Annotated in this window: 43 protein-coding genes and 2 pseudogenes (1 of these 45 running past the window's edge); 27 read left to right on the top strand and 18 right to left on the bottom strand. The window is 72.0% G+C overall.

All coding sequences use genetic code 11. The features are described 5' to 3' along the window. On the top strand, window positions 1–934 hold the 3' portion of the coding sequence (locus tag A3IC_RS63735; protein WP_020557525.1) for a peptidoglycan endopeptidase. It extends 38 nt beyond the left edge of the window; only the last 934 of its 972 coding nucleotides appear in the window; its start codon lies beyond the left edge, outside the window; the stop codon is at window positions 932–934. A 213-nt stretch (window positions 935–1,147) separates the two neighbouring features. Then, window positions 1,148–1,855 carry an MBL fold metallo-hydrolase gene (locus tag A3IC_RS0149755; RefSeq protein ID WP_020557524.1) on the top strand — a complete coding sequence of 236 codons (708 nt, stop codon included), beginning with the start codon at window positions 1,148–1,150 and terminating at the stop codon, window positions 1,853–1,855. A 41-nt stretch (window positions 1,856–1,896) separates the two neighbouring features. Here A3IC_RS0149755 and A3IC_RS61170 read toward each other — a convergent pair whose 3' ends face one another. Together A3IC_RS61170 and A3IC_RS61165 are read right to left on the bottom strand one after the other, a co-directional pair. Further along, window positions 1,897–2,937 carry an ROK family protein gene (locus A3IC_RS61170; protein WP_020557523.1) on the bottom strand — a complete coding sequence of 347 codons (1,041 nt, stop codon included), beginning with the start codon at window positions 2,935–2,937 and terminating at the stop codon, window positions 1,897–1,899. Next, a complete protein-coding gene (locus A3IC_RS61165) occupies window positions 2,934–4,418 on the bottom strand; it encodes an APC family permease (protein ID WP_040878832.1) in 1,485 nt (494 codons plus the stop codon). Before A3IC_RS61165 ends, A3IC_RS61170 begins: the two co-directional genes overlap by 4 nt. Before the next feature lie 225 nt (window positions 4,419–4,643). Here A3IC_RS61165 and A3IC_RS0149740 point away from each other — a divergent pair, with 225 nt between their 5' ends. Next, on the top strand, window positions 4,644–5,876 hold the full coding sequence (locus tag A3IC_RS0149740; protein WP_020557521.1) for an ROK family transcriptional regulator: 1,233 nt from the start codon (window positions 4,644–4,646) through the stop codon (window positions 5,874–5,876). Window positions 5,877–6,052: 176 nt separating this feature from the next. Here A3IC_RS0149740 and A3IC_RS72205 read toward each other — a convergent pair. Continuing rightward, a pseudogene (locus A3IC_RS72205) lies at window positions 6,053–6,238 on the bottom strand (transposase); the annotation flags it as partial. Window positions 6,239–6,574: 336 nt separating this feature from the next. On the opposite strand from A3IC_RS72205, the gene A3IC_RS0149730 reads away from it, so the two are divergent. The 8 genes from A3IC_RS0149730 to A3IC_RS0149695 are packed head-to-tail and all read left to right on the top strand — an operon-like array spanning window position 6,575 to window position 24,101. Further along, window positions 6,575–9,904 (top strand): non-ribosomal peptide synthetase, encoded by a 3,330-nt coding sequence (locus A3IC_RS0149730; RefSeq protein WP_020557519.1) that lies wholly within the window; start codon window positions 6,575–6,577, stop codon window positions 9,902–9,904. Continuing rightward, window positions 9,901–15,486 (top strand): non-ribosomal peptide synthetase/MFS transporter, encoded by a 5,586-nt coding sequence (locus A3IC_RS0149725; protein ID WP_020557518.1) that lies wholly within the window; start codon window positions 9,901–9,903, stop codon window positions 15,484–15,486. The genes A3IC_RS0149730 and A3IC_RS0149725 overlap by 4 nt, the downstream gene beginning before the upstream one ends. After that, window positions 15,483–16,997, top strand: a complete 1,515-nt coding sequence (locus tag A3IC_RS0149720; RefSeq protein ID WP_020557517.1) for a class I adenylate-forming enzyme family protein — start codon at window positions 15,483–15,485, stop codon at window positions 16,995–16,997. Before A3IC_RS0149725 ends, A3IC_RS0149720 begins: the two co-directional genes overlap by 4 nt. Continuing rightward, window positions 16,994–20,182: a non-ribosomal peptide synthetase gene (locus A3IC_RS0149715; RefSeq protein ID WP_020557516.1), complete on the top strand. Its 3,189-nt coding sequence runs from the start codon at window positions 16,994–16,996 to the stop codon at window positions 20,180–20,182. Before A3IC_RS0149720 ends, A3IC_RS0149715 begins: the two co-directional genes overlap by 4 nt. Further along, window positions 20,179–20,397 carry an MbtH family protein gene (locus A3IC_RS0149710; protein WP_020557515.1) on the top strand — a complete coding sequence of 73 codons (219 nt, stop codon included), beginning with the start codon at window positions 20,179–20,181 and terminating at the stop codon, window positions 20,395–20,397. Before A3IC_RS0149715 ends, A3IC_RS0149710 begins: the two co-directional genes overlap by 4 nt. After that, on the top strand, window positions 20,394–20,660 hold the full coding sequence (locus A3IC_RS0149705; protein WP_020557514.1) for a hypothetical protein: 267 nt from the start codon (window positions 20,394–20,396) through the stop codon (window positions 20,658–20,660). The genes A3IC_RS0149710 and A3IC_RS0149705 overlap by 4 nt, the downstream gene beginning before the upstream one ends. Beyond that, window positions 20,653–22,116, top strand: a complete 1,464-nt coding sequence (locus tag A3IC_RS0149700) for a condensation domain-containing protein (protein ID WP_020557513.1) — start codon at window positions 20,653–20,655, stop codon at window positions 22,114–22,116. Before A3IC_RS0149705 ends, A3IC_RS0149700 begins: the two co-directional genes overlap by 8 nt. Continuing rightward, window positions 22,113–24,101 carry a N,N-dimethylformamidase beta subunit family domain-containing protein gene (locus tag A3IC_RS0149695; protein WP_020557512.1) on the top strand — a complete coding sequence of 663 codons (1,989 nt, stop codon included), beginning with the start codon at window positions 22,113–22,115 and terminating at the stop codon, window positions 24,099–24,101. Before A3IC_RS0149700 ends, A3IC_RS0149695 begins: the two co-directional genes overlap by 4 nt. Window positions 24,102–24,231: 130 nt before the next feature. Here the strand turns inward: A3IC_RS0149695 and A3IC_RS61155 are convergent, their stop codons facing one another. Then, the gene (locus tag A3IC_RS61155; protein WP_020557511.1) at window positions 24,232–25,131 is read right to left on the bottom strand and encodes a LysR family transcriptional regulator; all 900 of its coding nucleotides are present in this window, start codon (window positions 25,129–25,131) and stop codon (window positions 24,232–24,234) included. 94 nt (window positions 25,132–25,225) lie between these two features. Here A3IC_RS61155 and A3IC_RS0149685 point away from each other — a divergent pair, with 94 nt between their 5' ends. Next, window positions 25,226–25,963, top strand: a complete 738-nt coding sequence (locus tag A3IC_RS0149685) for an SDR family oxidoreductase (RefSeq protein ID WP_020557510.1) — start codon at window positions 25,226–25,228, stop codon at window positions 25,961–25,963. 148 nt (window positions 25,964–26,111) lie between these two features. Here A3IC_RS0149685 and A3IC_RS0149680 read toward each other — a convergent pair whose 3' ends face one another. Next, the gene (locus A3IC_RS0149680; protein ID WP_020557509.1) at window positions 26,112–26,609 is read right to left on the bottom strand and encodes a cupin domain-containing protein; all 498 of its coding nucleotides are present in this window, start codon (window positions 26,607–26,609) and stop codon (window positions 26,112–26,114) included. A gap of 150 nt (window positions 26,610–26,759) precedes the next feature. Between A3IC_RS0149680 and A3IC_RS0149675 the strand changes: the two genes are divergently transcribed. Further along, window positions 26,760–27,365, top strand: a complete 606-nt coding sequence (locus A3IC_RS0149675; RefSeq protein ID WP_245599992.1) for a dihydrofolate reductase family protein — start codon at window positions 26,760–26,762, stop codon at window positions 27,363–27,365. Window positions 27,366–27,562: 197 nt separating this feature from the next. Here A3IC_RS0149675 and A3IC_RS0149670 read toward each other — a convergent pair whose 3' ends face one another. From A3IC_RS0149670 to A3IC_RS61150, 3 genes are all read right to left on the bottom strand, one after another. Next, entirely contained in the window at window positions 27,563–27,904 is a 342-nt protein-coding gene (locus tag A3IC_RS0149670; RefSeq protein WP_026219665.1) for a VOC family protein, read from the bottom strand. Between the two features lie 225 nt (window positions 27,905–28,129). Continuing rightward, on the bottom strand, window positions 28,130–29,491 hold the full coding sequence (glsA, locus tag A3IC_RS0149665; protein ID WP_020557506.1) for a glutaminase A: 1,362 nt from the start codon (window positions 29,489–29,491) through the stop codon (window positions 28,130–28,132). Between the two features lie 240 nt (window positions 29,492–29,731). Continuing rightward, on the bottom strand, window positions 29,732–30,667 hold the full coding sequence (locus A3IC_RS61150) for a LysR family transcriptional regulator (protein ID WP_020557505.1): 936 nt from the start codon (window positions 30,665–30,667) through the stop codon (window positions 29,732–29,734). A gap of 292 nt (window positions 30,668–30,959) precedes the next feature. Between A3IC_RS61150 and A3IC_RS0149655 the strand changes: the two genes are divergently transcribed. Beyond that, window positions 30,960–32,330 (top strand): MFS transporter, encoded by a 1,371-nt coding sequence (locus A3IC_RS0149655; protein WP_026219664.1) that lies wholly within the window; start codon window positions 30,960–30,962, stop codon window positions 32,328–32,330. A gap of 126 nt (window positions 32,331–32,456) precedes the next feature. Here A3IC_RS0149655 and helR read toward each other — a convergent pair whose 3' ends face one another. Together helR and A3IC_RS73990 are read right to left on the bottom strand one after the other, a co-directional pair. Beyond that, window positions 32,457–34,610 carry an RNA polymerase recycling motor ATPase HelR gene (gene helR, locus A3IC_RS0149650; protein WP_026219663.1) on the bottom strand — a complete coding sequence of 718 codons (2,154 nt, stop codon included), beginning with the start codon at window positions 34,608–34,610 and terminating at the stop codon, window positions 32,457–32,459. A 194-nt stretch (window positions 34,611–34,804) separates the two neighbouring features. Next, window positions 34,805–35,205 (bottom strand): annotated as a pseudogene (locus A3IC_RS73990) (nucleotide disphospho-sugar-binding domain-containing protein); the annotation flags it as partial. 699 nt (window positions 35,206–35,904) lie between these two features. Between A3IC_RS73990 and A3IC_RS0149640 the strand changes: the two are divergent. Both A3IC_RS0149640 and A3IC_RS0149635 read left to right on the top strand, forming a co-directional pair. Next, window positions 35,905–36,309, top strand: coding sequence for a DUF3224 domain-containing protein (locus A3IC_RS0149640; RefSeq protein WP_020557501.1), 405 nt, complete (start codon window positions 35,905–35,907; stop codon window positions 36,307–36,309). A 175-nt stretch (window positions 36,310–36,484) separates the two neighbouring features. After that, complete coding sequence (locus A3IC_RS0149635) at window positions 36,485–37,291, top strand: sugar phosphate isomerase/epimerase family protein (protein WP_020557500.1); 807 nt, start codon at window positions 36,485–36,487, stop codon at window positions 37,289–37,291. A gap of 76 nt (window positions 37,292–37,367) precedes the next feature. Here A3IC_RS0149635 and A3IC_RS0149630 read toward each other — a convergent pair whose 3' ends face one another. The 4 genes from A3IC_RS0149630 to A3IC_RS0149615 all read right to left on the bottom strand — a co-directional run bounded on the left by A3IC_RS0149630 (window position 37,368) and on the right by A3IC_RS0149615 (window position 40,960). Beyond that, entirely contained in the window at window positions 37,368–38,261 is an 894-nt protein-coding gene (locus A3IC_RS0149630; RefSeq protein WP_026219662.1) for a hypothetical protein, read from the bottom strand. A 145-nt stretch (window positions 38,262–38,406) separates the two neighbouring features. Next, window positions 38,407–39,051 carry a response regulator transcription factor gene (locus A3IC_RS0149625; RefSeq protein WP_026219661.1) on the bottom strand — a complete coding sequence of 215 codons (645 nt, stop codon included), beginning with the start codon at window positions 39,049–39,051 and terminating at the stop codon, window positions 38,407–38,409. A gap of 53 nt (window positions 39,052–39,104) precedes the next feature. Beyond that, the gene (locus A3IC_RS0149620) at window positions 39,105–40,439 is read right to left on the bottom strand and encodes a sensor histidine kinase (protein WP_020557497.1); all 1,335 of its coding nucleotides are present in this window, start codon (window positions 40,437–40,439) and stop codon (window positions 39,105–39,107) included. Window positions 40,440–40,624: 185 nt separating this feature from the next. Then, window positions 40,625–40,960 carry a cupin domain-containing protein gene (locus tag A3IC_RS0149615; protein ID WP_020557496.1) on the bottom strand — a complete coding sequence of 112 codons (336 nt, stop codon included), beginning with the start codon at window positions 40,958–40,960 and terminating at the stop codon, window positions 40,625–40,627. Window positions 40,961–41,030: 70 nt separating this feature from the next. On the opposite strand from A3IC_RS0149615, the gene A3IC_RS0149610 reads away from it, so the two are divergent. Beyond that, the gene (locus tag A3IC_RS0149610; protein ID WP_052174151.1) at window positions 41,031–41,996 is read left to right on the top strand and encodes a GlxA family transcriptional regulator; all 966 of its coding nucleotides are present in this window, start codon (window positions 41,031–41,033) and stop codon (window positions 41,994–41,996) included. A gap of 35 nt (window positions 41,997–42,031) precedes the next feature. Here A3IC_RS0149610 and A3IC_RS0149605 read toward each other — a convergent pair whose 3' ends face one another. Both A3IC_RS0149605 and A3IC_RS0149600 read right to left on the bottom strand, forming a co-directional pair. After that, window positions 42,032–42,895 (bottom strand): helix-turn-helix domain-containing protein, encoded by an 864-nt coding sequence (locus A3IC_RS0149605; protein ID WP_020557494.1) that lies wholly within the window; start codon window positions 42,893–42,895, stop codon window positions 42,032–42,034. Between the two features lie 148 nt (window positions 42,896–43,043). Next, window positions 43,044–43,616, bottom strand: a complete 573-nt coding sequence (locus A3IC_RS0149600; RefSeq protein WP_020557493.1) for a CGNR zinc finger domain-containing protein — start codon at window positions 43,614–43,616, stop codon at window positions 43,044–43,046. A gap of 65 nt (window positions 43,617–43,681) precedes the next feature. Between A3IC_RS0149600 and A3IC_RS0149595 the strand changes: the two genes are divergently transcribed. From A3IC_RS0149595 to A3IC_RS0149580, 4 genes are all read left to right on the top strand, one after another. Continuing rightward, on the top strand, window positions 43,682–44,926 hold the full coding sequence (locus A3IC_RS0149595) for an MFS transporter (RefSeq protein WP_245599984.1): 1,245 nt from the start codon (window positions 43,682–43,684) through the stop codon (window positions 44,924–44,926). 125 nt (window positions 44,927–45,051) lie between these two features. Then, on the top strand, window positions 45,052–45,444 hold the full coding sequence (locus A3IC_RS0149590) for a GntR family transcriptional regulator (protein WP_020557491.1): 393 nt from the start codon (window positions 45,052–45,054) through the stop codon (window positions 45,442–45,444). Further along, window positions 45,441–46,388: an ABC transporter ATP-binding protein gene (locus tag A3IC_RS0149585; RefSeq protein WP_020557490.1), complete on the top strand. Its 948-nt coding sequence runs from the start codon at window positions 45,441–45,443 to the stop codon at window positions 46,386–46,388. Before A3IC_RS0149590 ends, A3IC_RS0149585 begins: the two co-directional genes overlap by 4 nt. Then, entirely contained in the window at window positions 46,385–47,338 is a 954-nt protein-coding gene (locus A3IC_RS0149580; RefSeq protein ID WP_020557489.1) for an ABC transporter permease, read from the top strand. The genes A3IC_RS0149585 and A3IC_RS0149580 overlap by 4 nt, the downstream gene beginning before the upstream one ends. A 271-nt stretch (window positions 47,339–47,609) precedes the next feature. Here the strand turns inward: A3IC_RS0149580 and A3IC_RS0149575 are convergent, their stop codons facing one another. After that, window positions 47,610–48,680 carry a LacI family DNA-binding transcriptional regulator gene (locus A3IC_RS0149575; protein ID WP_020557488.1) on the bottom strand — a complete coding sequence of 357 codons (1,071 nt, stop codon included), beginning with the start codon at window positions 48,678–48,680 and terminating at the stop codon, window positions 47,610–47,612. A gap of 300 nt (window positions 48,681–48,980) precedes the next feature. Here A3IC_RS0149575 and A3IC_RS0149570 point away from each other — a divergent pair, with 300 nt between their 5' ends. From A3IC_RS0149570 to A3IC_RS0149545, 5 genes are all read left to right on the top strand, one after another. Further along, complete coding sequence (locus A3IC_RS0149570) at window positions 48,981–50,150, top strand: Gfo/Idh/MocA family protein (RefSeq protein WP_020557487.1); 1,170 nt, start codon at window positions 48,981–48,983, stop codon at window positions 50,148–50,150. Further along, complete coding sequence (locus A3IC_RS0149565) at window positions 50,147–51,319, top strand: dihydrodipicolinate synthase family protein (protein ID WP_020557486.1); 1,173 nt, start codon at window positions 50,147–50,149, stop codon at window positions 51,317–51,319. The genes A3IC_RS0149570 and A3IC_RS0149565 overlap by 4 nt, the downstream gene beginning before the upstream one ends. Before the next feature lie 106 nt (window positions 51,320–51,425). After that, window positions 51,426–52,313 carry a sugar phosphate isomerase/epimerase family protein gene (locus A3IC_RS0149560; RefSeq protein ID WP_020557485.1) on the top strand — a complete coding sequence of 296 codons (888 nt, stop codon included), beginning with the start codon at window positions 51,426–51,428 and terminating at the stop codon, window positions 52,311–52,313. Between the two features lie 265 nt (window positions 52,314–52,578). Then, window positions 52,579–53,688: a glycerate kinase gene (locus tag A3IC_RS0149550; protein ID WP_040878830.1), complete on the top strand. Its 1,110-nt coding sequence runs from the start codon at window positions 52,579–52,581 to the stop codon at window positions 53,686–53,688. 252 nt (window positions 53,689–53,940) lie between these two features. Further along, window positions 53,941–55,098: a methyltransferase gene (locus A3IC_RS0149545; RefSeq protein WP_020557482.1), complete on the top strand. Its 1,158-nt coding sequence runs from the start codon at window positions 53,941–53,943 to the stop codon at window positions 55,096–55,098. A 214-nt stretch (window positions 55,099–55,312) separates the two neighbouring features. On the opposite strand, the gene A3IC_RS69915 is transcribed toward A3IC_RS0149545, so the two are convergent. Then, window positions 55,313–55,966 (bottom strand): MarR family winged helix-turn-helix transcriptional regulator, encoded by a 654-nt coding sequence (locus A3IC_RS69915; protein ID WP_020557481.1) that lies wholly within the window; start codon window positions 55,964–55,966, stop codon window positions 55,313–55,315. Window positions 55,967–56,035: 69 nt separating this feature from the next. Here A3IC_RS69915 and A3IC_RS0149535 point away from each other — a divergent pair, with 69 nt between their 5' ends. Then, complete coding sequence (locus A3IC_RS0149535) at window positions 56,036–57,358, top strand: MFS transporter (RefSeq protein ID WP_020557480.1); 1,323 nt, start codon at window positions 56,036–56,038, stop codon at window positions 57,356–57,358. The last annotated feature ends 313 nt before the right edge of the window (window positions 57,359–57,671 follow it).

Below are 57,671 nucleotides of genomic sequence, written 5' to 3'. Positions count from 1 at the left end.
CACCAACGTCCGCCGCTTCGTCGCGGCGGTGGGCATCGCCGGCATGGGGGTCGTGATCCCGGTCGCCGCTGCCGGTACGGCCCATGCGTACGCCCCCTCCACCTCCGAGCAGGTCCCCTCCGGTGCCTCCGCCGTGCTGTCGGCGACCCCGACCGCCGCGGTCGAGTCCGCCCCGGTCCAGGCCGCGCCCGCCGCGTCGGAGACCGCCGCTCCCGCCGACAAGGCCGGCTACGTGGTCAAGGCCGGTGACACGCTGTCCCGGCTCGCCCAGACCAACCAGGTCACCGGCGGCTGGCAGAGCCTGTACGAGCTCAACCGCGACGTGCTCCTGTCCGGCCCGGACCTCATCCGGATCGGGCAGACGCTCAAGCTGACCGGCTCGGCGCCCGCGCTCTCCAAGGCCGCCGCCCCGGCCCAGCCGAGCATCAAGGTGCAGCCGAAGACCGGCGTCACGCCCGGCAAGACCACCACCAAGCCGTCGGCCGCGCTGTCGGTCAAGCCCGCCGCCAAGGCCCCCGCCAAGCCCGCCACCGGCGGCTCGAAGGGCAACCAGGCGCCGACCGGCGGTGCGTCCACCGCGTCGAGCAGCAAGGCCGCCCAGGCCGTGGCCTTCGCCAAGGCGCAGATCGGCAAGCCGTACGTGTACGGCGCCACCGGCCCGAACGCCTACGACTGCTCGGGTCTGGTCCAGGCGGCGTACAAGTCCGCGGGCATCTCGCTGCCGCGCGTGACCAACGACCAGTTCGCCGCCGACCCGCACGTGTCGATCGCCAACCTGCAGCCCGGCGACCTGGTGTTCTTCTACTCGGGCATCAGCCACGTCGGCATCTACATCGGCGACGGCAAGATGGTGCACGCCGCCAACCCGCGCAAGCCGGTCGAGATCGCCTCGATCAACACCATGCCGATCGCCGGCGCCACCCGCCCGGTCTGATCGCCCCGACGCCCGCCGCAGCCGGTGCCGCCGTGATCGAGGACCTTCATCGGTACTCGGCGCCCGGCACCGGTACTCGGCCCTGGCGGCACCGCACAATCGCATAGTGAAACGCGCTCCCGGCGCCGTGCCCTCCGACAACACTCGGAGGGCACGGCGCCGCCGCGTTCACCGGGCACTTCGCCGGAGCAAGCAGGTGGACCGGTCCGGTTTTTGATCGACCACGCGGACGGCCCCGACAGTCCGCTGCTGCCCGCCCGTACGGTCTGCCACTGCCTCCTCGTCGAGACGGACTCCGCCGGCCTCGTCCTGGTGGAGAGCGGCCTCGGCACCAACGACGTGCCGCATCCGGACGAGTACCTGGGCGCCGAGTGGGTCGGCTACGCCGCTCCCGTCCTGGACCTGAACGAGACCGCGCTGCACCAGGTGCGTCGGCTCGGATTCGCCCCCGAGGACGTCCGGCACGTCGTGCTCACCCACCTCGACCGCGACCACGTGGGCGGACCGGCCGACTTCCCGCACGCCACCGTGCATGTGCACAAGGCGGAGTACGAGGCGGGCATCGCCGGCGGTGCCGACCGCTACCGTGCCGCGCAACTGGCGCACGGCCCGCGCTGGGCGACATACGCGAGCGAACAGGGCGACCCCTGGTTCGGCTTCGACGCGGTACGCCGACTGGACGGCCTGCCCGAGGAGATCCTGCTGGTCCCACTCGGCGGCCACACCGAGGGCCACAGCGCCGTCGCCGTGGACACCGGCGAGCGCCGGCTGCTGCACGCGGGCGACGCGTACTTCTACGGCACCGAAGTCGAAGTCTTCTCCTCCCACGACCCGTGGGAATTCCAACGCTACGCCCCCACCACCCCAAACCCTTCCGGCCCGGCCGACGCACGGCACCAACTCAGCCCGGCCGGCGCTTGAGGCCAAGCCTTCAGGCCCGGCCGGCGTTTGAGGCCAAGCCTTCAAGCCCGGCCGGCGTTTGAGGCCACCCCGGCCCCGGCGCCCGGAAAGCGCAACAACTCCGCAGCCAACGAGAGCGCCCCACACAACGCCGCATCCTGCAAAAACCGCGCCCGCACCACCTCCGGCGGAAACGGCACACCCGCGCGCACCCGCGCAACAACCGCAGCCAGGACACGCGAAGCGGAGCGCATCAGCCCACCCGTGACCGCGATCCGCTCCACGTCCAGCGTGATCGCCAAGTTGGCTACATGCACGGCCAGTTCGTCCAACGCCTCGTCGACCAGCGCCCGCACCCGCGGGTCCGGGTCGGCGAACAGCGCCGCGGCGTCCACCTCGCGGCCGAGCAGTTCGCTGCCGCGCGTGCCCAGCCCGATGCCCGAGGCGTACTCCTCCAACGGCGCGCGTCCCGCGCCGAATCCGGTGTCGTCGCGACCGCGCAGCAGGTAGCCGATCTCGCCGGCCGCCCCGTGCGCGCCGTTCAGGACCCGACCGCCCAGCACGATCGCGGCGGCGATCCCGGTGCCGACGGTGAGCAGGATCGCCGGGTCCGCGCCCCGCAGTGCGCCCCAGCGGGATTCGGCGAGCGCGGCGGCCTTGGCGTCGTTGCCGACGGCGATCCGTTCGGGCTCCAGGCCCAGCCCGTCGGACAGCGTCGTGGCCAGTGCCAGGTCCTCCCAGCCGGGCACGTTGGGCGCGAGCAGGATCCGGTCGGGCAGCACGATGCCGGGGCTGACCGCGCCGACGGCCGCGCAGTGTCCGCCGGTGGCCGCAGCGGTGTGCGCGACCAGTTCGCGGGTCGCCGCCACCGCGCGTCGGACCGCCTGGACCGCGCCCTCGCGAGCGTCGGTGGTCAGCCGCTCGCTCGCCAGTACCGTACCGTCGGGGCGCGCGGTGGCCAGCGCGATCTTGGTGCCGCCGAAGTCGATGCCGCAGACGAATGCCTCGCCCGCGCCCGCGCCGGAGCAGACGAACGCCTGCTCCGGCGCGGGCGCGGGGTCGGGAGTACCGGGGGTCCGGTCTCCTCGGTGGAGCGCCGTCATGCGGGCTCCGCGACGTTGCCGACCGCGCCCGAACCGGCGACGCCCGTACCGGCGTCGGCGTCGGACCGGTTCAGGTATTCCTCGGTGATCTCGCGTGGACCGAACGGCCAGGTCCGCTCCACCTTGGCCCACACCAGGAACGCGGCGCCGCCCAACGCCACCCACGCCAGCGCCCATTCGATCGGGTGGCGTCCGGGCGAGTTCTTGTCGGCATAGCAGAAGATCGCGACCCAACCGACCAGCGAGACCAGGGCCGGTACCGGGTACAGCCACATCCGGTACGGCCGGTTCAGGCCGGGTTGCCGGCGGCGCAGCACGATCAGTGCGGCGACCTGGGAGACCGCCTGAACGATCACCATCACCGCGGTGAGCAGCACGATGATCGTGTTGAAGTCGGTGTGGTTGCCGATCAGGAAGCCGGCCGCGGTGACCACGCCCATGGTGAGCAGCCCCACCGTCGGAAAGCGGTGTCGCGGGTGCAGCCGGGCGAACTGTTTGAAGAACACCCGGTCGCGGGCCGCGTCGAAGGGCACGCGCGAGCCGCCGAGCAGGCCGGCGAACACGGATGCGAAAGCGGTGATCAGGATCAGTACGGTCACGGTCTGGGCCGCGCCCTTGCCCCACGCCTTCTCCAGGACCAGCGAACCGATCGAGGAGGAACCGGAGATGGTGTCGGTGTCGGTGACTCCGAGCACGCCGATCTGCATGATCAGGTAGATCGCCATGATGCCGACGATGGAGTAGACGATCGAACGTGGCAGTACCCGGCCGGGGCTCTTGATCTCGGCGCCGAGGTAGGCGGTGGTGTTGTAGCCGAGGTAGTCGTAGATGCCGATGTTGAGGCCGCCGACGAAGGCGAGCCAGAAGCCGGTGGTGCCCAGATCGAAGGCGCCGTCGGGGTAGGTGAAGGCCAGGTCCGCGTCGAAGTTGGTGTAGCACGCGATGATCACCGCGCCGACGCTGATCAGCATGACCACCCACATGATGGTGCTCAGCAGACCGATCGACTCGATCTTGCGCCACAGCAGCAGGACCACCAGGGCCACGACGCCGACGCCGACGAAGTCGCCCTCGGTCTGCGACATCGAGGGCCACAGGTATTGCAGGTACTGCACCATGCCCAGCACGCCGGTGGACATGATCAGCGGGATGAACAGGATCGCGGTCCAGACGAACAGGAACGGCATCAGCCGGCCGGTACGGTACTGGAACGCCTCGCGCAGATAGATGTACGTGCCGCCGGCGCCGGGCATGGCCGCGCCGAGTTCGGCCCAGATCAGCCCGTCGGCGAGGGCGAGCAGGGCGCCGGCGAGGAAGCCGAGGATGGCCTGCGGGCCGCCGAAGGTGCCCACCATCAGTGGGATGGTGACGAACGGACCGATGCCGCACATCTGACTCATGTTGATCGCGGTTGCCTGGAACAGGCCGATCCGGCGGACGAATCCGCCGTCCGGCGTGGTCGCTCTTGGGCCGGCGCTCACCGTGAACCTCCAGAACAGGGGACGCCCCGGGGGACTCCGGGGGTCGGAACGGGGGTGCGGAGGAAGGGACTTCGTGGTGCGATCCGGCGCTTGGCGCCACCGGTTTGTAAAGTAAAATTCCTTAACTAACTCCCGTCAAGGGCGAGTCCGGATCCGCCCCACATCTTTGCCCTTCCATGGCCGTTACAGTGGCGCGAGCACCTCGACAGCACTGACGGAGAGCCGATGACCGCAGGTGGGATCCCACCGGAAAACGACCCGCCCGCCGTGGCGCACTGGAACCGGGGCGTGCTGCGCAGCATCAACGAGCGCGTACTCCTCGACCGGGTACGCGCCGCAGCGCCCATCTCGCGCGCCCAACTCGCCCGCGACACGGGCCTGTCCAAACCGACCGTGTCCACCGCACTGGACGCGCTGGAACGCGCCGGGCTGGTGCGTGCGGTGGGTCTGGAGACCGGTGCACGCGGTCGGGCGGCGCTGCTGTACGAACCCGATCCGACCGCGGGCTACGTCGTGGGGATCGATGTCGGCCGGTCCTGGATCCGGGTCGCGGTCGCCGACCTGGACGGCCGGTTGCTGGCTCGGCAGGACCGGCACAACCGGGCCCGCACCTCGGCGACCATGCTGGCCACCGCCACCGATCTGGCGCAGACCGTGGTGGCGGACGCGGGCCTGACGCCGACCGCGGTGGTACACACGGTGATCGGCTGTCCGGGTGTGTACGACCGTGCGGCCGACCGGATCCGCTACGCGGTCAACCTGCCCGGGTGGGGTCGTCCGGGGTTGCGCGGGCGGATGGAGAGCGCGCTGGGCACCACCGTGGACATCGTCAACGACGCCAACCTCGCGGCGCTGGGCGAGTACCACAGCGGGGCCGGCGTGGGCTGTCCGCTGTTCGTCTACGTCACCGTCGGAACCGGCCTGGGCATGGGCATCGTCGCCGACGGGCGGCTGTTCCCCGGAGCCTCGGGCGCGGCCGGTGAGATCGGCTTCCTGCCGCTGTCGCCGCGGCCCTCGGACCGGGTCGGGCACGGGGCGAGCGCGCCGGTACCACGTCGCGGCATGCTCGAGGACGCGGTCTCGGCCGACGCCGTGGTGCGCGGCGCCCGGGCACTGGGCATGACCGGACCGCTCACCGCGAAGGGCGTCTTCGACGCGGCGCGGCGCGGGGTGGAGCCGGCCGCCGGCGCGGTGCGGCACGAGGCGCAGCGGCTGGCGCACGTGGTGGCCGCGGTCACCGCGGTCCTCGATCCCGAACTCGTGGTGCTCGGCGGCGGGATCGGCGCGAACGCCGATCTGCTGATGGGCCCGATGACCGCCGCGCTGCACGAGTTGACCCCGTTGCGACCACGGGTGGCGGCGAGCGGCCTGGGCGAGGAGGCGGTCCTGTTGGGCGCGGTCGCCACGGCGGTGTCCACAGCCCGGGAGCGAGTCTTCGCCCACCACGCACAGGGCTAGGGCGTGTCTTCAACCCCCGGTCGGGCTCCGCGGGGTTCGGTGCCGGGCGTCGGTCGGCCCCGTCCTCGGGTGGGTGTGGGTCGATGGGCCACCTCGCCGAGGCGGCCGATCAGGGCGCGCAGCACCCGAGCCCGGTCCCGGTCGGCGCTCGCGAGCCGCTCGTGCGGCAGCGTGGGCAGCCCGGACCAGGTGCCGTCGGCGGACCAGCGGCGGTGCCGGGCGTGGACCGTGCGCCACGGGCCGAATCGGGCGGGCAGGTCGCGCCATCGGGCGCCGGTCCGGAAGCGGAACAGCACGCCGTCGACGACCTGTGGGTAATCGCGCCACCGGCCGCCCGGACGGCCGGCGTCCGGGAGCGTGGGGGCGCGCGGGGCATGGAGGCCGGTGGTTTCCGGTTGCGAGGACCGACCCGGGCAATGAACACCCGGTTGGTGTCCGCGGCCCGTCGGACCGGTTCCGTTTGATTCAAGGTCTGGACCAATACTCGGTTTGGTATAGACCATTGACACCCTGTCGATGGCACTCCTAGCGTGGCCGACGCACGCCACGGGGGCGGACATTCGATCGGGCGACGGCAGGTTGCCCGACGCGCCGCCGTGCCGGGAATCGATTCGCGTCGGATCCCGGGAACGGGATGACGGCAGGGCCGTTCGGCCGCTGCGTCGCGTCCTTCGGGCGATGCCGGCGAGGGGGTCGACATGGACGACGAACGAACGCTTTCCCGCACCCGGTCCGGGGCACGATTCGACCCGGTCCACGGCGCCGGGCGGATCGGGTCGGCCGAAGCCGCCGGCCCCGAGCCCGGCCCCGGCCTCGTCCCGGGCTTCGATCTCGGTCCCGGCTCCGAGGAGTGCTCCGGGGTGTTGTCCTTCGGCCAGGAACGGCTGTGGTTTCTCGACCGGTTCGAGCCCGGTGACGCCGCCTACAACATCCCGTGGCTGCTGCGCCTGCGTGGCCCGCTGCGCACGGACGCGCTGCGCGCCGCGTTCGACGGCGTCGTCGGCCGACACGACGCGCTGCGCACCCGCTTCCCCGACCACGAGGGCCGCCCGACCGCGGTGGTGCAACCGCCCGGCCCGGTGCCCATCGAGATCCTCGACCTGACCGGACAGGACGACCAGGCGCTCGCGCGCATACTCGGTGAACGGGTCAACGCGGGCTTCGATCTCGCGCTCGCCGCACCGCTGCGGGTGAGCCTGATCCGACTCGCCGCCGACGAGCACGTGCTGTGCGTGGTGCTGCACCACATCCTGGCCGACGGCTGGTCGCTGAATCTGCTCCGCCGCGAGCTCGAACTGCGTTACCGCACGCACCGCGACGGCGTCGACCCGGTGTTCGCACCGCTGCCCGCCTACTCCGCCTACGCCACGCGCCAACGCGAGCCCGATCCGGACACCGACCGGGCCCTCGACTACTGGCGCCGGCAACTCGCCGGCGTGCCGGCGCTCGAACTCCCGCTGGACCGTCCGCGCAGCGCCCACACCGGCTCCTCCGCCGCCTTCCACACCCGCCGCCTCGCCGGCGTCGGCCCGCTGCTGGACACCGTCGCCCGGGCCCGGCGCTGCACACCGTTCATGATCCTGCTCGCCGGCTATCAGGCCGTGCTGCATCGGCACGGCGGGCAGCGGGACTTCGCGGTCGGCGCGCCGATCGCCGGACGCGGCGAGATCGAGCACGAGGAGGTGATCGGCTACTTCTCCAACACCCTGGTACTGCGCGCCGATCTGCGCGGCACACCGACCTTCGGTGAACTCCTGCGGCGCACCCGCAAGACCGCGCTCGGTGCCTACGGACACGACCGCATCCCGTTCGAACAACTGCTCGCCGAACTGCGGGTGGACCGCGATCCGGCGGCGCCCGCCCCGCTGTTCCAGACCCTGCTGACCGTGCACACCCAGGACCCGGACACCGGACCGGAACACCGGTTCGCCGATCTGGTCGCGGTCGAGGAGGACGGCGGACATCGGGCCGGCAAGTTCGACCTCTCGCTCGACATCCGGCGCGCCGGCGACGACCTGGTCGCCGTATTCGGCTACCGCACCGCGCTGTTCGACGAATCCACCGTCGCCGGCCTGGCCGCCCGCCTGGAGACCCTGCTGCACGGCGCCCTCGCCGACCCGGACACCCCCGTACACCTGCTGCCGCTGCTGACCGTCGCGGATCGGGACCGGCTGCGCGCGGTCGCCTTCGGGGCGGTCCCCGGCACATCCGCCGACCCGGCCGAGACCGTGCCCGCCGCGATCGCCCGCGTGCCCGGCGACCGGATCGCACTGCGCGCTCCCGACGCCGGCCTTACCTACCGCGAACTCGCCCTGCACACGGAGGCAGTGGCCGCCCGGCTGCGGGCGGCCGGGGTCGGTCCCGGCGACCTCGTGGGCGTGCTGTGCCCGCGTGGCCCCAATGCGATCGTGGCCATGCTCGCCGCCTGGCGCGCCGGCGCGGCGTATCTGCCGCTGGACCCCGACTACCCGGCCGCCCGGATCGCGTTCATGCTCGCCGACAGCGGCACCCGGGTCGTGGTCACCGACGGCACGCCCCCACACGAACTGCCCGAGCACGTGGACGTCGTACGCGTGGACGCCACCGACACCACCGACACCACCGACGCTCCCCCGCCCGTCGATCCCGTCGACCTCGGTCCGCAGCAGCCCGCCTACCTGATCTACACCTCAGGCTCCACCGGGACGCCCAAGGGGGTACTCGTCCCGCACGGCGCGCTCGCCGCCCGGGTGCGCTGGATGCGCGCCGGCTACGAAATCCACGCCGAGGACCGGGTGTTGCAGAGCGCCTCGCTGAGCTTCGACACCCACGCCGAGGAGCTCTACCCGTGTCTGGCGGCAGGTGCCACGCTGGTCCTGCCCGCTCCCGACGCCAGGCTGCCCGATGTGCTCGCCGAAGGCGGCGCGGCCGACGTGACGGTGCTCGACCTGCCCACGCCCTACTGGCACGAACTCGTCGAAACCGGCGCCGACACCATCGCCTGGCCACCCGCATTGCGCCTGCTCGTCCTGGGCGCCGACCAGATCCGCCCGGGCGCGGTGGCCGCCTGGCGCGCCCGCTTCGGCGATCGGGTACGCGTGGTCAACTCGTACGGGCCGACCGAGACCACGATCATCGCGACCACGTCCGATCTGGGCCCCGCCGACGCCCGCGCCCGCCCACCGATCGGCACCCCGATCGACGACACCCACACCGTCGTCGCCGACGTGCACGGCACCCCGGTGCCGCCGGGCGTGGCCGGCGAACTGCTGATCGGCGGCGCGGGCGTGGCGCACGGCTACCTCGGCCGCCCCGGCGCCACCGCGGCCGCCTTTCGCCCCGACCCGGACGGGCCGCCCGGCGCCCGCCGCTATCACACCGGCGACCGGGTCCGACTGCGCCCCGATGGGCGGTTGGAGTTCCTCGGACGATTGGACGCACAGGTCAAGGTGCGCGGCCACCGGATCGAACCGAGCGAGGTGGAGGCCGCGCTGTCGGCCCGACCCGGCGTGCGCCAGGCCGCGGTGATCGCCCGGGACGAGGCGCTGGTGGGCTACGTGGTCACCGACGCCGACCTCACCGTCCCGGAACTGCGCGCCGAACTCGCCGGCCGGCTGCCCGCGTACCTGGTCCCCGACGCGCTGGTTCGCCTGGACCGGCTGCCGCTGACCTCCAACGGCAAACTCGACCACCGCGCACTGCCCGCCCCGGACCGGCGCGCCGGACAAGCGCACGGCTACCTCGCACCGCGCACCGCCGCCGAGGAACTGGTCGCCGAGATCTGGATCGACGTGCTCGGCCTGGACAAGGCGGGCGCCCTGGACGACTTCTTCGAACTCGGCGGCCACTCGCTGCTCGCCACCCGCGTGGTCGCCCGCATCGCCGCCACCGCCGACCTGACCGTGCCGCTGCGCACGCTGTTCACCCACCGCACCCTCGCCGGGTTCGCCGCGGCCGTCGAAGACCTGTTGGTCGCCGACCTGGAGGCCCTGGACGACGACACCGCCGAGCAGCAGCTCTTTCGGGAGAGGAACCGTCCGCAGCCATGAGCACGGAATCCCCAGCGCGCGCAGCCACCCTCTCCGCGACCAAGCGAGAACTGCTGGAACGACGGCTGCGCAGACGCGCCGACGCCGGTCCGGTCATCCCGCGCCGCCCCGAAGGCACCGTTCCCCCGCTGTCCTACGCCCAGGAACGCCTCTGGTTCATGGAGCAGTTCGCGCCGGGAACGGCCGCCTACACCATCCCCGTCGCGCGCCGCCTGCGCGGTGCGCTCGACGTCGCGGCACTCACCCGGGCGCTGACCGACCTGACCACCCGGCACGAGACGCTGCGCTCGCGCTACCTGGTGGACGAGGACGGCCGGCCGCACCTGGACATCGCCGAACCCGCGCCGGTGCCGCTCGCCCGCGCCGAGGCCGCCGATGCGGACCAGGCATTGCGGCTGGTCACAGCCGCGATCGCGGCACCGTTCGACCTCGCCGAGGGACCGCTGTTCCGGGCCCTGCTGATCGAGTCGGGCGCGGACGACCACGTCCTGCTGCTGACCGTGCATCACAGTGTCAGCGACGGCTGGTCCAGCGAGATCATGGTCCGCGAGGTGCTCGACGGCTACGCCGAGCACGCCTCGGGCAATGCCGCGCCGGTGAGCGAACCGGCAGTGACCTACGGCGACTTCGCGATCTGGCAGCGCGAGCGGCTGACCGGGGAGACACTCGCGCGCGAAACCGCGTACTGGCGCACCGAACTGGCCGGCGTCGAGCCGCTGGAACTGCCCACGCGCGGGCCGCGACCGACCCAACAGACCTTCGACGGCGCCGGATACGCGTTCGAGGTCGACCGCGAACTCCTGGACCGGCTGTCCGCGCTCGCCCGCGAGCGCGGCGCGACGTTGTACATGGTGCTGCTCGCCGCCTTCCAACTCGTGCTCGCCCGACACAGTGGGCAACGCGCCTTCGCGGTCGGCTCCCCGGTCGCCGGTCGGCCGCATCCCGAGGTCGAGAACCTGATCGGGATGTTCGTCAACGTGCTCGCGCTGCGCGCCCGCACCGAGGGCGACCCGACCTTCGCCGAGCTGCTCGACCGCACCCGGGAAACCTGCCTGGAGGCGTATGCGCACCAGGAACTGCCGTTCGCACAGTTGGTCACCGAGTTGAACGCGCCGCGCGATGTGTCGCGTTCGCCGGTGTTACAGGCGGTGCTGGCGGTGCAGAACTACGCCACCGCGAACGCCGACGGCGACCGTGCGGCGCTGTCCGCCGAGGTGTTCGGCATCCGAGCCGGCGGCACCCGGTTCGACCTGGAACTGTTCCTGATGGAGTGGCCGGAGGGGCTGCGCGGCGCCTTCAACTACAATACCGACCTGTTCGACGAGGCGACCATCGCGCGCCTGGGCCGACACCTGGGCCGGCTGCTCGCGGTTCTGGCCGATCGGCCGGACGTCCCGGTGTCCACGCTCGACGGCCTGGACCCGGACGAGCGCGAACTGATGCTGACCCGATGGAACGACACCGCCGCGCCGGTGCCCGCCGGGGCCACCCTGACGAGCCTGATCGCCGAGCAGATCGCCCGTACCCCCGACGCGATCGCGGTCGCCCTGGACGAGCGCACCCTGACCTACCGAGAACTCGACGCCGCCGCCGATCGGGTGGCGCACCGCCTGCGGGCCGAGGGGGTGCGAGCCGGCGATCTGGTCGCGGTCGGCGCCGAGCGCTCCCTCGAACTGGTCGCGGCGCTGCTCGGGGTACTCCGGGCGGGCGCCGGGTACGTCCCGCTGGATCCGCAATACCCGGCCGAGCGGCTCGCGTTCATGCTCGCCGACTCGGGTGCCCGGGTGCTGCTGACCGGGCGCGGACTGCCGGTGCCGACCGACCGCACCACCCGGATCCTGTACGTGGACGACCTCGCGAGTTGGCCCGACCCGGCTCCCGGCGCGCTGTCCGGTGCCGCGCCCGCACCCGACGACGTCGCGTACCTGATCTACACCTCCGGCTCCACCGGCCGGCCCAAGGGGGTGCCGAACACCCATCGCGGCATCGTCAACCGGATCGCCTGGATGCAGGACACCTACCGGCTGACCGGCGCCGACGCGGTGTTGCAGAAGACCCCGGCGAGTTTCGACGTGTCGGTGTGGGAGTTCTTCTGGCCGCCAGCCACCGGCGCCCGGCTGGTCCTGGCCCGTCCCGGCGGGCACAAGGACGCCGGCTACCTGCGCGACGTGATCGCCGAACAGGGCGTCACGGTGGCTCACTTCGTGCCCGCGATGCTGACGATGTTCCTGGCCGAGGAGGGCGTCGAGCGCTGCACGACGCTGCGCCGGATGGTGTGCAGCGGCGAGGAGCTGACCCCGGATGCCGTCCGGGCGCTTCGCGAGCGGCTGCCGCACTGCGCGCCGGCCAATCTGTACGGGCCCACCGAGGCCGCCGTGGACGTCACCGCGTGGGAGTGCGAGGGCCCGCTCGCGGCGGTGCCGATCGGTGCGCCGATCCACAACACCCGGGTGTACGTGCTCGACGATGCGATGCGGCCCGCGCCGCTGGGTACGCCCGGCGAGTTGTACCTGGGCGGTGTCCAGGTCGCGCTGGGCTACCACCGTCGCCCCGGATTGACCGGCGAGCGGTTCGTACCGGACCCGTTCGGCCCGCCCGGCGCCCGGCTCTATCGCACCGGCGACCTGGCCCGGTGGCGCCCGGACGGCAATCTCGCCTTCCTCGGCAGGTTGGACGGGCAGGTCAAACTGCGCGGACTGCGGATCGAACTCGGCGAGATCGAGGCCGTGTTGCGGGCCCGGGACGGGGTCGAAGAGGCCGCGGTGGTGGTGCGCGAGGACACCCCCGGGGACAGGCGCATCACCGCGTATGTGGTCCCGACCGAGGATCGCCCGAGGTTCGGCGCCACCGAAGCCGACGGGCTCGATGCCGACCGGCTCGACACCGGCCGTTTCGATGCCGACGAGGTGCGGACCGCGCTGAGGCGCACGCTGCCGGACTACATGGTGCCCGCCGCCTTCGTCGCGCTGCCCGCCCTGCCGCTGACGCCCAGCGGCAAACTGGACCGCACGGCACTGCCCGCGCCCGCCGCGCGCCGCTCCAGGGGCGCGGCCGACGCGCCGCCCAACACTCCCGCCGAGTTGCTGTTCGCCCGGATCTGGTGCGACGTGCTCGCGCTGCCCGAGGTCGGCGTCGACGACGACTTCTTCGATCTCGGCGGCCATTCCCTGTTGGCCACCCAGGTGGTCGCGCGTGCCCGCCGGCAACTCCCGGAGATCGGCGGACGAGCCGTCAGCGTGATGGACGTGTTCACGCACAAGACGATCCGCGAGATCGCCGCACTGTCCACCCTCTCCGAGGCCGAGCGCGGCCCGGCCCGGCTGCTGTACCGCCTCACCAAGCCGGTCCCGGCCGCGCGCCGCACACTGTCCCTGGTCTGCGTGCCCTACGGCGGCGGCAGCGCGGTGGTCTACCAGCCGCTCGCCGACGCGCTGCCGGACACCCAGGACCTGTGGTCGGTGGCGATCCCCGGCCACGACGTGGGCGTCACCCAGGAGCGGCTGCCCTTCGACGAACTCGCCGGGCGGATCGTGGCCGAGATCCGGGAACGGGTCGAGGGACCGATCGCGCTGTACGGACACTGCGGCGTCGGCAGCGCGCTGATCGTCGCGGTCGCCCGACAACTCGAGGAGTCGGGACGTGAGTTGGCCGCGGTGTACATCGGCGCCCAGTTCCCCTTCGCCCGCCCGCGGAGCCGGGTGCTGAGCACGCTGAGCAAGGTCGCCGCCCTCGAACCGCTGCTCGGCGACCGGGTGTACGCCAACTGGCTGACCTCGATGGGCGCCGACATGGCGGACCTGGACGGCGAGCAGATGAAGTTCATCATCGGCAACATGCGCCGCGACTCGGTGGCCGCCGAGGAGTACTTCACCGAGGCGCTGTCCGACCGGCGACCCCGGTTGCGCGCACCGATCGTGTCGGTGATGGGCGACCGCGACCCGGCCGCCGACTTCCACCAGGAACGCTTTCGTGAATGGCGCGCCATCGCCGACCGGGTCGGACTGGTGATGCTGGACGAGGCCGGGCACTTCTTCCTCAAGCACCGCGCCGACGACCTGGCCGAGGTGATCACCCGGGTACACCCCGCCCTCGTCGCCGACGACACCGACAGGCTGCCCACCCGCGAGGCGGACGGCCCGTGGTGGTTCCACGGATCCGCCGGACCACCGCCGGACCCGGCAGCGCCCGATCGCACCGCCATCCGCGAACCCCAGCCCGGCATGGGCCGGTTCCTGCTGGTCGCGTTCAGCCAGCTCGTGTCGATCACCGGCTCGGCGCTGACCGAGTTCGCACTGCCGATCTGGATCTACCTGGAGACCGGCTCGATGGGCCGGTTCGCCCTGTACGCGGTGATCGGGATGCTCCCGGGCATCCTGATCGGCCCGCTCGCGGGCGCCATCGTGGACCGGCTGGATCGGCGCGCGGTGATGCTCGCCGGCGACATCGCCGCCGGTGGTACCCAGGGCCTGCTGTTGTTGCTGCTGGCATCGGGCCACCTGCATCCGTGGCACATCTACGTGTTGCTCGGCTCGTTGTCGATGGCGCTGACCTTCCAACGCCTGGCCTACGCCTCGGCGGTGCCGCAACTGGTGCCCAAGCAGTACCTCGGGCACGCCAACGGCATCGTGCAGATGGCGGGTGGGGTGGCGCAGTTCGTGGTTCCGCTGATCGCGGTGGGCCTGATGGCCGGGATCGGCCTGCGCGGCATCCTGATCCTGGACGTGGTCAGCTACGCGATCGCGATCACCATCATCGCGTGCGTGCGGTTCCCGCGCACCCTGCCCTGGCGCCGGCGCGAATCGCTGACCTCGGAGATCAAACACGGCTTCGGCTACTCCTGGCACCACCGGGGCTTCCGGGCGATGTTGTTGTGGTTCGCGGTGCTGAACCTGTTCCTGTCCCCGCTGTTCCTGCTGACCACCCCGCTCGTGTTGTCCTTCGACTCGCTCGGTGGCGCGGCCCGCGTGTCGATGGCAGCCGGAGCCGGGGTGATCGTCGGCGGCATCGCGATGGGCTTCTGGGGCGGCCCGCGCCGGCAACGACTGCGCGGCATGTTGTGGTTGGCGGCCGGCCTGGCCGGCGCGTCCGCGTTCACCGGACTGCATGCGAGCCTGTGGGTGATCGGCGTCGGCGCGTTCGGGATGTCCTGCGCGCTGTCCCTGGTCAACGGCGTCTACACGACCATCGTCCAGGTCAAGGTGCCACAGCGGTTCCACGGCCGGGTGTTCGCGCTGAACACACTGGTCGCGTGGTCCACGCTGCCGATCGGCCACGGGATCATCGCGCCGCTGGGCGCACGACTGTTCGAGCCGTTGATGGCCGACGACGGACCGCTCGCGGACTCCGTCGGCACCGTGATCGGCCACGGCGAGGGTCGCGGAATCGCTCTGCTCTACCTGGTGTTCGGTGCCGCGATGGTCGCACTCGTGGTGATCGGCCTGCGCCTGCCGGTACTGGCCCGCTTCGACCGGGACGTGCCCGACGCGCCACCCGACGACGAGGTCGGCATCCAGGAGCGCGAACGCCGGCTCCGGGCCCGGGCCGGCGAGAGCGCGTCGGCCCTCGCGGAGGTGTCGAGATGAGCACCGGCACGCGCCCGCGCCCGGTCTCGGCCGCCCGCCGGACACCGGAGAGCCTGTCCGCGCTGCTCGCCCACCGCGCCGGGCTGGAACCGGAACGACCCGCGATCCTCAGCGGCCGGGAGAAGCTGACCTTCGGCTCGTGGCACGAACGCGCCGACGCGGTCGCCGCCGGGCTGAGCACGCGCGGCGTCGGCGCCGGCGACCGGGTCGCGCTGCTGTACGGCAACGGCGACTGGATCGACTACGCGACCGCCTACCTGGGCGTGCAGCGCGCCGGCGCGGTCGCGGTACCGATGTCGGATCGGCTCGCCCCCGCCGAGGTGCGACACCTGCTGAGGCACAGCGGGGCCGCCGCCGTGCTGCACCGCGCGCAACTGACCCCGCCGGACGCCGGCACCGGCGCCTGGACCGCACCGGTCGAGGACATCGAAACCTACCCCGGCAGCGAACTCCCGCCACCCGAGCCCGGCCACCTCGCCCAGATCCTGTACACCTCCGGCACCACCGGCACACCCAAGGGCGTGGCGGCCACGCACGCCAACCTCGCCCACGGCTGCACGCTGGACGCGCGCCGGCGCCCGCTGGGGCACTCGGCGCACTTCCTGCACGCGTTCCCGGTCGGCACCAACGCCGGGCAGACCATGCTGATCAACGCGCTGGACGCGAAGGCGACCGCGATCGCCGCACCGCGCTTCACCCCCGGCCATTTCGCCCGGCTGATCGAACGGCACGCGGTCGGCAGCGTGTTCGTGGTGCCGGCGATGGCGATCGAACTGCTCGGCGCGGAACAGGTTCGGCGCTGCGACCTCTCCGGTGTGCGGCTGCTCGGTTCCACCGCCGCCGCCCTGCCGCAGATGGTCGCGCTGGGCCTGTCCCGGTTGTTCCCGCAGGCCCAGATCGTCAACTACTACACCTCCACCGAGGCCGCGCCCGCGCAGACCACGATGCTCTTCGATCCCGAACACCCCGACTCGCCCGGGCGGCCCGCGTCGCTGCGCGACCTGCGGGTGACCGACGACACGGGCCGGGCACTGCCGACGGGCGAGACGGGCGAGGTGTGGCTGCGCTCGCCGACCACGCCCCGTTCCTACTACGGCGAGGACACCGATTCCGGGGTGTTCTCCGGACGTTGGGTGCGAATGGGCGATCTGGGCTACCTGGACGGGGACGGCTTCCTGTACCTGGTCGACCGCGAGCGGGACGTGATCAAGTCCGGGGCCCACAAGGTCTCCACGCTCCAGGTCGAGGACGCCCTGCACGAGCATCCCGCGGTCATCGACGCGGCCGCCTTCGGCGTACCGCATCCCGTGCTCGGCATGACCGTCGCGGCGGCGGTGGTACCGCTGGGCAATCTGACCGCGACCGAGCTGCGGGTGTTCCTGATGGAGCGCCTCGCCGCACACGAACTGCCCGGACACGTGCTGTTCCGGGAATCCCTGCCGCGCAACGAGGGCGGCAAGATCCTCAAGCGTGAGCTGCGCCGGCTCTTGGACGACGAGGTCCGACCATGACTGTCACCGACGATCAGATTCCCCCGACGACCGAGAGCCAAGGCGCGCCACCCGTCGCGCCACCGCCCGCCTCGGTGCCCTTCGCGCCGCTGTCCGCGGCGCAGTTGGGCGTATGGGTGACCGAGCGCACGCTGCCCGCCGAGTCCGCCTACCACCTCTCGGTGCTGCTGCGTTTCGACGGCCCGCTGGACGTGGCCGCGCTGGCCGCGGCGTGTGCGGCCACCGTCGCGCGCCACCCCGTGCTCGCGACAGCCGTCGGCGAGGTCGACGGCGCCCCCGCTCTGGTGCCGGCCGAGGCCGCGCCGATGCGTCGCGCGCCGGCCGACGACGCGACGATCGAGACACTGATCCGGGCCGAACTCGCCCGCCCGTTCGACCTGTCCGCCGGGCCGCTCGCGCGCTTCACGCTGTTCGCCCTGGGCGCGGACCGACACACGCTGCTGGTGACGGCGCATCACATGGTCTTCGACGGGACCTCCAAGGAGATCGTGGTGGCCGGCCTGGCCCGGGCCTATCGCGCGGCCCGGGACGACACCGACGCGGCGAGCGCGGCGCCGGACGCACGCGGGGCGGCGAAGGCGTTCGAGGCCGCGGGTGCGGCGCCGGGCCTGCCGCCGGCGGACGGCACCGGCGTATGGGCCAGGCACCGCGAGGAGCCGGGTCGGGCCGTACTGCCCGGCCTGCTGCCCACCACCCGCGCCGGCAGCGAACCCGCGCCGGGAATCTCGACACCCTTCACCCTGGGCCCCGAGACGGTCGCCGCGCTCGACGAGGCCGCGCTGCGCCTGGGCGTCACCCACTTCGAACTGCTGCTCGCCGGCTGGCATGCGCTGCTGTTCCGCTACGGCAACGCGCGCGTGCGCACCGCACTGGAGTTGTCCACCCGCACCCCGGACGACCTCCGCCGGGTGGGCCTGTTCGTCAACGAGCTACCGGTCTCCTCCAAGCCGCGCGCCGACCGGGAATTCGGCGCGTTCACCCGCGAACTGCGCGCCGAACTGCGGGCGATCTACGCGTTCCGCGATGTGCCCTACAGCCACACCGTGCGCGGCCTGGGACCCAGGACCGCGCTGACCGACCTGACCGTGAGCTACCGGCGGCGCACCCGCGCCATCGAACCGGTGTTCCCCGGCGTCGAGGTGCGGGTCGAGTGGATCGTGCTGCCGCCGACCGCCCGCAACACCGCGCACCTGCAACTGGTCGAGGGACGGGACCGGATCGACGGCGCGCTGCACGTGCCCGAGGACGCGTTCGCCCCCGGCGTGGCCGCGCGCATCCCGGGCCACTTCCGCACGCTGCTCACCACCGCACTGGCCGACCCCGACATGCCCATCGGCGACCTGCCGCTGCTCCCCGAGGCCGAACTGGTGCGGGTGTTGCACGCCGACAACGCCACCGACACGCCCTATCCGGCCCGGGACACCGTGGTCGACCTGTTCGCCGCCCGCGCCTGCGCCACTCCCGACGCGGTCGCCGTGGTGTGCGACGGCCGGTTCCTGACCTACCGTCAGGTGGCCTCGGCGGCCTACGTGTTCGCCCGACGCCTGCGCGCGGCGGGGATCGGCGCCGGCGACCTGGTCGCGATCGAGCTGGGACGCACCGGCGAACAGGTGGCCGCCGTGCTCGGCGTGCTCGCCGCCGGCGCCGCCTACCTGCCGCTGGACCCCGGCTATCCCGCCGAGCGACTCGCCTTCATCCGCGCCGACGCACGGATCGCGGCACTGGTCACCGATCGCGGTGAACGCCCCGTCGATGTCGCCGCCGAGGTCCTGGTGCCGGCCAAGCCCGACTTGTACGGCCCCGACCTGTTCGGGTCTGAGCCCGCCCCGGTGGAGCCACCGGCCCGACCGGAACCGGGCGATCCGGCCTACGTCATCTACACCTCCGGCTCCACCGGTCGGCCCAAGGGCGTCGAGGTCCCGCACCACGCACTGGCCAATCTGCTGGCGAGCATGCGCGACCGACTCGGCGCCACCTCGGCCGACCGCTGGCTCGGACTGACCTCGCTGTCCTTCGACATCTCCACCGTCGAGCTGCTGTTGCCGCTGGTCACCGGTGCGCGGGTGGTGCTCGTGCCCGACGATCGGCACCGGGACGGCCCCGCCCAACTGGCCATCCTGGAGCGGTACGCGATCACCCACGTGCAGGCCACACCCAGCGGCTGGCGGGTGCTGCTGGCGGCCGGCCTGCACCGCCCCGGGCTGACCGCGATCAGCGGCGGCGAGGCGCTGCCCGGCCCGCTGGCCGGCGAACTGCGGCGCGCGGTGGGCCAGTTGATCAACGTCTACGGACCCACCGAGACCACGGTGTGGTCCACCTACATCGAGGTGCCCGCCGACGCGCCGCCCGGAATCGGTCGGCCGCTGGCCAACACCCGTGCGTACGTGCTCGACGCCCGGCTGCACCCGGTGCCCGAGGGCCTGCCGGGCGAGCTGTTCCTGGGCGGCGACGGCGTGGCGCACGGCTATCCGGGCCGCCCGGGGCTGACCGCCGAGCGGTTCGTGGCCGACCCCTACGGGCCACCCGGCGCCCGGCTCTACCGCACCGGCGACCTGGTCCGGCACGCGCCCGGGGGCGGACTGGAGTACGTCGGCCGCACCGACGCGCAGGTCAAGCTGCGCGGGCACCGCATCGAACCGGGCGAGATCGAGAACCTGCTCGCCGCGCATCCGGGCATCGCCCAGGCGGCGGTCCGACTGCTCGGCCGGGACTCCGAACACGCCCGGCTGGTCGGCTACCTGCTCCCCGAGCCGGGGCAACCACCGGTCCCGTCCGACGTGTTGCGCGCCCACCTCGCCCGTACCCTGCCATCCGCGATGGTGCCCCAGAGCTTCCTCGTCCTGGACGCGTTCCCGCTGACCCCGAACGGCAAGCTGGACCGCGCCCGGTTGCCCGAGCCGATCGACTTCACCGATCCCACCGACCCCGCCGGGACGCCGGGAGCACCGGCCGACGAACTCACCGAGACCGTCCGGGCGATCTGGGCCGAGGTGTTGCAGTTGCACGACCTCGGCGTGGACGAGGACCTGTTCGACCTCGGCGGCCACTCGCTGACCATCACCCGGATCGCCGCCCGCATTCGCAAGCGACTCGGCGTCGAGGTCCCACTCGACGTCTTCTTCGACACCCCGACCGTCACCGGCGTCACGGACGCCATCCGCGAACTCCAGGAGCAGCAGCGATGAGCATCGACACCGAAACCACCGAGCCCCGGTACCGCGTGGTCGTCAACGACGAGGAGCAGCACTCGTTGTGGCCGCTGCGCACCGACCCGCCCGCCGGGTGGGTGCCCACCGGCTTCGTCGGCACCCGCGAGGAGTGCTCGGCGCACATCGACCGGGTCTGGCCGGACATCCGTCCGCTGAGCCTGCGTCGACGCCTGGCCGGGGACGCGGCATGAGCGCGGAGCGGCTGCGCGAACGGGTGGCCACGCTGATCGCCGAGGTCAGCGACGGGGAGGTGAGCGCGCGTGAAGTATTGGACAGCGAGGGCTCGTTGACGGCCGCCGGGGTGAGTTCGCTGACCTTTCTGCGACTGATCGACGCGCTGGAGGGCGAGTTCGACGTGTTCTTCGACCTGGACGCCGATCTGGACTTCGTCGACGACCTGGACACGCTGGTCGAGCGATTGACCCGACAGGGCGTGGCGGTGGGCGATGGCTGAGCACGGCGCGGCAAGAACCCCGGTCGCGGCCGGTGATCCGACCGCGGCCCCGCACGAGGTCCCAGCGCCGTTCGCGGTCGCCGCCGACGGCCCGGTGCAGGCGCCGCTGACCTGGGGTCAGCGGGCCATCTGGCAGGCCATCCGACGCACCGCGCCCAGCGACCACTACTTCAACATGACCCGGGTGTTGCCGATCGCCGATCGCGGCGGACCGGTGGACGTCGCGCACGCGAGCGCCGCACTCGGCCGGCTGATGGAACGCCACGACGCGTTGCGCACCCGCCTGGTGAGCGGCGACGGCGAGCCGCGACAGGTCCGACACTCGGCGGGCTCCCTGCCGGTACAGGTGTTCGAAGTGGCGCTGATCGAGGACGCGGACACGGTCGCGGCGGCGGTCGCGGAGCGGCTCGGCGCGACCCGCTTCGACTACTTCGGCACGTGGCCGATCCGGGCCGGGCTGATCGTGCAGGGCGGCCGGGTCCGCTACGTGGCGCTGGCCCTGTGCCATGTGGCCACCGACGGGCACGGCGTCGAGGTGCTGGTACGCGACCTGCGGCTGCTGATCCGGCGCGGCTCGGCCGGCGGCCCGACCTCGGGCGGACCGCTGGATCTGGCCCACGAGCAATCCTCGGCGACCGGGCTGCGTCGGGGCGAATCGGCGTTGGCGCATTGGGAGACGCACTACCGGCGGATCGCGCCGACGGTGTTCGCCGACGTGGTCGCCGAGCCCGCCGCGCCGCGTTTTCGCACTGTGCGGCTGGTGTCCGCGGCGCTGGCCCGGGCCACCGACGCGGTCGCGCTGCGGCATCGGATCAGCCCGTCCGCCGTACTGCTGGCCGGCGCCGCGGTGTTGGCCGCGCGGGCGGGCGGTCGGGACACCGCGGTGATGTTGCCGATCGTGGCCAATCGGTTCCGGTCGGACAGCCGCGACCTGGTGACCACGCTGTCCCAGGAGGGGCTCTTCGTCCTGGACCTGGACCCGGCCGCGCACTTCACCGACCTGCTGCCCGCCGCGTGGCAGGCGTCGCTGCGCGCCTATCGCAGCGCCGGCTACGACCCGGCTCGATGGAACGAGCTGATGCGGCGGATCGCGACCGAGCGCGGTACGCCGATCCGGCCGTTCTGCTGTTTCAACGACATGCGCCTGGTGGACCGTCCGCCGCGGACCGGCCCGGCGCCGACCGGTGCCGAACTGGATGCCGCGCGCAGCCACAGTCGGGTGGAACCGGCCGGCGAACACGAGTTCATCGCATGCCGATACTGCATGCACGTGGTCTCCGAGGGCGAAGCGCTGGTGGTCAGCGTCACCGGCGACACGGCCTACCTGCCGGTGCACGCGCTGGAGGCGCATCTGGTCGCGTTGGAGGACCTGTTGGTCCGCGCGGCGGGTGGACGGGAGGTGCCGATCGGCGCGTTGACCGGCTTCGCGGAGCGTGTGGCGGAGCCGGTCGCATGAGCGTTCTGGCGTATGCCGGCGCGACGTCCGTGGTCGCGGGCGGCCGGCTGCGCTTCCACCTCGCCTCGACCGACGGCGGCCCGGTGGACGGCGAGGTCACGGTGCTGGACGCGGCCACCGACCGCGTGTTCACCCGCACCCGAGTCGAAGGCGGGCTGTGGGAGTTGGCCGTGCCCGAGCACTGGCCCAGCTCGCTCTACCGGGCCGTGTTCGACGACGGCACCCCGCTCGCCGGCGTCGAACCGCTGGACCACGAGGCATGGTTCGTGGTGCGTGCGGCCCGCCCGGGCACGACGGCGCGCGTCCTGGTGTCCGTGCCGTTCGCCACCTGGCAGGCGTACAACCGTTCCGGCGTGCCCGGTCAGGGCCTGTACTACGCCGAACAGCCGGACCGCGCCGCCCGGGTCTCCTTCGACCGGCCCGGCGGCGGCCCACCGCCGGAGCGCTGGGAGGAGGGACTGCTGCGCTGGTTGCGGACCGCCGGTCGGCCGGTCGACTTCTGCTCCGGTCTGGACCTGCACGGCGGCGACGACCTGCTGGGGCGCTATCGGCTGTTGGTGATCAACGGGCACGACGAGTACTGGTCGAAGGAACAGCGGGACACGGTCGAGGACTTCGTTCGCGGTGGCGGCAACCTGGCGATCTTCGCGGCGAACACGGCATGGTGGCAGATGCGCCTGGAGGACGACGGGCGCACCATGGTCTGTCATCGGGACGCGGTGGCCGACCCGATGGCGGCGATGGATCCCGAACGGGTCACCGTGGAGTGGTCCAGCGCGCCGGTGTACCGCCCGGAGAACAGCATGACCGGACTCAGTTTCCGGCGCGGCGCGGGCGCGTGGGGCGAGGGCATGAAGGTGATCCGGGAGGAGGCGTACATCGCCCGGTTCACCGATCACTGGGTGTTCGCGGGCACCGGTCTCGCGGACGGCGACAAGTTCGCACAGGGCGCGCTGGGCTACGAGACCGACGCGACCGAACTGGACTGGAGCGGCGGCGTCCCGCGCGCCACCGGCCGAGACGGCACACCGGCGTCCTTCGTCGTGCTGGCCACCGCCGACCTGCGGCACTGGGCCCGCTACGGCCAGGGTGGGGACGCGGTGATGGGCACGTTCCGCCTCGGGGCGGGCACGGTGTTCAACGCGGGCACGATCAACTGGGGCAGTGCGCTGGCCGATCCGGTGGTGGACCGGGTCACCCGCAACGTGCTCGATCGACTCGGCGCGGATCGGCAGCCGCAGTGGGAGGTGATCGGGCCCTCCGGCGACGTCCGCGCACTGGCGGCGTGCGAGGACGTGCTGTTCGCGGTGGACACCGATGGCGCGCTGGTGTGCCGCGAGGTGAGCGGGCAGAACCTGCCGTGGCGCACGATCGACACCGCACGACCGGTGGTGGCGCTGGCCGCGGCACGCGAGGCGTCCGGCCCGCTGCCGCTGGTGCTGTACGCGGCCACGGCCGACGGCCGATTGTTGCGCCGGCCACCACTGACGGGTCCGGCACCATGGACCTGGGTGACCCGCCTGCCGACCGGCACGATCGCGCTCGCACTGTGCGACGGCGGCCTGTTCGCGGTGTGCGCCGACGATACGCTGCACCACGTGCACGCCGCCGAGTTGCCCACCGACCCGGACGCATCGGCACCGTGGCGCGAACTCGGCCCCGCAGGCGGCGCAATCGCACTCACCGCAATGAACGGAAGACTGTACGCGGCCGATCGACACGGACACTTCTCCACCCGCCTGCCGACGACCGACACCGCGGTATTCACTCCACTACCCGGAGAGCCCGCAGAACCGAACACATGCCGAGCACTGACCGGCCACGCAGGAAGCCTGATCGCCACGGCCCCGGGTTCACGACTACGACGACGAGCAGCAGTCCCCACGCCAAGCAACCGGCCACCAACCCCCGCGACACGTCAGCCCCCACCCCAACCACCCACCCCGCGGCCCGCCGACACCCCCGACCCGGGCCCACCCCAGTGAAGATCCACCATCCTGAAGCGGCTGGTCAGGGTGCCGGCGTGGCGGGGTTCGTGGGTGCTCGTGCCGGTCGTGGGCGGGCGTGACGAGCTGGTGGTGGCCGAACGCGTGGTGCAGCCGGCGCCCCGACCGGCTACTCCATGGTGGCAGCCGTCGGCGCGGTGTCCGGAATCAGCCGCGTGGCGGTGCGGATCAGGCCGGCTAGGGCGAGTGAGCGGCTGTGCGGGGGCCAGGCGATGTGGGTGTGGACGGGCGGTGCGTCGGTCAGGGGCACGGCGGCGTGCTCGTGCCATAGCCAGGTGCGCGCGGAGTCCGGGACGACGGCCATGGTGCGTCCGAGGGCGATCAGCTGGGCCAGCTGCGTGTGGTCGCGGACTTCCGGGCCTGGCCCGGGTGCGTAGGCGCCGTGTCGTGGCCAGCGGGCGATCGGGAGATCGGGGACGTCGCTGATGTCGGCCATGGACAGAAACTTGCGCGTCGCGAGCGGGTGCCTTGCGGGTAGGACGGCGATCCGCCCTTCGGTCAGCAGTTCCTCGCTGTCGAACCCGGCCAGGGAGTTGAACGGCGCGATGAGGAGCGCGACGTCGGCGCGACCGTCGCGCAGCATCTGCTCCTGCTCGGTGAAACCGCCGGCCAGCACCTCGATCTCGGCGGCGTCGGGCTCGGCGGCGTAGGCGTCGAGCAGCCGCTGCAACAGATCGTGGGAGGCGGCGGCCTTGACCGCGATGACCAGGCGTTCTCGGGAGCCGCCCGGATGGTCTGTGCTGCCGGAGCGGCGGGTGCGTCGCGCCGCGGCGGCGGTCGCGTCCAGGGCCGCGCGGCCCTCGTGCAGCAGCACCTGGCCGGCGCCGGTCAGGCGCACGCCGCGGCGGTCGCGGTCCAGCAGACAGACCCCGAGGCGTTTCTCGAGCCGCTGGATGGCTCTGGACAGCGGCGGCTGGGCCATGCCCAGGCGTTCGGCGGCGCGGCCGAAGTGCAGCTCCTCGGCAACGGCGATGAAGTACCTGAGCTCGCGGGTCTCCAAGGCGTCCACGGCTGTCCCCTTTCTGGGCTGATACCTGGTGGGTATCGTAAGATACCGCTTCGGTGTTGGACGCTCCGCTCGGCTGAGGGCGAGCATCGACGGCATGAGCAAAGCGAAGATCGCGCTGGTTACCGGCGCGAACAAAGGCATCGGGTACGCAATCGCGGCCGGTCTGGGCGCCTTGGGACACCGCGTGGGCGTGGGAGCCCGTGACGAAACCCGGCTCGGGGCCGCTGTCGAGAAGCTGCGCGCCGCCGGGGTCGACGCGTTCGGCGTGCCGCTGGACGTGACCAGCCGACGCAGCGTCACCGAGGCCGCCGAACTGGTCGAGCTGGAGGCCGGGGGCCTCGACGTCCTGGTCAACAACGCCGGCATCTCAGGGGAGATGGGGCCGGGGTGGGCCCAGGATCCGACCAGCCTGGATTCCGACGTGGTCCGGACGGTGGTGGAGACCAACGTGCTGGGCGTCATCCAGGTGACCAACGCGATGCTGCCGCTGCTGCGGCGCTCCAGGTCGCCCCGCATCGTCAACGTCTCCAGCGCCGTCGGCTCCCTGACCCGGCAGGCGGACCCGGACATCGACATCGGTCCGGTCATGGCGGCCTACGCGCCGTCGAAGACGTTCCTCAACGCCGTCACCGTGCAGTACGCCCGCCAGTTCGCCGGCACGGGCATCCTGATCAACGCCGCCTGCCCCGGCCTGGTCGCGACCGACTTCACCGGCTTCCACGGACCCCGCACCCCCGAGCAGGGCGCAGCCACGGCGATCCGGCTCGCCACGCTGCCGGACGGTGGCCCGACCGGTTCGTTCTTCGAGGACGACGGGACCATCCCCTGGTGACCCCGCGCCACGAACCACCCTGACGGACGATCTACACCACAGACACCCGCCCACGACCAGCGAGAGCACCCGAGAACTGCGTCACAAGCGACAGAGAAGACGGCATTACGCACGGCGGCAGAGCGGTTGAACGTCAACCCCCACCCCCCTACCCCCCGAGATCCACCCACTGATTGTCATGACGCAGAAAGAACTGCGCGCGCTCCTTCTCCGTAAGGTGTTCCAGTTCCGGCACCCCCTCGAAATACGCCTCACGAGGCGCGCCGGGGGCGAACTGGAGCAGCATCGAGGCCGGCTCCCCCGATTCGTTGCGGAACGCGTGCAGGCCACCCACGGGCACGTACAGGAAGTCGCCGGCCTTGGCGTCGCGCCACGCGTTGCCGTCGAACAGCCGAATCGTGCCGGACAGTACGAAGAAGGACTCGGAGATGGTGCGGTGGAAGTGCGTGCCCGGGCCGCTGGGCACCGCGTGCATGTCCACCCGGTACAGCCCGAACTCGCCGTCCGTGGAGTCGGCCGTGGCCAGGTAGTGATAGCTCGCACCGGCCGTGGTCAGTTCCGGCGGATGCCCAGCCGGGCGGAAGCGGGCACTGACTTCGCCTCCCTCGCCGTGGTAGCGGGCCTCGGGATAGGTCGGATACGACATTTCGTGGCTCCTCGTGACCTGTGTGAAGCACGGAGTGTGTGGCTCGACGTCGTGGTGGGAACTGCGGAAGGATCTCTCCCGCACCGATGAGTTTCCGGCCGGCCGGCAGTCGAAGCGTGTGACGGCGCGGAAACCATGAAGGGCACTGCCATGAAGCTCATCCTCACCACCTTTCTCACCCTCGACGGCGTCTACCAGGCCCCTGGTGGCCCGGAGGAGGACCCCAGCGGTGGATTCGAGCACGGCGGTTGGTCGGTGCCGTACGGCGACGAGGATTTCGGGCGGTTCATGACCGACGTCATCGGCCGGGCGGACGCCTTCCTGCTCGGGCGCCGGACGTACGAGATCTTCGCGTCGTACTGGCCGAAGGTGACCGACCCCGCCAATCCCATCGCCACCCGGCTCAACGAGCTGCCCAAGTACGTCCCCACCGGCACCCTGGCCTCGGCCGACTGGGCGAACACCAAGCTGCTCGGCGGCGACCTCGCCGAGGAGGTCGCCGCGCTCAAGGAGCAGGACGGCCACGAACTCCAGATTCACGGCAGCGGAGCCCTGGCCGGCGCGCTGCTGCGGCTCGGCCTGATCGACACGATGCACCTGCTGACGTTCCCGGTCGCCGTGGGCTCCGGCAAGCGACTGTTCGTCCCCGGCGTACAGCCGACCGCCTTCACCCTCACCGAGTCGCGCGCCACCGCGACCGGCGTGGTCCTCAACTCCTACGAGCGGCTCGGGGCCCCCACATACGGCTCGTACTGACAACACGTGGCCGATATCGAAGCCACCCAATCCGAGCCCAAGTCACCACCCGCGTCTCCACCCCCCGTGACGGCAATCCCCGACGTGCGGCGAGGCCGACACCCTCGGGTGCCGGCCTCGCCGGTCGTGCCGCGCTCGGGACGCGTCATGGCGCTTTGCCGCCCGGACCGGTGCCCAGGCCGTTACTCGGCCCCGGATCAGCCCTGAATCAGGCCGATGGGGTTGTCGTCGGCGTCCTTGAGAACGGCGGTCCGCTTGCCGCCGCCGACATCCTTGACCTCGTGTACGGACTCCGCGCCACCCTCGACCAGGGACTTGTAGGTCGCGTCGATGTCCTCGACGTGCCAGTAGGCGATCGGGCCGCCGGCCCACTTGGCGTGGCCGTTGGGGTCCAGGCCGATGTCCTGGCCGGCGACCCGGTAGCCGACGTAGTAGACCTCGTCCACCACCGGCTCCACCCCCAGGATTCGGCTGTACAACTCCTTGGCCTTGGCGAGATCGCGGACGGGATGGATCACCGTCTTGATACCTGCGGTCATGATGTGCTCCTCAGGGGCTTCCGGACTCGGGTTCCGGAGGTCGGCGATGGCTTCGTGCGGGGACCGTTTTTCCGATCCGACAACGATGTGACCCATGCCGACCCGGGAATGTGACCGCTCGCCGAAAGAATCTCTCGGCCCCACGACAGCAAGCCGGGCGCCCCACTCGAACCGCGTTCCCGGGGCCGCCCGCGGACCGCACGCGGGGACCGCCCGCGAACCGCGTCACCCGGACGGCTGCGCCGCCGTCGTCGCGAGCAGCCGGTCCTCGCACCAGGCGACGGCCTCCGCCCGGCTGCGGAACGGGGTCCACGGCGCGGGGTCGGCGACCGGGTCCAGCAGCGGTTCCCGGGCCGCGATGGCGAGCTCGTGGCCGGTGGAGGCGAGACCGGCCAGCGCGGAGCCGAGCATGGTGGCGGGGCCGACGGCGATCCGGGTGACCCGGTCCAGGTCCAGCACGATCCAACCGGGTGCGTCCGGCACGGACTCGCGGAGCGCGTGCAGCAGGTGCTCCGTCTCGGTGAATTCCAACACCCCCTGGGCGCGGATCACCACGATGTGGTGCCCCTCGCGGTCGAGGACGGCACGCTCCCCCGGGGTGCGGGCCCGGAAGGAGGGCTGGTCGAGCGCGGTGGTGACCTCGGTGACGGTCGCGATGTGTCGGCCCGGTTGGTGCATCAGGTGCAGGGCGAAGCGTTGGGAGAGTTCGGTGAGCGCGACCACGCCGCGTACCGGGTTGCCCGCGCGATCCAGTGGCGGGCTGTGCACGGCGATGCCGAAGCGCGCGGGGCTGCACGCGATCAGGCCGCCGGACACCCCGCTCTTGGCGGGCAGTCCCACTCGCAGCAGCCATTCGCCGGCGGTGTCGTACATCCCGCACGTGGCCATCACCGCGAGTGCCCGTACCGCCACCGGTTCGGCGATCACCCGGTCGCCGGTGACCGGGTTGACGCCGCCGTTGGCCAGCGTCGCGGCCATCACCGCCAGGTCGGCGACGCGGACCCGGATCGAGCACTGGCGGAAGTAGGTGCGTACGGTCTCGTCCACGTCGCCGGACAACGATCCCGCGCCGCGCATCAGGTAGGCCAGGGCCCGGTTGCGATCTCCCGTTTCGACCTCGGAGCGGTACACGTCCTCGTCGACGTCCAGGGAGCGACCCGCGAACGCGGACAGGCACGCGAGGATGCGCTCGAATCGATCCCGCGGGTCCGCCGCCGGGACCAGCGAGGTGGTCACGATGGCGCCGGCGTTGACCATGGGGTTCGCCGGGCGACCGGTGCCCGGTTCGAGGCTGATCGCGTTGAACGCCTCGCCGCTGGGCTCCGCGCCGACTCGGCGGCTCACCTCGGCGGGACCAAGCTCGGACAGCGCGAGCGCGTACACGAACGGTTTGGACACGGACTGGATGCTGAACGGCTCGTCGATGTCGCCGGCGCTGTAGCAGTGGCCGGACATGCTCACCAGGGCCAGCCCGAATGTCCGCGGGTCGGCCGAGGCCAACTGCGGAATGTAGTCAGCGACTTCGCCGTCGGCAATGGCGCCGAGCCGATCGTGGATCTCGGCCAGGGAGGCGTTCACCGGATCCATGACACCACGCCACCCACGCCGTCCACGTCATCCACGTCATCCACGAACCGAAGCCCATCCCGTCGTCGCCGCACCATCGCACTCCCATCCACCGATCCCGATCCCGACTCCGACCCCGATTCCCGCAACGGAGGGTGACCGCCGGCTTCCGAACGTAAACGCTCGTCGTGGTCGACCCCCGTCCTCGGCAGGGCGGCCGGGCCGGGAGCCCGGCCGAGCCGGACGGCGCCGGCTGTCGGATCACGGCCCCGTGCGCGCGCTCGCGAGCGGGGTGACCGGTCCCGTGGTGCCGGGTGTCGGGGCGGCCGCCGCGTAGAGGACTTCGCGCAGGCCCGGGAGGGATTCCCGGTCCGGACGCCAGACCAGACGCAGAGTCAGATCGGGGGCGTCCAGGGCGAGTCGGATCAGCTTGCCGGAGGCGAGTTGGTCGGCGACCGCGAAGGCCGGCAACAGGGCGACGCCCAGGCCCTGTTCGGTCCACGCCCGGATGACCGCGACGCCGCCGACCCGGACCTGTTCCACCTCCGTGCCCAGGAGTCGATCACCGGCCAGGCGGAACGAGCAAGCCGCCACGTTGACCAGGAGCCGGTGACCGCGCAGATCGTCGCCGGTGATCTCGGAGCGGCCGCCGAGCGGGTGGCCCGGCGCGGCCACCAGGGCCAGCCCGATCGGCTCCAAGTCGACGAACGCCAGCGCGGCCGGCGGCGGTTCGAAGCCCAGCTCGCCGAGCCAGGTACCGGTGTCCAGGACCAGCGCCGCATCGAGGCGTCCGGCGGCCACGGCGGCCAACAGGTCATCGCGCGTACCGTTCGAACCGACCTGGACCCGCAGGTCGGGTCGGCGCGCACCGAGCCGGGCCAGTACCGGTGGCACGTGCGTCGCGGCGATGCTCTCCAACGCACCCAGTCGCAGCAGCGGCGCGGCCTCGGCGACCTCGCGGCGGGCCTGATCGGCCTGGTCGAGCAGGCGGTGGGCCCAGTCGCGCATGCGCTCGCCGGCCGAGGTGAGCGTCATTCCCCTGGGACCTCGGTCGAACAACGCGACGCCGACCGACTTCTCCAGCACCCGGATCTGTTCGGAGACCGACGAGGGCGCGATGCCCAGCGCGTTGGCGGCGGCGGTGACGGTCCCGGTCCGGATGACCGTCTCGAACGTGCGGAGCCGGCGGAATTCCATGGTCCGGCAACCTCGGCACAGCGTTCGGATATTCCGAACGAGGCATGCGGCACAGCCGGTCGAGCCGAATCCAGCGCGGCCGCACAGTGGTTGTCCTCGATCCGTTCCCGCTGCCGATGCCGGTCTCGGCGGTATGCCCCGGTATCGAGCCCGGTCGGTAAACCTGCCGACGGGCCGGACTCCCGCGCGATCGCAGTGCCGCACCTTCGCCGTACCGCGCAATCGCGATACCGCGCGATCGCCCTGTCGCGCCTTCGCCGTGCTCACCCCACCCATCCTTGGAGAACTCTCGATGACTGTCGTCGATTCACCCGTTTCCACCCGGCCCGCGCCGACGGCACGCTCTCGTACGGTCGCCCTCCTGGGCATCGCGCTGGGCTATTTCATGGTGCTGCTCGACCTGACCGTGCTGTCGGTGGCCGAGCCGGATCCGGCCCGGTCACTGGGCAGTTCGGTGGCGGGTCTGCAATGGGTGGTGTCCGGGTACACCGTCGTATTCGGTGCGCTGCTGTTGACGGCGGGCGCGATGTCCGACCGGTTCGGTGCGCATCGGGCATTCCGGGTGGGCATCGTCGCGTTCGGCCTCGGCTCGCTGCTCAGCGCCTGGGCGCCGGACCTGTGGACCCTGGTGGCCCTGCGCGCACTGCTCGGCGTGGCCGCCGCCGCGTGCGTACCCGCGTCGATGGCCACGGTCACCACGCTGTATCCGGTGCCGGCCGAACGGGCCAGGGCGGTCGCGGTCTGGGCCGCGCTCAGCGGCGCCGCGCTCGCGGTGGGACCCATCGTCGGCGGACTGCTGGTCGACGCGTTCGGCCGGCGGGCCATCTTCCTGATCAACGTGCCGCTCGCCGCACTCACGTTGGCCCTGACGGCCGGGCGAACGGTGCGCTGCCCGAAGGGGGTACGACCGATCGACTGGACCTCCCAGCTCGCCGCGTGCGTGACGCTGGGGCCGGCCACCGATGCCCTGATCGCGGCGGGCTCCGGCAGCGCGACGCACGCGGCGGGCTCGGGCGCGGGCGCGGTGCTCGCCGGGCTGCTGTTCGCCGGGTCCGAGCGGCGCAGCGCCAACCCGGTACTGGCCCCGGCGATCCTGCGCTCGCGTGGCACGGTGTCCGCGTTGCTCGCGGGCGCGGCGGTCAACTTCGCGATGACCGGACTGCTGTTCGTCCTCCCGTTGTTGTTTCGGCAGAGCCTGCACATGTCGCCGTTGGAGACGGGTGTCGCGTTCCTGCCGATGACCCTGCCGTTCGCGGTCAATCCGCTGCTGACCGGCCGAATCGTGGCCAGGTCGGGGGCGCGTGGGCCGATGCTCGCCGGATTGGGCCTGTTGACCGCGGGCAGCGTCGTGTTCGCCGTGGCCGTGCTGACCGGCTCGGCCTATCCGGTCCTGGCCATCGGCCTGCTGTGCACCGGCTTCGGCGTCTCCTTCGCGCTCCCGGCGCTGGTCACCACGGTCATCACCACGGCCCCCGAGGGCACGGCCGGCGCCGCCGGCGGCCTCCTCAACGCCGTCCGCCAGATCGGCGCGACGCTCGGCGTCGCCGCGATGGGCGCCTTCGTCAGCGTCGACGGCGCAGCCGACCCCCACGACCTGGTCTGGGCCCTGCTCCTGCCGGCCGCACTGTGCGCGGCCATGACCCTCGCGGTACGCCGCCGCTGACTCGACCGTCCCGCACCCGCGCCCGGACCCGATCCACCCGCACCCGCACTCGCCCCGCCCGCCCGCACCCGCCCGCCCGCACCCGAAACGGCACCGGCCGGTCCGGGAGCGGGCGTTCGCCCGACCTCAGGAACTCGTGAGTACGACCAGCTCTCGGGTGGCTCGGGTCATCGCGACATAGCGGTCGACCGCCCCTTCGATGCCCGTGCCGAACGCCTCCGGATCGATGAGGACGACCAGGTCGAACTCCAGCCCCTTGGACAACCCCGGGGTCAGCGACCGCACGCGGGACGTCGACCGGAAGGCGGGATCGCCGATGACGCAGGCGATCCCCTCGGCATGGGTGGCGAGCCAGGTGTCCAGGATCGAGTCCAGTTCCGAGACGGATCCGTGTACGACGGGGACGCCGCTGCTGCGGATGGAGGTCGGCACGTTGGCGTCCGGGAGCGCGGCCCGGATGACCGGCTCGGCCTGCGTCATGATTTCCTCCGGCGTCCGGTAGTTGATGCTCAGGGAGGCCAGGTTGATCCGGTCGAGCCCGATCCGCTCGAGCCGTTCCTGCCACGACTCGGTGAACCCGTGCCGGGCCTGGGCGCGGTCCCCGACGATGGTGAAGCTCCGGGACGGGCACCGCAGCAGCAACATCTGCCATTCGGCGTCGGTCAGTTCCTGGGCCTCGTCCACGACGACGTGCGCGAACGGACCGGCGAGCAGATCCGGTTCGAGGCCGGGCTGCGCGGACTCGTCGACCAGGGATGCCCGTAGGTCCTCACCGCGCAGCATCGTCACCACACCCTCACCGTCGTCGTCGGCCTCCAGCAGGGCGTCGACGACGTGGGACATGTGCTCGCGCTCGGCGGCGACGGCGGCCTTGCGTCGGCGCTTGCGGCGCGCCGCCTCCGGGTCGCCGAGCCGCAGTCGTGCCGCGTCCAGGAACGGCAGGTCGGACGCCGTCCAGGCATGGGCGTTCCCGCGCTGCAACTTCCGCACGTCGTCGGGGTCGAGCCAGGGGGCACACATCCGCAGGTAGGCGGGTACCGTCCACAGGTCTCCGACGATGTCGGTCGCTTCGAGCAGTGGCCATGCCCGGTTGAAGGCCGTGAGCAGTTCACCGTTCCGCGCCAGGGACCTGCGGAGCAGGTCGGGCGAAACCTCGTCGTCGTCGTGCTTGTCCACCAGGATCGTGAGCAGTTCCTCCCAGATCGACTCGCGTGCCTCGTTGTGCGCCATACCGGGTTCCGCCGCCTCGAACGCCTCGGCCCAATCGCGGACGGTCAGCCGGATGTCGGACCAGTGGGTCGTGATCGTCATTCCCTTGGTGGGCGGCTCCTCGTAGAACCGCACGGCCTTCTCGATCGCCCGCACCAGGTCCGCGGACGACTTCAGGAGGGCGACCCCCGGGTCGGCCTCGACCCCCGCCCCGGCTCCCTCGGCGACGAGATCCCGCAGGGTGCAGGTCTGCACGCCCTCCTCGCCGAGGCTGGGAAGGACGTCGGCGACATAGTTCAGGTAGGGCTGGTGCGGGCCGACGAACAGCACACCGCCGCGGCGGTGACCCAGGCGGGGGTCGGAGTAGAGAAGGTAGGCGGAGCGGTGCAGGGCGACGACGGTCTTCCCCGTACCGGGACCGCCGTCGACGACGAGAGCACCGCGGGATCCGGCGCGGATGATGGCATCCTGGTCGGCCTGGATGGTACCGAGCACGTCGCGCATCCGGGGCGAGCGATTGCCGCCCAGGCCGGCGATGAAGGCGGACTGGTCGTCGAGGGCGGCATGCCCGACGAACCCATCCGGGGTGAACACCTCGTCCCAGTAGTCGCTGATCCGGCCGCGGGTCCAGCGGTACCTGCGCCGGCTTGCCAGGCCCATCGGGTTGCCGTGGGTGGCTCCGAAGAAGGGCTCGGCCGCGGGGGTGCGCCAGTCGACCAGCAACCGACGCCCCGCGCTGTCGGTGAGGCCGAGACGTCCGACGTACACGGGCTCGGGGTCGTCCGCGCCGACCATGTGTCCAAGGCACAGGTCCAGGCCGAAGCGACGCAGCGCCCGCAGGCGAGTGGTCAGCCGGTGGATCTCGATGTCCCGGTCCATCGCCTGCCGACCCTTGCCGCCGGGCGCCTTGCGCTCGGCGTCGAGGCGGTCGGACAGGTCGGCGATCGACTGCTCCAGGCACTGCGCGATGGCCGCGAAGTGTTGCTCGTCGTCGGCCGTCAGCGCCGGATCGGCCTTGGCCGAGAGGTGGTCGGGAAGGTCGAACGCGCTGCTGGTGGTCAGGGGGTTCACGGCATCGGCTCCGATCTGGGGTCGCGGTGCGACCGTGGCGCGTGGCAGGGGGTTTCGGATCGTCGTGACGAACCCGGTGGCGGGGACGGGCGGCAAAACCGCGCCCGAAGTGGCCCCGTGGCCGTCGTCCGTCCCGGCCGCCGGGGTGTGTGGGTTCTCGTGTTCCTGGTTCCGGCTCGACGATCTCGCGTGGGTCACACGGACCCCGGCGACCTGTCCCGGCCGGCCGCGTCGGGCGGCAGCCGCGCGGCCACCGTCGCGCCGTCGGTGCGGATCGTGCCGGCCACGGCGGTCGCGCGTGCGCGGGTCCGGGGGGTCAAGGCCGTCGCGAGCGCGGCGGACAGGGACTCGAAGGTCGGAGCCGGGCCCTCGTGTGCCGCGCCGATGCCCAGGGCGGCCGGCCGGCCCGGTACGGCTGGTCCGCGATCCGCGGGACCACCACCCGAGGCGCGCCGGCCCGGGCGGCCGTCGTCGTGGCGCCCGCGCCGCCGTGGTGCACGACGGCGGCCACCCGGCGAACCAGTGCCTGCCGGGCCTGTTGGCCGGCCTCGCCGACGGCGAAGCAGTCGACCCGCTCGTCGATCGGGGCCAGGTCGATCACCACGTCCCGTGCGCCGGCCGGCATCAGGCCGGCTGCCGGCAGCGCGTCACTTCCCTCGGCCGCCGCGGCGAGTGTGTCGAACCGCGCGGCGACCGGCTCGGGGGCGAGCCGGAAGGCGTCACGCGCCGTCGGTGCCTTCGTGCCGGCGACCACCGAGCGCACCGTCGGGCCGAGCGGCGCGGCCCGCACACCGACACGCGCCGCCAGGGCCGACAGGGCCGCGAACGCCTCGTCCGGCGGCGCGCACACCCGCACCTGCGCGCCGAGGTCACGCGACTTCACCGCCGGCACCGCCAACGGCTCGGCATCTCCGCGCGATCCCCACGTCATCGACAACACTCGCACTTCGCGACTCCAGGTTCCGCCGGTTTCCACGTTCGGCCGCCGATTCTGCGGTACCACCGGGGCCTTGCCGCAAGCCCCCCGACGCGCTATAAGTTGTTCATGGCGGGGAGAGTCGGATCCCTCGCCCTTTTTCGTATCCGGTGTTCGTATCCGGTGAACGGACGACCCCCTCGCGAAGCGGCGGCGCGCCGCACCCGGCCATACCGCCGTCGGTCCGAGCAGCGGGACTTCCACGCTACGACGGCGGGTGTTCACCACGGCACGCGATCACGCGTCGGCGATGGGCGTTGTCGGATGCGTGTGCAAGGCTGCGGCGTGACACGGTAGGCAACGATCGAGGGTGGCACCATGACTACGGCAGCTCGCGGTTCCTTCGAACTCACCTCGTTCGAACCGGAGACGGTCGACGAGGCCGACCCGGGCGCCGCGCTCGGCCGGGTGCGGATCACCAAGACCTTCGCCGGCGACCTGGTCGGTACCAGCTCGGTGCACATGCTCTCGGTGAACGACCTCGACGGCAACCCCGCCGCCTACGTGGCCGTGGAACGCTTCGCCGGCGAATTGGCGGGCCGCAAAGGCTCCTTCGTCCTCCAGCACAGCGCACCGGGGAGCGGCGGCGAGCACCTGGCCATCCGCGTGGTCGCCGGCACCGGGTCGGACGAACTGGCCGGCATCGGCGGCACGCTCGACATCGTCCGTGCCGAGGACGGCGGCCACACCTACGTCCTGAACTACACGCTGACCACGTCCTGAACCACACGCCGGCCTGAGTCGAGGCTCCGGGATCGATGCCGCGGCGTCCGCTTGACCGGCGATCCGGGGGCGATCTAACCTCCCGTACGGAAAGCGCTTTCCGTACATCGATCGGCCGGGCCTCGGTCGGATCGATCGGTGGCGCGGCGGCGCCGGGCGAGGGAGTCGAGGACACGTGAGCACACCCGAGCGTGCGAAACGATGGGCGTTCAGCACGCTCGGCGCACCCGGCCGACCCCTGCACGAACACCTCGCCCGTGCCCTGCGGCACGGCTGCACAGGGCTGGAACTTCGGGTACACCAGGACGAATTCGTCCACTTGGACCTACCTGTCGGCGAACGCCGCTCCATCCGCGCCCGGATCGCCGACGCCGACCTCGCCGTACCGTGCCTGGCCGGCTACGCCGGCATCTGCGCGCCCACGCCCGACCCGGTCGTGCTGTCCATGATCTCCAAGCTCCTCGATCTGGCCCACGACCTGGGCGCACCCGCCGTGCGGATCTTTCCGGGCGGCACCGGCGAGGGCGACGCCGAACGCGCCGGGCACAGGCTTGCGGTGCTGCTTCCCGAAGCCACCGCGCGCGGGGTCACCATGCTCGTCGAGACCCACGACTCGCACCCCACGGGCGCGGCGGTCGCGTCCCTGGTCCGACCGTTCGCAGGCGCGGTCGGGGTGATCTGGGACGCGTTGCACCCGTGGCGGCACGGCGAGCAGCCCGCCGACACGGCCGACGCCCTCACCGGGCTGCTGCGCTACGTCCAGATCAAGGACGCCGCCTCCGCCGCCGATACCACGCCGGTCCCGCTGGGCACCGGGTCCGTACCGCTGACCGCCATCGGAACCACCCTGCGCGAACACGACTGGCGGGGCTGGGTGTCGTTGGAATGGGAGCGGGCCTGGTATCCGGACGTGGCCCCGCTCGACGATGTGCTGCCCGCGGCAGCCGAGTGGGTGAACCGCTTCGGCTCGCCGACCGGGTAGCGAACTCGCCTGGTACGAGCGCGGGTTCCAGGAACGGACGAGGCGAAGTCGGGCAGTCGATCGCCCCCGACGCGCATCACCATCCGCCTTCGAAGAAGGCCGAGAGCCCCGACCTCGGGTCGGTCGCGTTGCCCGTGTTCGCCACCACGACGACGATCACGACCAGCGACACCAACGCCGAGAGAACACCGAACGCCCCAAACACACGACGCCGTCGCCGGTCGGACGACTCCGTCCTCGCGAACCTCTTCCCCGACACCACGCTCGACCCGATCAGGACGACCGCCACGATCGCGCCGAGCACGGCCATCGCCACGTGATATCGAGCGAAGTCGTCGATCATCACGTCGAGAGGAGGCGGGGTTCGCCCGGCCGCGCCCGAGGGGGAGGTCAGTTGCTGCCTGACCCGATCGAGCGTGACGGCGAGTTCCCCCTCGGTTGCCCCGGTCGGCAGCATCGACAACAGCGAGGCGAAGGGCGCCACCGCCCCCTGGATGTTGGCCGCCATCGTCACCGACGCGAACAGCGCGAGCAGCGTGACGAGAACGCCGGCCGACGCGAGGGCGGCCCCGTGTCCCGCCCCGAGGTCACCGGCCCGCAGGAATGCCCGCCAGACGAGCACGCCGAGTGCGACGAGCACGATCAGCAGGGTCGCCGCGACCACGGCCTTGACCACGTGGTAGCGCAACCAGTAGTCGACGACCCTCCGCATGTCCGGGGAGAAATCCCGGTTGCCGGCATTCCAGTACTCGACGAACGCCTCGCGGAAGGATTCGGCGAGGTTGCCCTCGTCGAGGGAGTCGCCCCCCGACCCGCTCGCCGCAAGCGGGCCCGGGGCGAGGAAGAGAGCGACGAGGAGGGCCGTCGCCAGGGCGACGAGCACGGCGAGTGTGCGACCGGGCATACCCGCGAATCGCGACGGGGCGGCGGGGTGTCGGCGTGGACCGGTGGTGTGTGGTGTCGCTGTCATGTCGCCCACGGTTTCGCACCGGCGCCGCACGGTCACCGGGGCAGGCCGGACACTCGGGGGTATGGCAGGCCACACCCCCGCGAGGAACAGGCAGGCACCGAGGGCAGCGCTCGGAGGGGCCGAACACGGAGAAAACGGACCGCCGTCAGCCTCTGAGGTATGTGAGCACGGCGAGTACCCGGCGATGCCGGGCATCGTCGGGCAGCAGGCCGAGTTTGGCGAAGATGTTGCCGATGTGCTTCTCCACCGCGCTGGCGGAGATCACCAGTTGCCGGGTGATGGCCGTATTGGAACAGCCCTCGGCCATCAGCGCCAGGATCTGCCGTTCCCGTACGGTCAAGGTCCCCACGGGGCTGTCCCGGCGCTGCTCCGTCAGCAACTGGGCGACGACCTGGGGGTCCAGTACCGTCCCGCCGCGGGCGACCCGCTCCAGCGCGTCCAGGAACTCGGCGATCCTGGCGACCCGGTCCTTGAGGAGGTAGCCGACCGCTCCGGAGCCGTCCGCGAGCAGGTCGCCGGCGTAGGACGCCTCCACGTACTGGCTGAGCATCAACATGGGGGCGCCGGGAAGGTGCGAGCGGGCGGCGATCGCCGCGCGCAGGCCCTCGTCCGTATGGGTCGGCGGCATCCGCACGTCGACGATCGACACGTCCGGACGGTGTTCGAGGACAGCCTCGACCAGGGAGGGGCCGTCACCGACCGCGTCCACCACCTGATGCCCGTCCTCGACGAGCAGCCGGACCAGGCCCTCGCGCAGCAGCACCGAGTCGTCGGCCACGACAATGCGCAGCGAACGGCGCACCGCATGGTCCGCCGGCGCGGCGCGCGCTCCCTCGCCGGGGGTCAGCAGCACGGCAGCACCGCGGTGATCGTCGTCGGGCCGCCGCGGGGACTGTCGACCGACAGCCGACCGCCGACCGCATGCAGCCGCTCGTCCAGACCCCGCAGTCCGTGCCCCTTGTCCAGTGCCGCGCCGCCCACTCCGTCGTCCGTCACCCAAACCCTCAAGGTTCCCCCACCGTGGCGTAGTGCGATCGCGCACCGATGCGCGTGGCTGTGCTTGGCCACGTTGGTCAGGGTCTCCGCGACCACGAAATACGCGGCTGTCTCGACACCGGCGTGCAGCCGACGCTCCAGGCAAACCGTATCGAGTTCGGCGGGGACGGTGGAGCGCGCGGCCAGGGCGGTGAGCGCCTCGTTCAGGCCGCGGTCGACCAGGATCGGCGGGGCGATGCCGCGCGACAACGCCCGCAACTCGTCCAATGCCTCGTGGGCCTGGACGATCGCGTCGGCGAGGGCCGCCCGCACCGTCTCCGGCCTGCTGTCGAGGTAGTGCTGGGCCCGCCCCAGTTCCATCGCGAGGCGGACCAGTCGTTGCTGGGGGCCGTCGTGGATGTCGCGCTCGAGCCGGCGCAGTGCGCTCGCCTCGGCCGTCACCGCGGCGACGGTCTGCGCACGGGCGGTGTCCCGCTCCTGCTCCAGCCCGCTGATCCTGCGGTGCAACGCGGACGTGTCGCAGAGCAGCGCCTGCCCCAGCCCGGCCTGGACATGGGTGCACGCCCGGGTCACCAGCGGCAGGGTGACCAGCAGCAGCAGGCCGACCGTGGTCCCGAAGGCGACCCGATCGGTCGGCGACAACAACCCGAGGCTCACCGTGACGTGCGATTCGGCGCTGCCCGCGTTCAGCGACAGGGGGCGCAGCGACCCGGGTGGCGCGTACTCGTAGCGCAGGGCGCACGTGGCGCAGGCGAGACCGACGAACCACCACAACGCGATCACCGCCGCCGTGACCAGGGTGACCGGGAGCACCACCAGCGCGTGGGCCGCGTCGAGCCACGGCGCGGGAGCGGACGCGACGGTGTCGCACTTCGGCCGCGAGGCGACGCCTTCGTCCCCCGGAAGCGGCGGGCGTACCTTCGCGATGCGCCGGCGTTCCAGGTCGGCGCACCGGCGCACCGGGGCCGGAGCGCGGGCCACGACCGACGAACCGCCCGGCAGCAGTAGACCGACCGTCGCGACCAACCCTCCGCCGAGCACCGCCAGGAGACCGACCGCGGCGGTCACCGGCGCGGTGAGCAGGTACAGCGACCGCGCGAGCGTGTGACGCCCCGTGCGCGAGACAACCCCCGCACCCGACCACCACCGACCCCAGGCTGCGAAGGAGAGCGACTTGGTCATGGCCCTAAGCTAATACGGCCGGCGAACAGCCTCCGGTGAGCCTTCCGGCGACGCTTCCCGCGGGTGGCGGAGCCGCCCGGGCACCCGGCCCCCACCACCCCGCGGGCGATGCCCGGGGCGGGCGCCACCCGCGTCGATCGTCGCGGTGCCGGCGTCGTCCGAACACGCCGCCCGGCGCGGCCCGGTCAGGTCGTCGGCAGCAGCGAAATGCCCAGTATCCGCGCCCCGGTCTCGGTGCGCGGTCGGTGCCGACTGCCGGGTGCGAAGACCACGTACGTGCCGGCGCCATACCGGTCGGAGCCCTCGATCACCTCACCGTCGAGCACGTAGTAGCGCTCCTCGGTCGCGTGCACATCGACCTCGGGCCACTGCGATCCGGGGGCGAAGTCGATCAGCCAGGCCCGTGCGTACTCGGTGCCGGTCAACCGGCGGCGGACGATGCCCAAGGCCACCTCCATCGGCGCCACGTCGTCCACATGCAGGGCGGTCACCAGGGCGTTCGGGTTCTCGATCTCACTCATGAGCCCACTGTGCCCCGGGGCCGGACCCCCGCATAGTGTCCGGAAAGACATCTGTGGAAATATTCCTGCCATGTCTCGTCGTCATCGGATCGTGGCCCTGCTGAACCCGCCCCAGTCCCCGTTCGAACTCGCGTGTGCCGCCGAGGTCTTCGCCACCGCGCACCCGGATCTGCCGGCCCACTACGACTTTCGGATCTGCGCCGAGACCCCCGGCCCGCTGCCCACCACCATCGGCTACCCGATGCTCGTGGAGTCCGGGCTCAGCGCCCTGACCGACGCGGACACCGTGCTCGTGCCCGGCTGGCAACCACCGGGCGCCGCGGTGTCGGCCGAGGTCCTGGCCGCGCTGCGGGCCGCACACGGCCGAGGTGCCCGGGTCGTCGCGATCTGCACCGGGGCGTTCGTGCTCGCGCAGGCCGGCCTGCTCGACGGACGCCGTGCCACCACCCACTGGCGCCGCACCGCACAACTCGCCGCCGCGTTCCCGAACGTGATCGTGGACCGGGACGTGCTGTACGTGGACCACGGCGACGTGGCCACCAGCGCCGGGTCGGGCGCGGGCATCGACCTGTGCCTGCATCTGGTCCGGACCGACCACGGCGCCGGCCACGCCGCACAGATCGCCCGCAGCATGGTGCTGCCGCCGCACCGCGAGGGCAGCCAACTCCAGTACGCGGGCCGGCCAACCCCCGCGCGGACCGACGAGTCGCTGGCCCCGCTGCTCGACTGGGCGACGGACCGCCTGGGCACCCCGCTGACCCTGAATCGGCTCGCCGAACACGCCGGCGTATCCAGCCGGACCCTGGCCCGGCGATTCGCCGAACAACTCGGCATCAGTCCCTGGCAATGGCTGCTCACCCGGCGCATCGAGGCGGCCCGAACCCTGCTCGAACAGACCGACCTGCCCGTGGACGTCATCGCCGGCCGGGTCGGCCTCGGCACCGCGGTCGCCCTGCGCCGCCACTTCCGCACCCACCTGGGCACCACGCCGGGCGCCTACCGACGCACCTTCGGCGAGAGTCGAACAGACCACTGAATCGCCCGAGTTCACCGGATTCGGCTCCGCGGCGGCTACTCGAAGGGGCCCGAGGGGGTGTCCGCCGCCGCGAGTCGGGCCAGTTCGAGCATGATCCGACGGCCCGCCTCGTCCTGCTCCGCGGGCTGGTGCAGCACGATCCGCCGGCCGCCCTCCATCCGCAGCACCTCCAACACGAGGGTGATCTCATTGAGTTGCGGATGCCGGTACACCTGCCGGTCACCGTCCCGGCGCTGGATCTCGTAGCGCTGCCAGCGTGCCGCGAACTCCCGGCTCCCCGCCTTGAGTTCCTCCACCAGCGCGGTGAGTCCACGATCGCGGGGATCGGCCGCCACCAGCGTGCGCAGTTGTGCGGCGCCCCTCGACGCGGCCCCTTCCCAGTCGACGAACAGGGCACGCGCGGCCGGGTGCAGAAACAGGTACCGCACCATGTTGCGTCGCTCGGGCGACCACCGGGCCAGTCCCGGGAACAGTACGAACGCCTCGGGGTTGGCCGCCAAGACGTCGCCGGTGCGAGTGAGCAGACAAGCGGGCCAGGGCCGAACCCGCTCCAACAGCGCGAGGATTCCCGGCCGCACCTCCCGATCCGCGGGCTCGTCCCCGGCCGGCACCCGCTCGTCCGCGTGGTTGGCCAGCACGTAGAGGTGTGCGCGCTCCTCCTCGTTCAACCGCAGCGCCGCCGCCAGACCGTCCAGGACGGCGCCGCCGGGATTGTTCTCCCGACCCTGCTCCAGGCGCGTGTAGTACTGGATGCTCAACCCCGCGAGCGCGGCCAACTCCTCCCGGCGCAGCCCCTGGGTACGGCGCAGACCGATACCCGCGGGCAGCCCGACGTCGCCGGGCTGGAGGCGCGCACGGCGGGCTTGCAGGAACTCTCCGAGCGGATGTGGTGACGTCACTCCTCGATTGTCACAAAAGCGAAGGGCCGCGTGTCCGGTACGACGTCGGAAGGACCTTCGAACGCACGCACACCCTCACCGTCCACGCCCACCACGCATCACGCACCACGCACCACGCACCACGCACCACGCACCACGCACCGGCAAGCTACGCACGGGACCGCCGGTGTGCCGCCACTCGTTCGCGGGTGGCGCAGCGGCGGGAGCAGTAGCGGCGAGGTGGGCCGCTGCCCTCGTTGGTGAAGACGTGGTGACAGGTGCCGGACGCACAGACGCCGCCGGGCGGCCGTTGTCGGTCCCACACCAGGATGGTCAGGGCCAGACAGGACGAGGCCAGGAACCACTCGCCCCACGGGGCGTCGTCGTCGCTGTCCAGGTGCGGATGCCAGGGGCTGCGCCCGTCGTGCGACGTGAGCCGCAGGACGCCTCGGCCCCGGCGCAGCAGGCGGTTGAGCGCGGATGCGGCGGCGTCGACGTCCTCGGCGGCGAAGACGGCGCGCAGCAGTACGGCGACGGCGCGTAGTTCGGTGACGTCGGTCGGGGTCAGGTCGACCGGATCGGGCTCGCCATGGGCCCGCAACAGGGCCGCGAGGACCGCCGGCGACGGCGTCGCCCGGGCCTGGTCCGTCGCCGGATCGTTCCCGGTCAGGGCGTTGACCAGGGCCACCGTCCGGCGGGCCACGGCCTGGACCGAGTGGCGGGTGGATCGATCGTCGTTCATGGGAGGCACGCGTCGAATGTAACGCATCTGGTGGAGGTTTGAGTTACCTGCGTAACGTTCCTGACATGACAAAGCGTTACGGAATGTGGTCGTACACCGTCGGGGCGGCGGCCGCGCGCACGGGCGACGAGATGTCGGGGCCGGCGCTGCTCCTGGCCGGAACGGCGGTCACCGGGTCGGCGGGCGCCGGATCGGCGCTGCTCGCCGCGGTCACCGGGTCCGCGGCGCTCGGTGGCCCGGTGTTCGGTGTGCTGCTGGACCGTTCGGCGCGGCCCGGCCGGCTGCTCACCGGGGCGTTGGCCGGCTACGCGGCGGCGCTCGGGGTGATCGTGCTGTGCCTTGGCTCGGTCCCGCCGCCGGTCACCCTCTCGATCGCGGCGGGGGCGGGCCTGGCGGCTCCGGCCCTGGCCGGCGGCTGGACCGCACAACTGCCACGCGTCGTACCGGCCACGCACCTGCCCCGCGCCACCACGCTCGATGCGATGACCTTCAACATGGCCGGCCTGACCGGGCCGGCTTTGGCCGGCATCGCGGCCGGCCTGGCCGGCGCCGGCGCCGCGGTGGCGACCTCGATCGCGTTGATCTGCCTCGCGCTGCCCGCGGCCTGGACACTGCCCCCGCCGCCGGACCACTCTCGGCGGGCGACACCGACCACATCGATCGGGGCCGACCTGGTCGCCGGATTCCGGGCGGTCTTCCGCACTCCGTCGCTGGCCAGGGCCACCGCCGCCTCGATGTCGTCCTGCGTGGGTCAGGGCATGCTGCTCGCCTACAGTCCGCTGCTGGGCGAACACGCCTTCGGCTCCGCCGCGCACGGCACGATCCTGCTCTCGGTGCCGGCCGCCTCGGCCCTGGCCGCCAACGCGCTCCTCGCCCGCCGTCCACACGCCGTCCGCCCGGACACTGTGATGTGGTGCAGCGCCCTGATCCTGGCCGGCGCATTCCTGCTGGCGTCGACCGGCCGGCCGATCTTGTCGATCGCCGCGATGATGCTCGCCGGCATCGGCGAAGGCCCACAACTGACCGCCCTGTTCGCGATCCGCCACCGCGAGGCTCCGGACCGGCTCCGCAGCCGGATCTTCACCACCGGCGCAAGCCTGAAGATCACCGCCTTCGCCCTCGGCGCAGCCCTCACCGGCCCGCTGAGCACCCACGCGGCCCCGGTACCCCTGTACGCGGCGACCACCTTCGAAGTCCTCGCCGCCCTCGCCTTCGTACGCCCGAAGCAACCGTCGCCCCAACCCACGAGCCCGCACCACGACGACGACGTCGTCGCCGCCGCCGCCCGACCCAACAGTCGCGGGGCATGACCGCCTACCACTTGGGCGTCTGGACCGTCGGACCGTCCCGACCGCCATCTTCCGGGTGACCAAACGTTGACCCCGCGCCTCCATCCCGCCTACTTTTACTATCATCATAGTGAAATGAGGACGAGATGTTGAAGCTGCGTCTGGACAGCGCGACGGGCGTGCCGCCCTATCTGCAGATCGTGCAGCAGGTCCGACAGGCGCTCCTCCTGGGCTACATCCACGTCGGAGACCGGCTGCCGACCGTCAAGGAAGCGGTCGCCGAACTGGCGATCAACCCGAACACGGTGGTCAAGGCGTACCGCCAACTGGAGCACGAGGGCCTGGTTTCCGCCCGGCCCGGGCAAGGCACGTTCGTGGTCGGCGACCTGACGCCGGTACCGCCCGGCGTGCATGCGGCGTTGCGGCGGTCGTTGGAGCGGTGGGTGCGCGACGCCTACGCGGCGGGATTGGACGACGAGATGGTCACCGCGATGTTCGCGATGATTCGTACCGAGGTCCGGAACGAGGGGGTCGCGTGAGCGGGCCGCTGTCGATCGAGCCGAACCTCGGTGGCGACGCACCGGCGCTGGAAACCGAGCGGCTGGGCAAGCGGTATGGGAAGGTCCGTGCGCTGCACGACTGTTGGTTGTCGCTGCCGGCGGGTGCGGTGATCGCGTTGGTGGGACCCAACGGCGCGGGCAAGAGCACGTTGTTGCAACTGGTCACCGCGCTCCTGGAGCCGACCGAGGGCGTGGTCCGGGTGTTCGACGCGCCCGTGCGGGCGGGCGCCGCGGCGGGGCTGGAGCAGGTGGCGTTCGTCGCCCAGGATCACCCGCTGTACCGGGGCTTCACCCTCGCCGACCACCTCGAAATGGGCCGCAGGTTGAACCGCCGATGGGACCGGACACTCGCCGAACGGCGCTTCGCCGAACTCGACTTGCCCCTCCGTCGCCGCGCGAAGGACCTCTCCGGCGGCCAGCAGGCCCAAGTCGCCCTTGCTCTCGCGCTGGCCAAACGCGCGCCGCTGCTGGTCCTCGACGAACCACTGGCGAGTCTGGACCCGTTGGCTCGCCGCGAGTTCATGAGCACCGTGATGGCGGCGGTCGCGGAAGACGGCCTCACCGTCCTGATGTCCTCCCACGTCGTCGCCGAACTGGAACGCGTCAGCGACTGGCTCGTGGTTCTGTCCCACGGCCGGGTCCGCCTCTCCGGCCCGGTCGACGACCTGGTCTCCTCGCACCGCGTGCTCACCGGCCCACGCACCGAACTCGCCGCATCCGTACCGGGAGTGGTGCGCCAGGAACACGCCGACCGACACAGCACCATGCTCGTGCGCACGACCGGCGAACGGCCGGAGTTCCACCCGGCCTGGCAATCCCGATCGATCGGCCTGGAGGACCTGGTGCTGGCCTACCTGGAACTCCCGGATCCCGCTTCGCAGCCTCCCGCGCAGCCTTCTCCGACCGAAACGAGCCCCCGATGATCTGGCTGACGTGGCGTCAACACCGCGTACAGGCGCTGAGCGCCATCGGTTTGTTGATCCTGGCGGGCGTGTTCCTCGGTTTACACGGCCAGTCCCTCCACGACGAGTACCGGCAACACGTGGCCGGCTGCCTGGCCACGGACGACACCTCACCCGCCTGCTCGATGACCGTCCGGTCGTACTTCGACAAGGTCGCCCGGGCGGAGCGGCTGATCACCTGGGTGAACGTGATCCCGGGCCTGATCGGCGCGGTCGTCGGAGCCACACTGCTGGCCCCCGAATACGAGAACGGAACCTGGCGCCTGGCCTGGACGCAGGGCGTCACCCGCACCCGCTGGCTGGTCACCAAGGCGGCCCTCCTGGTGGCCGCGACGCTGGTCTTCACCGGCGCGATGGCGTGGCTGTTCACCTGGTACCGCGAGCCCATGGACAAGGTGGTCGTCGACGGCCGCTTCGCCGCCCAGGCATTCGACACCGAGGGCCTGTCGTTCCCGGTCTACACGCTCTTCGCCCTGTCCCTGGGCGCCCTCGTCGGCCTGCTCATCCGGCGCACGGTCACCGCGATCGTGATCACCGTCGCGGTCTTCCTCGCGGTCCGCCTCCCGGCCGAGAGCTATCTGAGGCCGCACTACCAAAACCCGGTGACCCGAACCGGATCGCCCCTCACACCCTTGACGGACAAGCGTCACCACTGGATCCTGTCCGACGGCTGGCTGGATGCCACGGGCCGCCGCCTCTCCCACGACGAATACCGCCGCATCGCCAACGCCTACCCGGACCGCACCGGCTTCGCCGAATACCTGCAATCCCACGGCCTGCGCTGGTGGGAGACCTACCATCCGGCAACCCGCTTCTGGCACTTCCAACTCACCGAAGCAGCTCTGTACACGAGCCTGTCCGCAATCCTCCTCGCCGCGACCACCCTGCGCCTACGCCGCCGTGCCCTGTGACCGCCACCTCCCGACCCCGCCGAAAGACGGCCACCAGCCGGCAGCGCCCAGGCGCATCAACGTCCGAGGCAATGGCGCGGCATCGCGACCCGCCGCGATGAGGCCGCCACCACCTACCGCGCGGCACTGCTGATCGCCGCCGTCTGCAACGGGTCGGCACGATGATCTCCCCGGATGGGCCGGGCCCACCCGGGCCCACCCCGCCCGGGCGGGACGCAGCAGCTCATCGAGACACCGCCGCGTCCCTACCGACGGCGCGGTCGTCCCGCTCCTACCGCGGCACCGTCGTCGTACTGCTGCGGACGACGAGTTCCGTGTCGAGGTCGAGCGTGCGGGGTTCGATGGTCGGGCCGGTGAGGATCATGTCCATCGCCCGGGCGCCGATGTCGGCCAGCGGCAGCCGAATGGTGGTCAACGGGGGATTCAGGTCGGCGGCGAAAGGCAGGTCGTCGAAGCCGACCACCGAGATCTGCTCGGGTACGCGCAGCCCCAGGTCGTCGCGGATCGCGGCCAGGACGCCGGCGGCCATCACGTCGTTGAGGACGACGATCGCGGTCAGTCCCGGCGCGCGGGTCAGGAGCGCGCGTGCGGCGACCCGGGCGTGCTCCCGGGTGAAGCCGCCGTCGATCACCTGTGCCGGCGGCAGCGCCACGTCCAGCGAGCGAAGTTGCCGACGGGCGCCGTCCAGACGATCGCGCACGGTGGTCAGCGCGCTTGGTCCGGAGACGATGCCGAAGCTGCGATGGCCGAGGTCGTACAGGTGCCGCACGGCAAGCGCGGCGCCGGCCCGGTTGGCGGGGCGGACCGTGTCCGAGGCGATCCCGTGTGCGCCGACGGCGACCACGTGACCGCCGTCGGAGCGATAGGCGTCCACCTCGGCGGCCAGGCGTCGGGTGAAGTCGCGATCGGCGAAGCCGCTGCCGGCCAGCACCACGGCGCGGGCGCGTTGGGCGCGCAACCGCGCCAGGTAGTCCAGTTCCAGTTCCGGATCGCGGAAGGTGGCGGCGAGCATGACGAGCAGGCCGTGTTCGCGGGCGACACCCATCGCGCCGGCGGCGATGGCGGCGAAGTACGGGTCGGCCACGTCGTGCACGACGACGCCGACCACGGTGGTGGTCGACCGGGCCAGGGCCTGGGCGGGCGCGTTGGAGACGTAGCGCAGTTCGCGGGCGGCTTCCAGGACGCGGCGGCGCAGTTCCTCCCCCACGATCCGGGTGCCGCTGCTGCCGTGCAGGGCACGGGAGGCGGTGGCCGAGGACACGCCGGCACGCTCGGCCACCTGCTGCAGGGTGACCGGGCCCGCCGGGCGGGTCGCGGGCGCGTCGGGCGTCGGATTCGGCATGGGCACACAGTAGCGACTGGAAAGCGCATACCCAACCTATGGCGATGGCTTTGGCTATCCGAGTCGCATGATCGCTTCGCTCTCTTGACCTGATCGTCGTGTCGCTCTAACTTACGGGAAAGCGCTTTCCCATCTGAAGCACACCGCCTCGCAAGCAATACCCCGCAAACAAGGCCCTGGAAGCAAGGCCCTCGAAGCCGGGCCATCGAAACCAGGCCCTGGGATCGAAGCCGGGTGCCCCACACGGCGCCCGACCGACCCACCGCTTCCGTCCATCCCGTCCGTTTCTGAGAGGCCCCCATGACCACCCACACCCTCGGCGTCGTGATGAACGGCGTCACCGGCCGGATGGGCTACCGCCAGCATCTGGTCCGTTCGATCCTGGCCATTCGCGACCAGGGCGGCGTCGCGCTCGCCGACGGGTCCCGGGTCCGGCTGGAACCGGTCCTGGTCGGCCGGGACGCGGAGAAGTTGCGCGCGATCGCCGACCGGCACGGCATCACCGCGTGGACGACGAACCTGGACGGCGCCCTGGCCGACCCGGCCAACTCGATCTACTTCGACGCACAGGTGACCACCGCGCGCGAGCAGGCGATCCACGCGGCGATCGCGGCGGGCAAGCACGTGTACACCGAGAAGCCGACCGCCGAGACGCTCACCGGTGCCCTCGACCTGGCCCGGGCCGCCGACGCCGCCGGCGTCAAGCACGGCGTCGTGCAGGACAAGCTGTTCCTGCCCGGCCTGCTCAAGCTGCGTCGGCTGATCGAGGGCGGCTTCTTCGGCCGAATCCTCTCGGTACGCGGCGAGTTCGGCTACTGGGTGTTCGAGGGCGACTGGCAGCCCGCCCAGCGCCCGAGTTGGAACTACCGTGCCCAGGACGGCGGCGGCATCGTCGTGGACATGTTCTGCCACTGGTCCTACGTGCTGGAGAACCTGTTCGGCCGGGTAGAGGCGGTGACGGCGAAGGCCGTCACGCACATACCCACCCGGTGGGACGAGCGCGGACGCGAGTACCCGGCGACCGCCGACGACGCCGCGTACGGCATCTTCGAACTCGCGGGCGGGATCGTCGCGCAGATCAACTCCTCCTGGGCGGTGCGGGTCAACCGGGACGAACTGGTGGAGTTCCAGGTGGACGGTACCGAGGGCAGCGCGGTGGCGGGGTTGCGCCGCTGTCGGGTCCAGCACCGTTCGGCGACGCCGACTCCGGTGTGGAATCCCGACCTTCCGGTCACCGAGTCGTTCCGGGACCAGTGGCAGGAAGTGCCGGACAACGCGGGCGACAGCGGTTTCGACAACGGATTCAAGGTGCAGTGGGAGGACTTCGTGCGGCACGTGGTGGCCGACGAGCCGTTCTCCTTCGACTTCCTGGCCGGAGCACGCGGCGTGCAGTTGGCCGAGTGCGGGCTGCGCTCGTCGGCCGAGGGCCGTCGGGTGGAGCTTCCCGCGCTGGACGGGAAGTCCGCGTGACCGCCCCCCTGTTGCTGCCCACCGCCGGCGGCGCGCTGGAATCGTACGAGCCCACCGGGGTCTACCTCGGCGCGGCCCCCGGCGGACCGGCCTTCCGCACCCGTACCGCGTACGCCGCCGCGCACGTCGTGGCCGACCCGCTCGCGGACAACACACCGGGCCGGCCGGCCGTGCCGGACTGGGACGCCACCCTCGCCTTCCGGCACCACCTGTGGTCGCACGGGTTCGCGGTCGCGGACGCGATGGACACCGCACAGCGGAACATGGGCCTGAACTGGACGGCCACCGCCGAACTGATCCGGCGCAGCGCCGCCGAGGCCGCCACGGTCGGCGATCCGTACACGCTGATCGCGTGCGGCGCGGGCACCGACCACGCCGATCCGGACCTGACCATCGATCAGGTGATCGCGGCCTACACGGAACAGGTCGCGGTGGTCGAGGAATCGGGCGCCAAGGTGGTGCTGATGGCAAGTCGTCAGCTGGCCGCGGCGGCGCGCGGCGCCGAGGACTACCGCCGGGTGTACGGCGCGCTGCTTCGGCAGGTGCGGCGTCCGGTCGTACTGCACTGGCTGGGTGAGGTGTTCGACCCCGCGCTGGCCGGCTACTGGGGATCGGCCGACGTGAACACGGCGACCGAGGTCTTCCTGGAGGTGGTGCGCGAGCACGCGGACCGTGTCGACGGGGTCAAGGTCTCGCTGCTCGACCGTGATCACGAGATCCGGTTGCGCGCCGAACTACCGTCGGGCGTACGGCTCTACACCGGGGACGACTTCCACTACCCGGAGCTGATCCGCGGCGACGACCGGCACTTCAGCCACGCCCTCCTTGGCATCTTCGACGCGATCGCCCCGGTCGCGGCGGGCGCCCTGCGCGCCTTGGACGCGGGCGACACGGCCGGATACGACGCCCTCCTCGCGCCGACGGTCCCGCTGTCGCGGCATCTGTTCGCCGCCCCCACCTACCACTACAAGACCGGCATCGTCTTCCTGGCCTGGCTCACCGGTCACCAGTCCGCCTTCACCATGATCGCCGGCGCCCAGTCGGCCCGCTCGCTCCCGCACCTGGCGCAGGCATACCGCCTCGCGGACGCGGCCGGCCTGCTCCCGGACGCCGACCTGGCGGCCGACCGCATGCGGGCGCTGCTCGCGGTGGCGGGGGTGCGCGCGTGAGGCCGACGGGTGCGATCGGCGCGAGGCGGCCGGTGCCCCTCCGAATCGGCGCCGGCAGCGGGACGGGCACGAAGACGAGGATCGGCACGGACATGGGAGCACCGGCATGAGCACGCTGGATGTACCGAGTGGAAAACCCGCCGCCACGGCCACTCCCGAGGCCGGCGACCCGCGTCTGGCCCGGCTCTCGTTGAATCAGTGGACGACGCGCGCCTGGTCGTTGCGCGAGGCGGTGCAGGGTTGTGTGCGGGCGGGGTTGCCCGCGATCGGGTTGTGGCGGGACAAGGTTGCCGACGCGGGACAGGCCGAGGCGGCGAAGCTGGTGCGCGACGCCGGATTGCGGGTGTCGTCGCTGTGCCGGGGCGGGTTCCTGACGGCGCGTGAGCCGGACGCGTGGGCCGCGGCGATCGAGGACAACCGCCGTGCGATCGAGGAGGCAGCGGCCTTGGAGGCGGCGTGCCTGGTGCTGGTCGTGGGCGGGCTGCCCGCCGGTGACCGGGATCTGCCGGGCGCACGCGAGCGGGTGGCCGAGGCGCTGGCCGAACTCGCTCCGTACGCCGGTGCGCACGGGGTGCGACTCGCGCTGGAGCCGCTGCACCCGATGTACTGCGCCGACCGCGCGGTGCTGTCCACCCTCGACCAGGCGCTCGACCTGGCCGAGGCGCATCCGGTCGGGCAGGTGGGCGTCGTGGTGGACGCGTTCCATGTGTGGTGGGATCCGAAGCTGTTCGCGGCGATCGCCCGGGCGGGCGAGCGGATCGCCTCGTACCAGGTCTGCGACTGGGTGTTGCCGCTGCCGGCCGACAACCTGCTCGCCCGAGGCATGATGGGCGACGGCGCGATCGACTTCCGGGCGATGACGGCGGCGGTCGAGGCGGCCGGCTACACCGGCGACATCGAGGTGGAGATCTTCAACGCGGACGTCTGGGCCGCGGACGGCGACACGGTGGTGGCCACCATGAAGCGCCGCTACGTGACGGAGGTCCGCACCTGACGCCGATCGTCACGACCACGCACCGCGGCCGGGTCGAGGCACCGGGGCGGCCGGCAGACCGGTCGCCTCGGTCGCCGGCCGGTCGCGCACCTCGCTCCGGAACAGGTCGGGCATCGTGCCATCGTGCCTGATCGACTCTGCCGTCGGCGCGTATATCCTCGCGACCGTTTGGGACGGGCCGGTGGCTCGGCTCGCTCGGCTCGGCCCGATCGCCCCGTCCCTCCGGTCGCCGTAGTGGCCGGCAAACAAGAAGGTGGAATCCGTGATGCGCATCGTGATTGCTCCCGACGCGTTCAAGGGCACCGTCGCCGCGGATGCGGCCGCGGTTGCCGTGGCCGAGGGCTGGCTGCGGGTGCGGCCCGGGGACGAGGTGGTGCGGCTGCCGCTGGCGGACGGTGGTGAGGGCACGCTCGATGCCGTGGCGCGGGCCGTTCCCGGAGCCGTGCGGGTGCCGGTGCTCGGTGCGCCCGGTCCGGACGGGCGGCCCGTCGACACCGCCTGGTTGCGCCTGCCGGACGGTACGGGCGTCGTCGAGTTGGCCGCCGTGTCGGGGTTGCCGCTGATGGACGCGCCCGACCCGATGGGGGCGCACACCGCCGGGCTCGGTGTGGTCGTCGGCGCGGCGCTGCGGGCGGGTGTGTCGGCCCTGGTGATCGCGGTGGGCGGCTCGGCCTCGACGGACGGCGGAGCGGGCGCGTTGGCCGCGCTCGGCGCCCGATTCCGCGACCTCGACGGCTACGAACTTCCTTACGGCGGACAGGCATTGGCCCGTCTCGCGGCGATCGACGCGACCGGCCTGGCAACCCCACCGCCCGGCGGCGTGCAGATTCTCACCGACGTCACCAACCCGCTGCTGGGCCCGACCGGCGCGGCGGCCGTGTTCGGCCCGCAGAAGGGTGCCTCCGCCGACGATGTCGCCGCCCTGGACGCGGGCCTCGCGCGCCTGGCCGCGCTGCTCGGCGGCAACCCCGCCGCGCCCGGCGCCGGTGCCGCCGGCGGCACGGCGTACGGATTCGCCGCCGCGTGGAACGCTTCAATCGTCCCCGGCGCCATCCGGGTGGCCGAACTCGCCGGCCTGCCCGATGCCCTCGCCGGCGCGGACCTGGTGATCACCGGCGAGGGCCGCTTCGACGCCACCTCCACGCACGGAAAGGTGGTCGGAACGGTCCTCGACCTCGCCCACCACGGCGCCGGCGTCCCGGTGGCCCTGGTCGCCGGCTCCGTGGCCGCGCCGCTACCACCCGGTGTCGTCGCCGCCACCGACCTGACCCGCCTCGCCGGGTCGGCGACCGCGGCCCAGGCCGACGCCGCGCACTGGCTCCGCCGAGCCGGCGCCGCGCTGGCCGGCAGCCTCGGCCGCGACGACGCGGGCTGACGCTCCGTCGTATCCGGGTCGACCCCGAGAACACCCGTCGTGGATCCGTACGCCCCTGGCACGCACAGCGCACACCCACGGTGTCGACGAACGCCGAGGATTCGACGGGTGGCAGGGCCACTCGGGCCGGTCGGGCGGCGCCCGAATGCCGACCCCTCCGACTCGTCCGGCACCGGAGCGACCTCCGATCCACCGCACCGGAACCGGCGCGCGGCCGAGGGTCGGGTCGGGCCCGGCTAGGCTGAGTGGACAATGAATCGTTTTTCTGCGCCTTCCGGCGAGTTCGAGCTCACCCGTTACCCCGAGGATCCCCGCGATCTGCTGCGCGCGTGGGACGCGGCCGACGAATACGTGCTTCGGCACCTCGCCGGGATCGACGACGACAAGCCGACGGATCTGTCCGGCAGCGTCGTGGTGGTGGGCGACCGATGGGGTGCGCTGGTCACCGCGCTGGCCGAGTCCCGGCCGGTACAGATCAGCGACTCCTTCCTCGGCCAGGAGGCCACCCGGGCCAACCTGGCGCGCAACGAGGCGGACCCCGACTGGGTGGAACTGCTGTCCACCCGGGACGCGCCGCCGGGGCGCATCGACGTACTGATCGTCCGGGTCCCGAAGAACCTGGCCCTGCTCGAGGACCAGCTGCACCGACTCGCACCGAGCGTGCACGCGGACACCGTCGTGGTCGGTACCGGGATGACCACCGAGATCCACACCTCCACGCTCAAGCTGTTCGAGCGCCTCATCGGCCCGACCCGGACGTCGCTCGCGGTGAGGAAGGCCCGGCTGATCTTCGCCACGCCCGATCCCACGCTCCCGCGTACCGCGAGCCCCTGGCCGCGCAGCTACCCGCTGCCCGCCGACGCCGGCACGGGGTCCGGCATCGTGGTCACCAACCACGCGGGCATCTTCTGCGGCGATCGGCTCGACATCGGTACCCGCTTCCTGCTGCGCAACCTCCCGCGTCGCACCGGTCGCGATCGTGTGGTGGACCTGGGCTGCGGCAACGGTGTGGTGGGCACCGCGGCGATGCTGGCCAACCCGCGTTCGGACGTGTTGTTCGTGGACGAGTCGCATCAGGCCGTGGCATCGGCGCGGGCCACGTTCGAGGAAAACCTGGGGTCGGACGCCGGTGCCGAATTCCTGGTGGGCGACGGTTTGACGGACGTGGCTGCCGAAAGCGTCGACCTGGTCCTGAACAACCCACCGTTCCACACCCATCGAGCCACCACCGAGGCCATTTCGTGGCGGATGTTCGCCGGTTCGCGCGCGGCGCTGCGCTCCGGCGGCGAGCTGTGGGTGATCGGCAATCGACACCTGGGCTACCACGTGAAGCTGCGCAGGCTGTTCGGTAACTGCGAGATCGTGGCCAGCGACCCGAAGTTCGTGGTGCTGCGGGCCGTCAAGAACTGATCGAGAGGCGAATCGGGGGCGCGCGGAGGCTCCGGGGCACGCGATCGAAGTGCGCATCGGGCGCGTGTGCGGGTCCGAAGCCGGACCCGCACCCGGCCTGCGGGTCGCGGGTCGCGGGTCGTTCGGCGTCGCGGGCGTGCTCCGGGTCCGCCGGGCCTCCCGGCCGCCTGGCCGCTGGGAGGCCGGAGGCGGCGCGGCAGTGCCCCGCCACGCCTCAGCCCGTGTTCTCCACGCGCAGCAGCATCCGCTTCAACAGCGCGATCAGTGCGTCCTGGTCCGTCTCGTCCAGAGGACCGACCATCGCGCGCTCGGCACGGTCGAGCAGTTTCATCGCGGCCGTCCAGCGGGCGCGGCCCGACTCGGTGAGTTCGACGTCGACCCGGCGACGGTCGTCGGTGCCGCGGATGCGCCGGATCGAACCGGCCTCCTCCAGGGTGTCCAGCCGGCCGGTGATCCCCGCCGGCGACACCATCAACTCCGCGGCCAGTTCGGACGGCGTGGCCCGGTAGGGCTCCCCGCGCGAGGCCAGTCGGTGCAGTGTGTCGAACTCGAATGCCTGCAGACCGACCTCGGCGAGAACGCGTCCCTTGACCTGCGCCAAGTGCTTGGTCAGCATCTGGATCCGAGTGACGATCCCCTCGACACGCTCGTCGAACGGCGCCTTGTGCCGCCATCGCGCGATGTGCCGGTCGACGGAATCCTCGGCGTCGACGATCGCCGGCTCGGACTCGGCCCGGCCCTGGAGCGCCGCGTCCGCGGGGCCTTCCCCGTCGACCGGACCTTCCCCGTCGGCCTCGACCTCGGGCCGGTCCCGCCCATCGGCGACGCCGCTCCGTGCCCGTCTCTGTTTCCGGCCCTCACCGTGCATGCGGCCATTATGCTGGGTCGTCAATATTTCGTTGACGAATGATTCGCTGTCGAAATACATTCTCGTGCCATGACCCCAGCCACGCGCCGGCTCCTGCTCGGCCGCACCTTCGCCGCCCTTGCGACGGCACTCATTCCCACCACGCTGACCCTTGCTCTCGTACACACCGGCTCGGGCACCGATCTGGGCCTGGTACTGGCCTGCGAACTGCTGCCGATGTTGCTCCTCCTGCCGGTCGCGGGCGTGATCGCCGACCGCTTCCCGCCACATCGGGTGATCCTGGCCGCCGACCTGGTCCGCGCCGGTGCCCAGTTGGCGATCGGCGCCGAACTGCTCGCGGGGCCGGTGCGGATCCCGGACCTGGCGATCCTGTCCGCGCTCACCGGCGCCGCCGTCGCGTTCGGCATCTCGCCGATCCATACGTTGGTGGTCGCGGTGGTGCCCGAATCGGAGCGCCTGCGGGTCAACGCCCGGCTCGGCGTCGCGCAGGGCCTCGCCCAAGTGGCGGCGCCCGCCGCCGCCGGCGCGCTGATGCTGGCCGTGGGGGCCGGCTGGTCCTCGCTGCTGACCGGCCTGCTGTTCGTCGCGTCCGCCGCCACGTTCGGCGGCCTGCGCCCCGAACGTGTCGAGCGCAGGCACGAACGAGGGCCGTTCCTGGGCGAGTTGCACGCGGGGTGGGTGGAGACGAGGCGCCACCCCTGGTTCCTGGCCAATGTGGTCGCACACGGCGTATGGCACCTGGCGGCCGGCTTCCTGCTCACCCTCGGCCCGATCATCGCGGTGGACCGACTCGGCGGTGATCGATCATGGGTGATCATCGCCCAGGTCGGCACCGTGGGCGTGCTGCTCGGCGCCCTGATCGCGTCCCGATTGCCCGTCCGGCGCCCGCTGGTGGCCACGTCGATCGGCGCCGCCCTGTACGGATTTCCGCTCGCCGCCCTCGCACTGCGCGCACCGTTGACCGTCGTTGCCGTCGCCTACTTCGTGGCCATGTTCGGTCTGGGCGTGCTGAGCCCGCTGTGGGAGACCACACTCCAACACCGCATTCCGCCGGAGGCACTGGGCCGGGTCGGGTCGTTCGACACACTGATCTCCTTCGCCACACGCCCGCTGGGCCTGGCGATCGCCGCTCCCGTCGCGACGGCGATCGGCACGAGCACCCCACTGCTGGTCGGGGCCGTGCTGGTGGTGGCCACGAACGCGGGATTGCTGCTGCTGCCGGACGTACGCGCGATCGAATCCGCGTCGAAGGCCGACGCCGCGCCCAGGGCCGAAGCGCCCTCCGCACCCGCGCAGTCGACGACCGAGGCGCATCGGGCGGACCTCGCCACGGCCGCACAGACGGCACTCGCCACACCCGGACACACGGCCGTCACCACGCCCCCCGAGTAGCCCGTCGCCGGTCCCGAACGGGCGGCCTTCGCCGGATCCGAGCGGACCGGCTCGAAGGCTCCCCTGCCGGGCCCCGCATAGCGCACCGTGTCGTCGCCGCCCGTCTGCCGCCGACGCCCGTCGGTATTGCGCTTGTCCCCGCCCCCGGCCGCACCTACTGAGCTTTGCGAATTCGGTTGTTGTTGGTTCGTCATGTCAGTTCGGTTGCTGCGAGGAAGCTGTTGAGGAGTGCGGGGTGGCGTTGGATGTGTCGCAGGCCTTGGCGGGCGACGGCGACGAGTTCGTCGAGGGTGCGGGCGCCGAGGTTGGCCAG

Origin of the sequence: Embleya scabrispora DSM 41855 (genome assembly GCF_000372745.1) — a bacterium.
GTDB classification, from domain to species: Bacteria; Actinomycetota; Actinomycetes; order Streptomycetales; family Streptomycetaceae; genus Embleya; species Embleya scabrispora.
The sequence above is the reverse complement of the archived record's forward strand: the minus strand, read 5'-3'. Positions and strand labels throughout refer to the sequence as shown.

What these genes read in the sequence shown, in the direction of transcription:
- glsA (WP_020557506.1), bottom strand. Translation starts at nt 29,491, where the DNA reads ATGGATCCGGTGAACGCCTCCCTGGCCGAGATCCACGATCGGCTCGGC.
- A3IC_RS0149600 (WP_020557493.1), bottom strand. Translation starts at nt 43,616, where the DNA reads ATGAACGACGATCGATCCACCCGCCACTCGGTCCAGGCCGTGGCCCGC.
- A3IC_RS0149695 (WP_020557512.1), top strand. Translation starts at nt 22,113, where the DNA reads ATGAGCGTTCTGGCGTATGCCGGCGCGACGTCCGTGGTCGCGGGCGGC.
- A3IC_RS0149670 (WP_026219665.1), bottom strand. Translation starts at nt 27,904, where the DNA reads ATGACCGCAGGTATCAAGACGGTGATCCATCCCGTCCGCGATCTCGCC.
- A3IC_RS0149720 (WP_020557517.1), top strand. Translation starts at nt 15,483, where the DNA reads ATGAGCACCGGCACGCGCCCGCGCCCGGTCTCGGCCGCCCGCCGGACA.
- A3IC_RS0149610 (WP_052174151.1), top strand. Translation starts at nt 41,031, where the DNA reads ATGTCTCGTCGTCATCGGATCGTGGCCCTGCTGAACCCGCCCCAGTCC.
- A3IC_RS0149705 (WP_020557514.1), top strand. Translation starts at nt 20,394, where the DNA reads ATGAGCGCGGAGCGGCTGCGCGAACGGGTGGCCACGCTGATCGCCGAG.
- A3IC_RS0149710 (WP_020557515.1), top strand. Translation starts at nt 20,179, where the DNA reads ATGAGCATCGACACCGAAACCACCGAGCCCCGGTACCGCGTGGTCGTC.
- A3IC_RS0149725 (WP_020557518.1), top strand. Translation starts at nt 9,901, where the DNA reads ATGAGCACGGAATCCCCAGCGCGCGCAGCCACCCTCTCCGCGACCAAG.
- A3IC_RS0149595 (WP_245599984.1), top strand. Translation starts at nt 43,682, where the DNA reads ATGACAAAGCGTTACGGAATGTGGTCGTACACCGTCGGGGCGGCGGCC.
- A3IC_RS0149730 (WP_020557519.1), top strand. Translation starts at nt 6,575, where the DNA reads ATGGACGACGAACGAACGCTTTCCCGCACCCGGTCCGGGGCACGATTC.
- A3IC_RS0149700 (WP_020557513.1), top strand. Translation starts at nt 20,653, where the DNA reads ATGGCTGAGCACGGCGCGGCAAGAACCCCGGTCGCGGCCGGTGATCCG.
- A3IC_RS0149580 (WP_020557489.1), top strand. Translation starts at nt 46,385, where the DNA reads ATGATCTGGCTGACGTGGCGTCAACACCGCGTACAGGCGCTGAGCGCC.
- A3IC_RS0149640 (WP_020557501.1), top strand. Translation starts at nt 35,905, where the DNA reads ATGACTACGGCAGCTCGCGGTTCCTTCGAACTCACCTCGTTCGAACCG.
- A3IC_RS0149685 (WP_020557510.1), top strand. Translation starts at nt 25,226, where the DNA reads ATGAGCAAAGCGAAGATCGCGCTGGTTACCGGCGCGAACAAAGGCATC.
- A3IC_RS61170 (WP_020557523.1), bottom strand. Translation starts at nt 2,937, where the DNA reads ATGACGGCGCTCCACCGAGGAGACCGGACCCCCGGTACTCCCGACCCC.
- A3IC_RS0149680 (WP_020557509.1), bottom strand. Translation starts at nt 26,609, where the DNA reads ATGTCGTATCCGACCTATCCCGAGGCCCGCTACCACGGCGAGGGAGGC.
- A3IC_RS61150 (WP_020557505.1), bottom strand. Translation starts at nt 30,667, where the DNA reads ATGGAATTCCGCCGGCTCCGCACGTTCGAGACGGTCATCCGGACCGGG.
- A3IC_RS0149570 (WP_020557487.1), top strand. Translation starts at nt 48,981, where the DNA reads ATGACCACCCACACCCTCGGCGTCGTGATGAACGGCGTCACCGGCCGG.
- A3IC_RS0149740 (WP_020557521.1), top strand. Translation starts at nt 4,644, where the DNA reads ATGACCGCAGGTGGGATCCCACCGGAAAACGACCCGCCCGCCGTGGCG.
- A3IC_RS0149550 (WP_040878830.1), top strand. Translation starts at nt 52,579, where the DNA reads ATGCGCATCGTGATTGCTCCCGACGCGTTCAAGGGCACCGTCGCCGCG.
- A3IC_RS0149590 (WP_020557491.1), top strand. Translation starts at nt 45,052, where the DNA reads ATGTTGAAGCTGCGTCTGGACAGCGCGACGGGCGTGCCGCCCTATCTG.
- A3IC_RS0149535 (WP_020557480.1), top strand. Translation starts at nt 56,036, where the DNA reads ATGACCCCAGCCACGCGCCGGCTCCTGCTCGGCCGCACCTTCGCCGCC.
- A3IC_RS0149545 (WP_020557482.1), top strand. Translation starts at nt 53,941, where the DNA reads ATGAATCGTTTTTCTGCGCCTTCCGGCGAGTTCGAGCTCACCCGTTAC.
- A3IC_RS0149575 (WP_020557488.1), bottom strand. Translation starts at nt 48,680, where the DNA reads ATGCCGAATCCGACGCCCGACGCGCCCGCGACCCGCCCGGCGGGCCCG.
- A3IC_RS0149615 (WP_020557496.1), bottom strand. Translation starts at nt 40,960, where the DNA reads ATGAGTGAGATCGAGAACCCGAACGCCCTGGTGACCGCCCTGCATGTG.
- A3IC_RS0149560 (WP_020557485.1), top strand. Translation starts at nt 51,426, where the DNA reads ATGAGCACGCTGGATGTACCGAGTGGAAAACCCGCCGCCACGGCCACT.
- A3IC_RS0149630 (WP_026219662.1), bottom strand. Translation starts at nt 38,261, where the DNA reads ATGACAGCGACACCACACACCACCGGTCCACGCCGACACCCCGCCGCC.
- A3IC_RS0149620 (WP_020557497.1), bottom strand. Translation starts at nt 40,439, where the DNA reads ATGACCAAGTCGCTCTCCTTCGCAGCCTGGGGTCGGTGGTGGTCGGGT.
- A3IC_RS0149715 (WP_020557516.1), top strand. Translation starts at nt 16,994, where the DNA reads ATGACTGTCACCGACGATCAGATTCCCCCGACGACCGAGAGCCAAGGC.
- A3IC_RS69915 (WP_020557481.1), bottom strand. Translation starts at nt 55,966, where the DNA reads ATGCACGGTGAGGGCCGGAAACAGAGACGGGCACGGAGCGGCGTCGCC.
- A3IC_RS0149675 (WP_245599992.1), top strand. Translation starts at nt 26,760, where the DNA reads ATGAAGCTCATCCTCACCACCTTTCTCACCCTCGACGGCGTCTACCAG.
- A3IC_RS0149655 (WP_026219664.1), top strand. Translation starts at nt 30,960, where the DNA reads ATGACTGTCGTCGATTCACCCGTTTCCACCCGGCCCGCGCCGACGGCA.